Source organism: Melghirimyces profundicolus, from assembly GCF_003054245.1.
GTDB lineage: Bacteria > Bacillota > Bacilli > Thermoactinomycetales > DSM-45169 > Melghirimyces > Melghirimyces profundicolus.
Genome location: NZ_QBKR01000025.1, coordinates 1 through 53,736 on the forward strand (window position 1 = coordinate 1; position 53,736 = coordinate 53,736).

Annotated in this window: 56 protein-coding genes; 46 read left to right on the forward strand and 10 right to left on the reverse strand. The window is 56.4% G+C overall.

Features of this window, described 5'->3' with window-relative positions:
• Positions 1-249 (forward strand): DUF779 domain-containing protein (locus C8P63_RS15165; protein WP_146172187.1); only part of this gene is annotated, 249 nt, incomplete at its 5' end.
• 119 nt (positions 250-368) lie between these two features.
• Here C8P63_RS15165 and C8P63_RS15170 read toward each other — a convergent pair.
• Positions 369-1,667: a D-arabinono-1,4-lactone oxidase gene (locus C8P63_RS15170; RefSeq protein WP_245920954.1), complete on the reverse strand. Its 1,299-nt coding sequence runs from the start codon at positions 1,665-1,667 to the stop codon at positions 369-371.
• On the reverse strand, positions 1,664-2,857 hold the full coding sequence (locus tag C8P63_RS15175; RefSeq protein WP_108025498.1) for an amino acid deaminase/aldolase: 1,194 nt from the start codon (positions 2,855-2,857) through the stop codon (positions 1,664-1,666). The genes C8P63_RS15170 and C8P63_RS15175 overlap by 4 nt, the downstream gene beginning before the upstream one ends.
• 109 nt (positions 2,858-2,966) lie before the next feature.
• Between C8P63_RS15175 and C8P63_RS15180 the strand changes: the two genes are divergently transcribed.
• From C8P63_RS15180 to C8P63_RS15230, 10 genes are all read left to right on the forward strand, one after another.
• Positions 2,967-4,691: a glycoside hydrolase family 3 protein gene (locus tag C8P63_RS15180; RefSeq protein ID WP_211308293.1), complete on the forward strand. Its 1,725-nt coding sequence runs from the start codon at positions 2,967-2,969 to the stop codon at positions 4,689-4,691.
• 6 nt (positions 4,692-4,697) lie between these two features.
• Complete coding sequence (locus C8P63_RS15185) at positions 4,698-5,003, forward strand: hypothetical protein (RefSeq protein ID WP_146172188.1); 306 nt, start codon at positions 4,698-4,700, stop codon at positions 5,001-5,003.
• Between the two features lie 114 nt (positions 5,004-5,117).
• On the forward strand, positions 5,118-6,080 hold the full coding sequence (locus tag C8P63_RS15190) for an NAD-dependent epimerase/dehydratase family protein (protein ID WP_108025500.1): 963 nt from the start codon (positions 5,118-5,120) through the stop codon (positions 6,078-6,080).
• Positions 6,081-6,167: 87 nt separating this feature from the next.
• Positions 6,168-7,001: a lipoate--protein ligase family protein gene (locus C8P63_RS15195; protein WP_108025501.1), complete on the forward strand. Its 834-nt coding sequence runs from the start codon at positions 6,168-6,170 to the stop codon at positions 6,999-7,001.
• A gap of 113 nt (positions 7,002-7,114) precedes the next feature.
• Positions 7,115-7,579 (forward strand): GNAT family N-acetyltransferase, encoded by a 465-nt coding sequence (locus C8P63_RS15200; RefSeq protein WP_108025502.1) that lies wholly within the window; start codon positions 7,115-7,117, stop codon positions 7,577-7,579.
• A gap of 131 nt (positions 7,580-7,710) precedes the next feature.
• Positions 7,711-9,114: a hypothetical protein gene (locus C8P63_RS15205; protein ID WP_108025550.1), complete on the forward strand. Its 1,404-nt coding sequence runs from the start codon at positions 7,711-7,713 to the stop codon at positions 9,112-9,114.
• A gap of 129 nt (positions 9,115-9,243) precedes the next feature.
• On the forward strand, positions 9,244-11,505 hold the full coding sequence (locus C8P63_RS15210; protein ID WP_108025503.1) for a DEAD/DEAH box helicase: 2,262 nt from the start codon (positions 9,244-9,246) through the stop codon (positions 11,503-11,505).
• Positions 11,506-11,525: 20 nt separating this feature from the next.
• Positions 11,526-12,266 (forward strand): SDR family oxidoreductase, encoded by a 741-nt coding sequence (locus C8P63_RS15215; protein WP_108025504.1) that lies wholly within the window; start codon positions 11,526-11,528, stop codon positions 12,264-12,266.
• A gap of 192 nt (positions 12,267-12,458) precedes the next feature.
• On the forward strand, positions 12,459-13,676 hold the full coding sequence (locus tag C8P63_RS15220) for a ribonuclease H-like domain-containing protein (RefSeq protein ID WP_170109700.1): 1,218 nt from the start codon (positions 12,459-12,461) through the stop codon (positions 13,674-13,676).
• A 587-nt stretch (positions 13,677-14,263) separates the two neighbouring features.
• A complete protein-coding gene (locus C8P63_RS15230; protein WP_108025507.1) occupies positions 14,264-16,036 on the forward strand; it encodes a serine/threonine-protein kinase in 1,773 nt (590 codons plus the stop codon).
• A 99-nt stretch (positions 16,037-16,135) separates the two neighbouring features.
• On the opposite strand, the gene dat is transcribed toward C8P63_RS15230, so the two are convergent.
• Positions 16,136-16,975 carry a D-amino-acid transaminase gene (dat, locus tag C8P63_RS15235; RefSeq protein WP_245920957.1) on the reverse strand — a complete coding sequence of 280 codons (840 nt, stop codon included), beginning with the start codon at positions 16,973-16,975 and terminating at the stop codon, positions 16,136-16,138.
• 297 nt (positions 16,976-17,272) lie between these two features.
• Between dat and C8P63_RS15240 the strand changes: the two genes are divergently transcribed.
• The gene (locus C8P63_RS15240) at positions 17,273-20,599 is read left to right on the forward strand and encodes a vitamin B12-dependent ribonucleotide reductase (RefSeq protein ID WP_108025509.1); all 3,327 of its coding nucleotides are present in this window, start codon (positions 17,273-17,275) and stop codon (positions 20,597-20,599) included.
• A gap of 304 nt (positions 20,600-20,903) precedes the next feature.
• Complete coding sequence (locus C8P63_RS15245) at positions 20,904-21,638, forward strand: metallophosphoesterase (protein WP_108025510.1); 735 nt, start codon at positions 20,904-20,906, stop codon at positions 21,636-21,638.
• A gap of 79 nt (positions 21,639-21,717) precedes the next feature.
• On the opposite strand, the gene hutH is transcribed toward C8P63_RS15245, so the two are convergent.
• A complete protein-coding gene (gene hutH, locus C8P63_RS15250) occupies positions 21,718-23,250 on the reverse strand; it encodes a histidine ammonia-lyase (RefSeq protein ID WP_108025511.1) in 1,533 nt (510 codons plus the stop codon).
• A gap of 287 nt (positions 23,251-23,537) precedes the next feature.
• On the opposite strand from hutH, the gene C8P63_RS15260 reads away from it, so the two are divergent.
• The 5 genes from C8P63_RS15260 (at position 23,538) to C8P63_RS15280 (ending at position 26,747) form a co-directional block, all read left to right on the forward strand.
• Positions 23,538-23,996: a hypothetical protein gene (locus C8P63_RS15260; RefSeq protein WP_108025513.1), complete on the forward strand. Its 459-nt coding sequence runs from the start codon at positions 23,538-23,540 to the stop codon at positions 23,994-23,996.
• Positions 23,997-24,171: 175 nt separating this feature from the next.
• Entirely contained in the window at positions 24,172-24,729 is a 558-nt protein-coding gene (locus tag C8P63_RS15265; RefSeq protein WP_108025514.1) for an NADPH-dependent FMN reductase, read from the forward strand.
• A gap of 140 nt (positions 24,730-24,869) precedes the next feature.
• Positions 24,870-25,304: a transcriptional regulator MntR gene (gene mntR, locus C8P63_RS15270; protein ID WP_108025515.1), complete on the forward strand. Its 435-nt coding sequence runs from the start codon at positions 24,870-24,872 to the stop codon at positions 25,302-25,304.
• 94 nt (positions 25,305-25,398) lie between these two features.
• Positions 25,399-26,346 carry a patatin-like phospholipase family protein gene (locus C8P63_RS15275; RefSeq protein WP_108025516.1) on the forward strand — a complete coding sequence of 316 codons (948 nt, stop codon included), beginning with the start codon at positions 25,399-25,401 and terminating at the stop codon, positions 26,344-26,346.
• 14 nt (positions 26,347-26,360) lie between these two features.
• Positions 26,361-26,747, forward strand: coding sequence for a protease complex subunit PrcB family protein (locus tag C8P63_RS15280; RefSeq protein ID WP_170109701.1), 387 nt, complete (start codon positions 26,361-26,363; stop codon positions 26,745-26,747).
• 17 nt (positions 26,748-26,764) lie between these two features.
• Here the strand turns inward: C8P63_RS15280 and C8P63_RS15285 are convergent, their stop codons facing one another.
• Together C8P63_RS15285 and C8P63_RS15290 are read right to left on the reverse strand one after the other, a co-directional pair.
• A complete protein-coding gene (locus tag C8P63_RS15285) occupies positions 26,765-27,085 on the reverse strand; it encodes a hypothetical protein (RefSeq protein ID WP_108025518.1) in 321 nt (106 codons plus the stop codon).
• A 40-nt stretch (positions 27,086-27,125) separates the two neighbouring features.
• The gene (locus tag C8P63_RS15290) at positions 27,126-28,019 is read right to left on the reverse strand and encodes a DUF1385 domain-containing protein (RefSeq protein ID WP_108025551.1); all 894 of its coding nucleotides are present in this window, start codon (positions 28,017-28,019) and stop codon (positions 27,126-27,128) included.
• A 336-nt stretch (positions 28,020-28,355) separates the two neighbouring features.
• Here C8P63_RS15290 and aroQ point away from each other — a divergent pair, with 336 nt between their 5' ends.
• Genes aroQ through efp form a run of 3 tightly spaced genes read left to right on the forward strand, consistent with a single transcriptional unit; the run spans position 28,356 to position 30,477 of the window.
• Positions 28,356-28,799, forward strand: a complete 444-nt coding sequence (gene aroQ / locus C8P63_RS15295) for a type II 3-dehydroquinate dehydratase (RefSeq protein ID WP_108025519.1) — start codon at positions 28,356-28,358, stop codon at positions 28,797-28,799.
• Positions 28,800-28,823: 24 nt separating this feature from the next.
• Positions 28,824-29,897 (forward strand): M24 family metallopeptidase, encoded by a 1,074-nt coding sequence (locus tag C8P63_RS15300; protein ID WP_108025520.1) that lies wholly within the window; start codon positions 28,824-28,826, stop codon positions 29,895-29,897.
• Between the two features lie 22 nt (positions 29,898-29,919).
• The gene (gene efp, locus C8P63_RS15305; RefSeq protein ID WP_108025521.1) at positions 29,920-30,477 is read left to right on the forward strand and encodes an elongation factor P; all 558 of its coding nucleotides are present in this window, start codon (positions 29,920-29,922) and stop codon (positions 30,475-30,477) included.
• Positions 30,478-30,586: 109 nt separating this feature from the next.
• Here efp and C8P63_RS15310 read toward each other — a convergent pair whose 3' ends face one another.
• The 4 genes from C8P63_RS15310 to C8P63_RS15325 form a co-directional block, all read right to left on the reverse strand.
• Entirely contained in the window at positions 30,587-31,051 is a 465-nt protein-coding gene (locus C8P63_RS15310) for a DUF441 domain-containing protein (protein ID WP_108025522.1), read from the reverse strand.
• Between the two features lie 67 nt (positions 31,052-31,118).
• On the reverse strand, positions 31,119-31,823 hold the full coding sequence (locus C8P63_RS15315) for a 2-phosphosulfolactate phosphatase (RefSeq protein ID WP_108025523.1): 705 nt from the start codon (positions 31,821-31,823) through the stop codon (positions 31,119-31,121).
• Complete coding sequence (comA, locus tag C8P63_RS15320; RefSeq protein WP_170109702.1) at positions 31,820-32,641, reverse strand: phosphosulfolactate synthase; 822 nt, start codon at positions 32,639-32,641, stop codon at positions 31,820-31,822. The genes C8P63_RS15315 and comA overlap by 4 nt, the downstream gene beginning before the upstream one ends.
• 80 nt (positions 32,642-32,721) lie before the next feature.
• Positions 32,722-34,005, reverse strand: a complete 1,284-nt coding sequence (locus tag C8P63_RS15325; protein WP_108025525.1) for an MFS transporter — start codon at positions 34,003-34,005, stop codon at positions 32,722-32,724.
• Between the two features lie 125 nt (positions 34,006-34,130).
• Between C8P63_RS15325 and C8P63_RS15330 the strand changes: the two genes are divergently transcribed.
• The 25 genes from C8P63_RS15330 (at position 34,131) to ahrC (ending at position 53,439) form a co-directional block, all read left to right on the forward strand.
• Positions 34,131-34,607 carry a CD1247 N-terminal domain-containing protein gene (locus tag C8P63_RS15330; RefSeq protein WP_108025526.1) on the forward strand — a complete coding sequence of 159 codons (477 nt, stop codon included), beginning with the start codon at positions 34,131-34,133 and terminating at the stop codon, positions 34,605-34,607.
• Between the two features lie 153 nt (positions 34,608-34,760).
• Positions 34,761-35,723: a stage III sporulation protein AA gene (spoIIIAA, locus tag C8P63_RS15335; protein ID WP_425437319.1), complete on the forward strand. Its 963-nt coding sequence runs from the start codon at positions 34,761-34,763 to the stop codon at positions 35,721-35,723.
• Entirely contained in the window at positions 35,720-36,238 is a 519-nt protein-coding gene (gene spoIIIAB / locus C8P63_RS15340; RefSeq protein WP_108025527.1) for a stage III sporulation protein SpoIIIAB, read from the forward strand. Before spoIIIAA ends, spoIIIAB begins: the two co-directional genes overlap by 4 nt.
• A 19-nt stretch (positions 36,239-36,257) precedes the next feature.
• Positions 36,258-36,464: a stage III sporulation protein AC gene (gene spoIIIAC / locus C8P63_RS15345; RefSeq protein WP_108025528.1), complete on the forward strand. Its 207-nt coding sequence runs from the start codon at positions 36,258-36,260 to the stop codon at positions 36,462-36,464.
• 18 nt (positions 36,465-36,482) lie between these two features.
• Positions 36,483-36,872 carry a stage III sporulation protein AD gene (spoIIIAD, locus tag C8P63_RS15350; RefSeq protein ID WP_108025529.1) on the forward strand — a complete coding sequence of 130 codons (390 nt, stop codon included), beginning with the start codon at positions 36,483-36,485 and terminating at the stop codon, positions 36,870-36,872.
• A gap of 12 nt (positions 36,873-36,884) precedes the next feature.
• Positions 36,885-38,066, forward strand: coding sequence for a stage III sporulation protein AE (gene spoIIIAE, locus C8P63_RS15355; RefSeq protein ID WP_108025530.1), 1,182 nt, complete (start codon positions 36,885-36,887; stop codon positions 38,064-38,066).
• A gap of 13 nt (positions 38,067-38,079) precedes the next feature.
• Entirely contained in the window at positions 38,080-38,739 is a 660-nt protein-coding gene (gene spoIIIAF, locus C8P63_RS15360) for a stage III sporulation protein AF (RefSeq protein ID WP_108025531.1), read from the forward strand.
• 6 nt (positions 38,740-38,745) lie between these two features.
• Positions 38,746-39,378, forward strand: coding sequence for a stage III sporulation protein AG (gene spoIIIAG / locus C8P63_RS15365; RefSeq protein WP_108025532.1), 633 nt, complete (start codon positions 38,746-38,748; stop codon positions 39,376-39,378).
• 15 nt (positions 39,379-39,393) lie between these two features.
• A complete protein-coding gene (locus tag C8P63_RS15370; RefSeq protein WP_108025533.1) occupies positions 39,394-39,963 on the forward strand; it encodes a SpoIIIAH-like family protein in 570 nt (189 codons plus the stop codon).
• A gap of 296 nt (positions 39,964-40,259) precedes the next feature.
• Positions 40,260-40,769 (forward strand): acetyl-CoA carboxylase biotin carboxyl carrier protein, encoded by a 510-nt coding sequence (gene accB / locus C8P63_RS15375; RefSeq protein ID WP_108025553.1) that lies wholly within the window; start codon positions 40,260-40,262, stop codon positions 40,767-40,769.
• 21 nt (positions 40,770-40,790) lie between these two features.
• The gene (accC, locus tag C8P63_RS15380) at positions 40,791-42,140 is read left to right on the forward strand and encodes an acetyl-CoA carboxylase biotin carboxylase subunit (protein WP_108025534.1); all 1,350 of its coding nucleotides are present in this window, start codon (positions 40,791-40,793) and stop codon (positions 42,138-42,140) included.
• A 1-nt stretch (position 42,141) separates the two neighbouring features.
• Complete coding sequence (locus tag C8P63_RS15385; RefSeq protein WP_108025535.1) at positions 42,142-42,558, forward strand: Asp23/Gls24 family envelope stress response protein; 417 nt, start codon at positions 42,142-42,144, stop codon at positions 42,556-42,558.
• A gap of 27 nt (positions 42,559-42,585) precedes the next feature.
• The gene (gene amaP, locus C8P63_RS15390; RefSeq protein ID WP_108025536.1) at positions 42,586-43,146 is read left to right on the forward strand and encodes an alkaline shock response membrane anchor protein AmaP; all 561 of its coding nucleotides are present in this window, start codon (positions 42,586-42,588) and stop codon (positions 43,144-43,146) included.
• A gap of 4 nt (positions 43,147-43,150) precedes the next feature.
• The gene (locus C8P63_RS15395) at positions 43,151-43,375 is read left to right on the forward strand and encodes a DUF2273 domain-containing protein (RefSeq protein ID WP_245920956.1); all 225 of its coding nucleotides are present in this window, start codon (positions 43,151-43,153) and stop codon (positions 43,373-43,375) included.
• A gap of 50 nt (positions 43,376-43,425) precedes the next feature.
• On the forward strand, positions 43,426-43,872 hold the full coding sequence (gene nusB, locus C8P63_RS15400; RefSeq protein WP_170109703.1) for a transcription antitermination factor NusB: 447 nt from the start codon (positions 43,426-43,428) through the stop codon (positions 43,870-43,872).
• A gap of 122 nt (positions 43,873-43,994) precedes the next feature.
• A complete protein-coding gene (folD, locus tag C8P63_RS15405; RefSeq protein ID WP_108025539.1) occupies positions 43,995-44,852 on the forward strand; it encodes a bifunctional methylenetetrahydrofolate dehydrogenase/methenyltetrahydrofolate cyclohydrolase FolD in 858 nt (285 codons plus the stop codon).
• An 8-nt stretch (positions 44,853-44,860) separates the two neighbouring features.
• A complete protein-coding gene (xseA, locus tag C8P63_RS15410) occupies positions 44,861-46,237 on the forward strand; it encodes an exodeoxyribonuclease VII large subunit (protein WP_425437320.1) in 1,377 nt (458 codons plus the stop codon).
• The gene (gene xseB / locus C8P63_RS15415; protein WP_108025541.1) at positions 46,224-46,487 is read left to right on the forward strand and encodes an exodeoxyribonuclease VII small subunit; all 264 of its coding nucleotides are present in this window, start codon (positions 46,224-46,226) and stop codon (positions 46,485-46,487) included. The genes xseA and xseB overlap by 14 nt, the downstream gene beginning before the upstream one ends.
• A 1-nt stretch (position 46,488) precedes the next feature.
• Entirely contained in the window at positions 46,489-47,382 is an 894-nt protein-coding gene (locus C8P63_RS15420; protein WP_281258734.1) for a polyprenyl synthetase family protein, read from the forward strand.
• Positions 47,383-48,178: 796 nt separating this feature from the next.
• The gene (locus C8P63_RS15425) at positions 48,179-48,799 is read left to right on the forward strand and encodes a hypothetical protein (RefSeq protein WP_108025543.1); all 621 of its coding nucleotides are present in this window, start codon (positions 48,179-48,181) and stop codon (positions 48,797-48,799) included.
• Positions 48,780-50,672: a 1-deoxy-D-xylulose-5-phosphate synthase gene (gene dxs, locus C8P63_RS15430; protein ID WP_108025544.1), complete on the forward strand. Its 1,893-nt coding sequence runs from the start codon at positions 48,780-48,782 to the stop codon at positions 50,670-50,672. The genes C8P63_RS15425 and dxs overlap by 20 nt, the downstream gene beginning before the upstream one ends.
• Before the next feature lie 14 nt (positions 50,673-50,686).
• The gene (locus tag C8P63_RS15435) at positions 50,687-51,511 is read left to right on the forward strand and encodes a TlyA family RNA methyltransferase (protein ID WP_108025545.1); all 825 of its coding nucleotides are present in this window, start codon (positions 50,687-50,689) and stop codon (positions 51,509-51,511) included.
• A 55-nt stretch (positions 51,512-51,566) separates the two neighbouring features.
• Positions 51,567-52,082, forward strand: coding sequence for a hypothetical protein (locus C8P63_RS15440; RefSeq protein WP_108025546.1), 516 nt, complete (start codon positions 51,567-51,569; stop codon positions 52,080-52,082).
• A gap of 29 nt (positions 52,083-52,111) precedes the next feature.
• The gene (locus C8P63_RS15445) at positions 52,112-52,996 is read left to right on the forward strand and encodes an NAD(+)/NADH kinase (RefSeq protein ID WP_108025547.1); all 885 of its coding nucleotides are present in this window, start codon (positions 52,112-52,114) and stop codon (positions 52,994-52,996) included.
• Positions 52,993-53,439 (forward strand): transcriptional regulator AhrC/ArgR, encoded by a 447-nt coding sequence (gene ahrC, locus C8P63_RS15450; protein ID WP_108025548.1) that lies wholly within the window; start codon positions 52,993-52,995, stop codon positions 53,437-53,439. The genes C8P63_RS15445 and ahrC overlap by 4 nt, the downstream gene beginning before the upstream one ends.
• Positions 53,440-53,736: the final 297 nt, after the last annotated feature.

A 53,736-nucleotide genomic window follows, 5' to 3' on the forward strand; every position in this document is an offset into this window, starting at 1 on the left:
ATGTGTTTTCGGAAAGGGGAATTCCGGACGGGTCTGAGCGATGTCCGCTTGGGTGAAATCCACGGATGTGACTTCTACATGTCCCGTTCCCAGTTCGAATACTGGAAACACACCCAGCTTACCGTGGACATCACTGAGGGAAGGGGGGCCTCCTTTTCCCTGGAGATTCCCTTGGGGATCCGGTTTCTGATCCGCTCCCGTCCCTACACCCGGGAGGAAGCGGAAAACCTGGAGCCGGTGGAAGCGTAAGACGGCACGGCACCTCCCATTCTATCCGATATCTGAATATGGAACGCGGGCCCGCTGATGCCGGCCCGCTTTTTTTCTGCAGAAGGGTTGTCCATTGGGAAGCGGGCACAGTCGATCCGTCACTCCACCCCGAAGATCCGCCGCAGATAAGGGTTGAGAAAGAGTCCTTCCGGGTCGAGCTTCCGCCTGACACGGAGAAAGTCTTCCCATCGGGGGTAGAGGCGGGCCAGGTCTTTCGCTTCCAGACTGTGAATCTTTCCCCAATGGGGGCGCCCCCCGTATCGAAGAAAGATTCGTTCCATCGCGGCGAAATAGTCCCGGTGGGGCATCCCTTTGTACATATGGACGGCAACAAAGGCGGAGTTCTGTTCATATGCGGGACTGAGCCAGATGTCGTCCCCTTTGACAAACCGGATTTCCACAGGGAAATGAACGGGGAACCGGTGATGTTGAATGGAAGCTTTCATCTCTTCCAGGACGGATGGGAGAGCCTCCGCCGGTAGGCCGTACTCCATCTCATTGAAACGGACGAGGCGGGGGGTGACGAAGAGGGACTGACTGTCTCCGATCTCTTCGAACCGGGGGACCCCCCGGGCGGAGATCCGACTGACCGCCGGGCAGAGCCGGGGAACCAGCCGGGCCGCTTCCGAGAGAATCCAGAACGCTCCGTTTTCCAGAGCGAGTTTGTTGAAGGAAGACCACCAACCCTTGCCGGAGGCGGGTGATTCGGTCGGGTTCAGGAACTTGGCCTGGACCGTGTTGGTGTAGGGAAACCAATAGAACTCAAAATGCCGGTTATTTGCTTTGTGTTCCTCCAGTTTTTCCATCACGCTTCCCAGCGGAAGTCGCCGGCTTTCGTAGCGCAGCCGGTACAACGGTTTCACCCGGAGTTGGATCCGGGTCAGGATTCCGAGGCTTCCCAAGGAGACGCGGGCGGCTTGGAAGAGCTCGGCGTTCCGCTCCGCCGAGCAGTGGATGGATATCCCGTCGGCGGGGACCAGCGTGAGGGATTCCACCTGTTCCGACAGGCAGCCCAGTCGGACCCCCGTACCATGGGTGCCTGTACTGACAGCACCGGCGATGGATTGGGCGTTGATGTCCCCCAGATTCTCGAAGGACCAACCTTGATGGAGGAAGGTGTTGCCCAGGGTTTTCAGTGTGGAACCGGCTCGAACGGAAGCGAGTTTCCTGTCGAAATCCACCTCTTCCACCCCTTCCATCCGCTCCAGGGAGACCAGGATGGAGTCGGTTTCCACCAAGGGGGTGAAGGAGTGGGCGGACCCGACCGTCCGGATGGTTTGACCCGAATTCCGGGCGCAGCGGATGAGTGCGGAGACCTCTTCTTCCGTTCCGGGCCGCGCGATTTCACCGGGGGAAAAACGGACGGAGCCGGACCAGTTGGAAATGGGTTGCTTCAAAGGAAGCACCTCCCTTCCCCCCGATAGGTGGGAAATCGGTCCACCACGTTCCTGCCGGAGACGACGATGAGTTCCCGGAAGTGTTCACACAACTCTCCCGCTTTGGCGTGGCGGAAAAAAATCGGGTCACCCAGCTCCAGTTCCGGGGATCCTTCCCACCGGACGGGGGTCTGGACTTCTCCGGCTCCTTCGAGGGGAGTGAGGCGGGCGCCTTCCGGCAGGGCGGGCCGGGGGAGTTTGTCCGGGCCCGCCGCTCCCGAGGCGACGAATCCGCCGCCGGAACAAGTATAAAGGCCGGGTTTGGGTTTGCGTGTGACTGCCAGGGCAAAGCCGGCGGCCGGCCGGTACCGGAAGGAACGGTAGTGGTCGAAGAGCAGGGGGGCGTAAAACCCCGATCCCACCGTCACCTCGGTCACGGTTTCCTCCATCGCGGTCTCACGGAGGCTCCCGGTGCCCCCGCCGTTGATGAAGCGAAGTTGGTGCCCCCGATTTCGAAGGGCCGAAACCCACTCCTTCCGCAACCGGGCTGTCCGGCGGACGGAGTGTCGTTTCAGCAGGCGAACCAGGCCGTTTTTCAAAGGTTGGCCGGGCACCCGATCCCCCACACCGGCCACCTGCGCCTCGTATCCCATCACTCCGTCCAACCTCACATGTTCCGATTGCCGGATGTGATCCGCCACTCTGAGAAAGTCTTCCTGTGAGGAGAGAGGGGAGCGGTGGACACCGAAATGAAGGCCGGGGAAGGAGACGGAGAGATCCATGTCGAGGCAGACGGGGAGCACGGTCCCCTCTTCCCGGGCAACAGCGGCGATTCGGTCCACATGTTCCGGACAGTCCACCATCAGGGTAAGGGAAGCACCTTTTTTCACCACAGCGGCGACGGCCCGGATGGCTCCGGCATCCCAGACGGGATAGGCGACGAGGAGATCGTCCAGTCCCCTCTGTGCCAGGAAAAGGGCTTCCTCTGCCGCATAGCACATCACCCCCCGGAAGGGATCGCCGGAATCCAGGATATACCGGATCACCGGCACGCTGCGAAGGGATTTGCTGGCCAGGCGAATTCGTTTTCCGCCTCCGGCTTCCCGGATCTTCCTCATGTTTTCTTCCAGGAGGTCGAGGTCCAGATAAGCGAAGGGTTTGGAAAGGCGGGACGACCAACGTTTGTAATCCGTGTAGCTTGGCTGAGACACCCTGCCACCCCCTTAAATACGAAAAATTAAACCCTTTCAAACTTTTGGGAACAAATTTAGAATAATAGATACAGGCCGTACCTATCAATACCGAAGGGAGAGGGAGAGGTTGAGATATCGGAAGGCAGTGGTGTTGTTCCTGGTCTTGGCGCTCGCGGTGACATGGTTCGCCACACCGGCGGGGGCGGTCAAAGAGGAGAAGGCAAAAAAAATCAACGTGAACAAAATCCTGAAGGACATGACCCTGGAGGAGAAGGTCGGTCAAATGATGATGGTGGGCTTCTACGGATCGGAGCCGACGGAGGAGATCCGGCGGTTGCTGACGGACGCCCATGCGGGAAACGTGATCCTTTTTTCCTACTCCGATAACGTTCAGACACCGCAGCAGACCGCGCGCCTCACCAACGGGCTTCAGGAGATCGCCATGGACACCCGACTGAAGCTGCCCTTGTTGATTTCCACCGATCAGGAGGGAGGCGTGGTGGCCCGTATGACCATGGGTGCCACGGAACTGCCGGGGAACATGGCTCTGGGAGCGGGACGGGATCCGGCGGGGTCTCGTGAAGCCGCAAAGCTGACGGCGGAAGAACTGCGGGCGGTGGGCATCAACATGAACCTGGCCCCGGTGCTCGATGTCAACGTCAACCCGGACAATCCGGTGATCGGGGTTCGTTCCTACGGGGAGGATCCGGGCCTGGTGGCGGATCTGGGAGCCGAAGCGATCCGTGGGTACCAAAATAACGGGGTGATTGCCACCGCCAAACACTTCCCGGGTCACGGGGATACGGACGTGGATTCCCACCTGGGGCTTCCGGTGATCGACAAGAGCAGGGGCGAGCTGGAAAAGGTGGAGCTGGTGCCCTTTCAGCGGGCCGTTGACGAAGGAATCGACGCGATCATGACGGCTCATATCCACGTTCCCGCCCTGGATGACACGCCGGATCTGCCGGCGACCCTGTCCAAGCCGATACTGACCGGACTCCTGCGGAAAGAGATGGGATATGAAGGGTTGATCATCACCGATGCCATGACCATGGCCGGAGTGGCCGATTATTTCGGCGGTGTTCCCCAGGCGGCGTTGAAAGCGGTGGACGCAGGTGCGGATCTCATCCTGCTGACCCCCGCCATGACGGCGGACGAGCAGATCGAAGTGGCGGATACGATCACGGAGGCTGTCCGTTCCGGTGAAATCTCCGAGCAACGAATCAACCAATCGGTCCGCCGAATCCTGAGGGTAAAAGCAAAATACGGTTTGTTCCGTGAGCGGCAGGTGGATGTGGACCGGGTGCCGGAACGGGTGGGGACACCGGAACACTTGGAAAAAGCCCGGGAATTGGCCAACCGGTCCATCACCCTGGTGAAAAACGATCACCACCTTCTCCCCCTGAAGATGGACGAGGAGAAAAAGCTGGGAATTATCAGCCAGTTTTCCCTCCGGGACCGGGTGGAGAAATATCACGCCAATACGGAGGAAATGCACGTCCGGCCGGTCAATCCGTCGGACGCGGTGATTGAAGAAGCGGTGGAGATGGCAAAAGGGCAGGATATCCTCCTGGTGGGGACTTATTCCGCCAGCCTGTATCCGCAACAGTCGAAGCTGGTCCGGGCCTTGGAGGAACTGGACAAACCCATGGTGGTGGTCGCTTTCCGAAACCCCTATGACATCAAGGACTTCCCGGGTGCAGAGGCCTATGTGACCGCCTACGGCTTCCGTTCCGTCTCCCTTGAGGCCGCGGTGGACACCCTGTTTGGGACCCACCCACCCGCGGGCAAACTGCCGGTCACCATTCCGGGCCTGTATGACTACGGCCATGGCCTCACCTACGGGGAGTGAAGGACCGTGAAAAAGAACCCTGGGAAGCCAGGGTTCTTTTTTGAACGTGGGAGAAGCACGCTGCAGGAAGGGGGAAGCATGCGGAACAGGGAGACATTGCCCTATCACCTTGCTGATTTCTCCTTCTTCATTTCGGATAAAGGACTTTTCACGGCAGTTTTTCCGGTGCTTGTCCGCAATTTCGTGACCGTGGGCTTTTCCCCTGGGGTGTCGCCGGAGAGCCTCTTCGGTCTCCCGTCGGCTGAGAATTTCGTCCATGTTACGCCTCCTCTTTGGCCGCAGCGGCTGAATCCCATTCAAGAAAAAGTATAACCGGAACGTGCGGTACTGGCATCGGAGGCGGACAAAATGAAGATCGACAAGGCCGAAACCGATGGGTTACGCTGTGATAGAAAGATTCTAACCGGAGGGAAAGGGGCGTAGGCGATGCGCGTATTGGTCACCGGCGGGACAGGGTTTTTGGGGCGGCACCTGGTTCGCTGTCTGCTGGAACAGGGACATGAGGTGTCCGTCCTGTACCGGCGGGAGTCGAAAAAAGACCGGTTGCCGGAAGCGGTGCGAAAAGAGGTCAGGTTTATCAAGGGGAACGTGCTGGAGCCGGAAAGCCTCCGGAATTGCGCCCGCGGGATGGAGTGGGTGTTTCACACGGCGGGGGATGTGGCATGGGGGAGAGCGCTCCGGCAGCGGATGACCGACAGCCATGTGAAGGGAACCGGACACATGGTGCGGGAGGCGGTCCGTTCCGGGGTGGACCGGTTCGTCCATACCAGCTCTGCCGCCGCGGTGGGCTTCTCCCTGAGCGCCCAGCCGGCGGTGGAAAGCTTTCCGTTCAACGGGGACCGGATGAATAACGGATATGCCATGGCCAAACGGGAGGCGGAGAGAATTGTGTTGAGGGAGACCGATGCCGGCAGCCTTCCGGGAGTGGTGGTCAATCCTACCGTCATCCTGGGGGAGTCCCATCCCGGATTTGTCCGGGAAGTGGCACGGGATCGTTTGAAGATGGCTCCGGACAGCGGGGTGAATCTCTGTGATGTGAGGGATGTGGCGGAAGGGCACCTTCTCGCCGCGAAAAAAGGACGAACAGGGGAGCGCTATATCCTCGGGGGAAGCAACCTCTCCCTGCGGGAGGCGTTCCAGATGATCGCCGACACCGCGGGAACGGGAAGGACCATCCGAACCCTCCCCCGGTTGGCCGCCCTGGGAGTGGCAGTGGGGGGAGAAGCCGTGGGCTTTTTGAAGGGAAGGGAAGCTCCGCTGGCCTGGGATTTGGCCCGTTTGTGCGGGCGGGATGTCTACTACGACTCCGCCAAGGCGGAACGGGAGTTGGGGTATAAGCGGAGGCCCCTGGAGGAGACCATCCGGGACTCCGTCGAATGGATGGGTTAAAACGGCCGTCTGTCATGAATGGTTTGTCGCCGGTCCCATGAACAGGTAAAATGATTCTGGATTCGAAACAAGAGGGGCTGGTGTGAAATGGAGAAAACCTGGCGACTTTTAAATACAGGATGGAAAAACAGCGCTGAAAACATGGCCATCGATGAGGCGATCCTGATCTCCCAAAGCGAGGGGAAGACCCCTCCCACCATCCGTTTCTACGGTTGGGATCCTGCCACGCTGTCCATCGGATACTTTCAGAAAGTGAACAAAGAAATCGATTTGGAACAGGTGAGGAAAAAGGGGCTGGGGTTTGTCCGGCGCCCCACCGGAGGCCGGGCGGTCCTCCACGACAAGGAAGTGACCTACAGTGTCATCGTGGGGGAAGATTACCCCGGCATGCCCACCTCCGTCACCCAGTCTTACCGTGTGATCAGTACCGGTCTTTTGGAAGGGTTCCGTAAACTGGGACTTAAGGCGGAAATGATCCCCCTGGAAACGGAGGAAGAGAAAGAAAAGTACGCCTCCCTGGGTTCGGCGGCCTGTTTTGACTCCCCCTCCAACTACGAACTGGTGGTGGAAGGGCGCAAAGTGGCCGGAAGTGCCCAGACGCGGCAGAAGGGTGTCATTTTGCAGCACGGTTCCATCCTGCTCGATCTGGACGTGGATCTGTTGTTCGACGTGCTCCGTTTTTCCTCGGAGCGGGTGAAAGATCGGCTGAAAGACGGATTTGTGAAAAAAGCGGTGGCGATCAATGAATTAAGGGAGGAGCCGGTGACCGTGGAAGAGGCGGTCGAGGCCTTCACCCGCGGTTTTGAGAAGGGGATGGACATTCGCCTCGAACCGGGAGAGTTAACCCCTTACGAAGAAGATCTCGTCCGCCGTTTGGTGGCGTCGCGGTACGGCCGGGACGACTGGAATATGAAAAAATAGTGTCATACATGGTTTAACGGTTTTCCCGAAGGTTGCACGGGTATATAATTCCCCCCTGGAAAGGCCTCCCCTGTGGGCCTTCAACCAATACCGGGAGGGATGGAAAGATACCCATGTGGACGATTCGCCAAGCCGAACTCAAAGATGCTCAAGCGATCCGGGAACAGCTTCACCGGGCGTATCGCCCCATCAGGGAGCAGGGTTTCAACATGGAAGCGACGGATGTTTCGCTCTCCAGAGTGGAACACAGTCTGAAGCGCGATGAGATATATATTCTGGTGGACGAGGAAGATCAGGTAAAAGGGACTGTTCGTCTGCAGGAAAACGATGAGAAAAAAGACACCTTGGGATGGTTCAGCATTTCGCCCGACCTGAGGGGACAGGGCTTGGGGAAGATGTTGATGGATTACGCGGAAGAACGCGCCCGGAAACGAGGTCGCCGGAAAATTTACCTGGATACGGCCAAAGAACATCCCTGGTTGCCCAAACTCTACTCCAAAATGGGTTACAAAAAGATCGGAGTCACCCGCTGGCCGGGCCAGAACTTCGACGCCGTCCAGTTTGAAAAGGAATTGTAGGTGAAAACCCCCGTTGAAGGACGGGGGTTTTCCGGTGTTCACAGGGGGATTGCCAGGGAACAGATCGATCACCGCCTACATACGGTGAAATGAAAAACGACGTCAAACATCGGGAAAGGCGGTGCCCGGGCATGGAGTTGTCAGTGGCACACGGAACCTATGCGGCGGTGACCCTGGGGGTGATTCTGACCATGCTCCTGAAGAGGAGCGTGGTATTGCCCACCCTGATCGGAACGTTGTTGGTTGTCTGGGTTCATCTGGACAGTTTGGTTTCCGGCCTTCAGGCCGTTTTTAACGCCAACCTGGTGGCTGCCAGGGAATTGTTCGGCATTTTCCTGATCATCACCTTCATGGCGGCGTTGCTCCGTTCGTTAAAGGATCTTGGGGCGGATCGGATCATGATGGTTCCGTTCCGGAAAATGATGGTGAACGGCCATGTCTCCTATTTTCTCCTGGCGGCGGTCACCTATGTCCTTTCCCTGTTCTTCTGGCCCACCCCGGCGGTTCCGCTGATCGGAGCTCTTTTGATTCCACCGGCGATCCGGGCGGGACTTCCGGCGATGGGGGGAGCGGTGACGATCGCCATCGCCGGTCAGGGAATGGCTCTCTCTTCCGATTACGTGATGCAGGTGGCCCCGGTCTTGAGTGCCAAAGCCGGGGGGATCGACCCCTCGGCTGTGGCGGACAAAGCGATGGTTCTCTCTCTGATCACCGGCTCGGTCGCCCTCGTTTGGGCTTATGGGAGTATGAGGAAAACGATCGGCCGGGAAAGTGCGGAGCCCCTGGTTTTCTCCGGCGGGGGAGAGAGGGGGCTTCCACCCCGTCCGGGGCGGTTTTCATCCGCGAAAGGGATGGCGGTGCTGGTGCCCTTCTCCCTTTTGTCCGCGATGGGCTACATGGTGTACACCAAAGTGGCAAAGGGCGAAGGGGGGGTGGAGGGGGCGGAAGGCGCCGCGTTCATCGGGGGTGTGGCCGCCGTGCTGCTTATTCTCTCCACCTTTGCACATGCCCGGGGGAACGCCCCGGACCAGATCAGCGAGTACTTGGTGGAGGGGTTCCTCTTCGCTTTTCGGGTGATGGGTCCCGTTGTTCCCATCGCCGGGTTCTTTTTCCTGGGGAGCGGGGATTTTTCCGGGGAGATCCTTGGCGTGGGTCAAAACGCCCCGTCCTTCCTGTTCGATCTGGTCCAGGCGGGCCAGGCGATGATTCCGGACAGCGGGGGGGTCATCGCTTTCGGTATCCTGGTGATCGGGATGCTCACGGGGCTGGACGGTTCGGGTTTTTCCGGGTTGCCTTTGACCGGCGGACTTTCCGCGGCCCTCGCCGAAACCTCGGGGCTGGATCCGGCGACACTCGCCGCCATCGGCCAGATGGGGAGTATCTGGACGGGGGGAGGGACCTTGGTCGCCTGGTCTTCCCTGGTGGCGGTGGCCGGATTCGCAGGAGTGTCCGTGATGGAACTGGTCCATAAAAATTTCGTCCCGGTGGTGGCGGGCCTCATCGTCTCCACCCTCGTCGCTCTGATCCTCTGGTGATGGCGGCGGACTTCCAAGCACCCATCTCCTTGGGATGGGGCTTTTTAGTGTCAGGATCCTTGGAAGAGAGAAGAAGTCCTTGATTCCCGAACGTGCTTTCGGTATTCTCCGGATAGGGAGGAGAAACCGATGAACGCCAAGATGTTGATCGATCATATGAAAAGCCGGGTCGATATCCGGAAACACGTGACCCGTTGGGAAACCGTTCCCGCAAAACCGGCCCGATTTGCCGGTTTCCCCCGCCGGCTCCACCCGGATCTGGTGGAAGTTCTCCGGTCCAGGGGCATCCGGGAACTGTACACCCACCAGGCGACGGCCGTGGAGAAGGTCTTGGAAGGGAATAACATCGTGACGGTCACTCCCACCGCTTCGGGTAAAACCCTCTGTTACAACCTGCCCGTCCTTCAGCGGATCCTGGAGGAGCCCGAAGCCAGGGCGCTCTACATCTTTCCCACCAAGGCACTGGCCCATGACCAGATGGCGGAATTAAACCGCTTGATCGAGGCTATGGGAAGGGACATCAAAGGGTATACATATGACGGGGATACTCCGGCCGCGGCGAGGCAGGCGATCCGGAGAGCCGGCCACATCGTGGTGACCAATCCCGACATGCTCCACCAGGCGGTCCTTCCCCATCACACCAAATGGGTAAAGCTGTTTGAAAACCTTCGGTACATTGTCATCGATGAGCTCCATGCTTACCGCGGAGTGTTCGGCAGCCATTTTGCCAACGTTCTGCGCCGTCTGAAGCGGATTTGCCGTCACTACGGTTCCGATCCGCAGTTTATCCTGTCTTCCGCCACCATCGCCAATCCGCAGGCCTTCGCGGAAAAACTGACAGGTTCTTCCGTCACCCTCGTGGATAACAACGGCGCTCCCACGGATGAAAAACATTTCGTCTTCTTCAACCCGCCGGTGGTCAACCCGGCCCTCGGCATCCGGCGGAGCAGCGTGCTGGAGGCGAGGCGCCTGGCGGAGGAACTGATCCGAAACGATGTGCAGACCATCGTGTTCGCCCGCTCCCGGGTGCGGGTGGAGGTCCTCCTCACTTATCTCCAGGAAGTGCTTCCCGGCAAGGTCCGCGGGTACCGGGGAGGATATCTTCCCACTCAGCGGCGGGCCATCGAACAGGGCCTCCGCACGGGGGATGTGCGGGGGGTGGTTTCCACCAACGCTCTGGAGCTGGGGATCGATATCGGAGAACTGGAAGCCTGCGTGATCTGCGGGTATCCGGGGACCATCGCCAGCACCTGGCAGCAGGCGGGCCGGGCGGGGCGGCGGCAGGGGGCTTCGGTCACGTTTCTCGTGGCTTCCAGCAACCCCCTGGATCAGTACGTGATCGAACACCCGGAATACTTCCTGAAGCAGACCCCGGAACACGCCCTTGTCCAGCCGGACAACCTGGTGATCCTGGTGAATCACATCAAGTGCGCGGCTTATGAACTCCCTTTTGAAGAAGGGGAAGAATTCGGAGTGGCCACGACGAAAGAGGTCCTCGATTTTTTGGTTGAGGAGCGTGTGCTGCACCGTACGGGCGGCCGTTGGTATTGGATGGACCAGTCTTTTCCCGCGAAGGATATCAGCCTCCGGTCCGCAGCCCAGGAAAATTTCATCGTCATCGACATCAGCGAGACCGGCAACCACCGCGTGCTGGGTGAAGTGGACCGGTTCAGCGCCCCGACGCTGATCCATGAAGAGGCAATCTACCTTCATGAGGGCGTCCAATACCAGGTGGAGAAGCTGGATTATGAGGAGAAGAAAGCCTACGTCCGGCAGGTGGATGTGGATTATTACACCGACGCCAACCTGGCCGTCCAGCTCAAGGTGCTGGAGGTGGAGCGGGAGGAGCGGGACGGACCGAACCGGAGCAAAAACATGGGGGAAGTGACCGTCAATGCTCTGGCCACCCTCTTCAAAAAGATCAAGTTCAACACTCACGAAAACATCGGATCCGGACCGATTCACCTCCCGGAAGAGGAAATGCACACCACCGCCTACTGGCTGACCGTGGAAGAGGCGGTCGCCGACAGATTCAACCGGGAAGATCTTCAGTCGGGTCTGGTGGGCTTGGCCAACGTGTTGGCGCATCTGGCCCCTCTCTACCTGATGTGCGATCCGCGGGACCTCGGTGTGGCGGCACAGGTGAAGGCGGTCCACAACGGAAAGCCGACTTTGTTTCTTTACGACAAATATCCCGGGGGAGTGGGTTTGAGTGAAAAACTGTTTGACCTCCACAAGGAGTTGCTGAAAACGGCCCGGGACCACATTCGTCGTTGTCCCTGTGAAGAAGGGTGTCCTTCCTGTACGGGACCGGCGGTGGAAACGGGAAGCAGGGGGAAAGGATTGACCCTGTCCCTCATCGAAGAATTACTGGACGAACACGCGATATGACTGGAAAAGGAGTGGATCTCATGCAACTGAAAGGAAAAACGGCAGTGATTACCGGAGCCAGCAGCGGGATCGGGGAGGCAACGGCGCTCCATCTGGCAAGAGAAGGGGCGGCCGTGGTACTGGCTGCCCGCAGGGAAGATCGTCTGGCGGCGCTTGCGGAGAAAGTCCGGGCCGAAACGGATGTCCGGGTGATGGCGGTCCCGACAGATGTCACGAACAGGGAAGAAGTGGAATCCATGATCCGTCGGGCGGAAGAGGAGCTGGGCTCCGTCGACATTCTGGTGAACAATGCGGGCGTCATGTTGCTTTCCTTCCTGGACAAGGGGAAGGTGGAGGAATGGGAACGGATGGTGGACGTCAATATCAAAGGGGTGCTGTTCGGCGTCCATTCGGTGTTACCGGGAATGTTGAAACGGGGCGGCGGACACATTGTCAATGTTTCATCGGTGGCCGGTCATGAGGTTTTTCCTTCCTCCTCGGTGTACAGCGCCACCAAGTACGCTGTCCGGGCCTTTTCCATGGGTCTTGAGAAGGAACTTTCCCGTTCCGGAATTCGGGTGACCAACATCTCTCCGGGAGCCGTGGCCACGGAATTGACGCAACACATCACGGATCCCGACGTGACCGATATGTTTGCCAAACAGAAACTCACCCCGCTGGAGTCGGAGGACATCGCGCGTTCCATCACGTATGCGGTCACCCAACCGGAAAATGTCAACGTCAACGAAGTCATCGTCCGTCCGACCAACCGGAAAAAATAAAGAAAAAGCCAAAATCCGTCAGGCACCGGCCGGGCTTGACGGATTTTGTATGGGAGGGGCGGATGAGGCGTGACCCTTTATTAAATGGGGAGCCTCAGGTAGTTTCACACCCCGGATGAAGGCGGTCTCCTTTTTGCGTCTCCATTTGATACAATAGACAGACAGGTTGATGGCCCGGACGGAGTGATGCGAATGTCTTCCTTGCGCGACCGGTTGCGCTTGCATTTCAAAAACACGGAAAGGCCGGATTCACCGGCTTCGGTAAAGGCGGAAATGCCGGATGCGGCCCTCGGTTTTTCCGTGCGGGAAAACGGTTCCGGAACCTATTTCCACCGCCGCAAGGAGATCCCTTTGGAGACACAGATCGGTCGATGGTCCCTCGGGGAGCTGAGGGAGGCCGGTGCAGGGTCGGACCTCCTTCTGCCGGAAGAGGCGGGTCCGGAGGATCTGCTCTTTTTTGACACGGAGACGACCGGATTGGGGACAGGTGCGGGCAATCTGATTTTTCTGTACGGAATCGGTTACTTCCGGGAAGACGTCTTTGTGGTGGAACACTATTTTCTCCCCCGGGTCGGAGATGAGGCGGCTCTCCTGAAAGACTTCTTGGAACGGGTGGCGCCATTTTCAGTGGTGGTTACCTATAACGGCAAGGCCTTCGACTGGAACCAGCTTCGAACCCGAGCCACCCTTCACCGGTTTCCGTGGGAAGGGACAAAGGAACACTGTGATCTCCTCTATCCCAGCCGCCGGCTTTGGCGAGATTTTCTCCCCTCCTGCCGGTTGCAGGTCGTGGAATCGGCCTGTCTCGGGTTGGAGCGGAAAGACGATGTTCCCGGTCACCTCGCTCCCGCGCTTTATTTCGACTTCCTCAAAAAAGGGCACCTGACCGGATTGGACGGTGTTTTCCGACACAATGAACAGGACGTGCTGTCCCTGGTCGCCCTGTTCATCCATCTCCATCACCTGCTGGAAGGCCGTCATCCTCCGGGATACCCGGAAGAAGGATTGGCCCTGGGGAGATGGTGGCAAAGCCGGGGAAAGGACGAACCCGCCCTCCGTGTGTTCGGGGAGCTCCTGTCCGGGTCGTCCGTGCCCCTTCGCATCCGGAGGGAGGCGTTCCGGGAATCCGCCCGGATCCTGAAGCGGCAGGGGAACTGGAGCGATGCCCATCGCCTCTGGACGGAATGGATGGAAGAAGACGCCTGGAATCCGGAGCCCTGCGTGGAACTGGCCAAGTATTTCGAGCACCGGACCCGGGAGATGGAACCGGCGTACCGAACGGCCCGTGAAGCATTGCGTCGCCTGTCGAAAAGGCGGCGGACGGGCCTCCGAGTGTCGGACAAAGAAAGAGAGGCGTTGAAACACCGCATCCGAAGACTGGAGGAAAAACGGGAAGGGAGCCTGTTTTAGCCATTGCGAGCGGAAATGCCCCGGTCAATGGGGAGAAAAGCGCGGAGAAACAGGGATCGACAAGGACGAAAAAGCGGCAAAGCCTTCTGTCATATCTGCAAAGCGGGCTTTACGATCCTGTTCTCTCTTTTTTTTATCGAAGCATTGTCGAATTTTTATATTGTATGTCATAATGAACCGTAGGATAAAGATGCCAAACCCACTGTGGATGTTTTTCAGAGGCGAAAAGTCATCCATCCATTTCTCATGGGTGGTAAGTGACGTTCCCTCTCCCGGACAAGAAAGAATCGATCGCGCGAGAGGATCAAAAAGGTGCGGAACCATGGGAACGGACCGGATCCGAACCGGGGAGAGGATGGATCTTGCCTGCCATCCGGGAGAAAACAGGGCCCGGTGCATCCTGCAGAAAGGGGTGAGGCATTTGCCGTGGGGCACAAGGTTGAAACTTGGGGACTGTCCGGCGCGGCTCGGCAGAATGAACCAGGATTCCCCGCCTTCAGGCATGTGAATATCAAAATTCGCTTTAATACTCTCTATCCTATGATAGACAAAGGATTTTCCGCACTATTGCATAGGAGGAAAGCACTATGAGGTCCACGGGTAAAATGAGGGGCCGGTTTTATGAGCACTATCAGGTGGAAGATGTTCTCACCTTTTTTTCCGGCCAGCTGATATCGGCAAAATCGCCGGATGGGATGCAGGTGCTCCTGCAGGAAATCGCCCTCAAAGACTCGTTGCCCCCCGGTTCGAAAGAAATGCTGACCAATCTGGAGAACGAACACTTGGCTCCGGTACTGGATGTCATCGAAGAACAGGACCGGATTGTTTTGGTTCATCCTCCTTTGACCGGCGAACCTCTCTCCCTGATGATCCGTCCCCGCCAGGGGATGGAACCCGCTCAGGCCCTGTCGGTCTTCCGGCGTCTTTTGAGAACGGCGGTCCGGCTGTCCAAATTGCCGATCCCGCTCTTCACCACGCTGGATCCCAGAAATATCATCATGGAAGGAACCCGTCCCTTTGTTTTGTTCGTCAGTTTTGAAAAATTCTCCAAAAGACAGGCGGATGAGAAGTGGCGTTTTCTCCTTCATTTTCTGCTGACCGGTTTCCAACTGGACCGGCGGCCGGAGAATCCCGAATCCGATCGGAGCATCCGGGAGTTGCCCAAGTCCATGAAGGAACTGGTTCTTCTCTCGATGTCCCCGGAGCAGTCCATGGAAAACGTCCTGGAGGCCGCCGAAAAAACGGTGCCCCCCAAATCGAAAAAGCGACCCGTCAAAAAGAAAAGATCCGCAGCCGGTCGGTTGGTCTACCCTGCCGCGGTGGTCGCCGTTCTCCTTCTCGGTGCGGTGGCGGCAAAGGAGCTGTTCCTCGACAACCGGGACGCCGCCGCGGAAATGGAGCTGGAGGCGGAAAACCGGTTGCAGCGGGAGGGGAAAGATACATACTCGGACATCTTATTCCAGCGGGAGAAGCCGATTACACAGTCCCTTCCTCCCTCGCTGAACGGATCCTTCCGGGTTTTCGGTGAGCTGACACAGAAAAACGGCAAACCCTTTACCCTTTCTTTGGTTTCCGAGAACGTTGAGTCCGATTTCGGAGTCCGGGTGGACAAGGACGGCAAAATTCATCTGTTTCAGTACATCAACGGGGAAACTTACGATCTGATGAAGACAGGGAACGATTTCAAGGTGAAACCCCACCGCCATTATCGGATGGAAATATACTATTTTCCCGGACAGCCCTTCCGTGTCTCTGTGACGGAGAAAGAATCCTCCAAAAAATGGGTGGCAGTCGGACAGGTTCCCATGGATTCCGACTTTAAAGTGGAACTGAAGGGGGAGGAAGGGACCCGCTTCGGAAGTCCCGGTGTGGCCAAGATCGAACGGAACGGCGATTCCCTTAACAAATGGATGGATTGGCAGCCTTGGGAACTGGTGAGTGGAAACGGGGTGCTTTACCGGAACACCTTCACTGTCGGCCCTGATGCCCGGGTCACGGTAAACAGCAAAAAACCTTCCTTTGTGTTCAAGCGGAAGGAGGATTTCAAGGAAGATCCCCTCCGCATGGAGATGGAGAGCGTCAACGGGGAACGCTACCTCTTCGACTGGCTGAGAAACGGCACCATGGAGTTGAGCCGCGTGGGGTACGAATCGGAAAAACTGGGAACCCGTTTCCTCGGTGAGAAATATCATCCGGCCACGGAGTCCCGGGTGAGCATCAACAGCAATTCACAGGGGTTTTTCGTCAACGTGAAACATGATCAAGCCGTGCAGGAGATCCGGACCACCTCAACCACTCCCATTACGATCCGCACTTTCACCATTATCACCAAGTCCGAAATCATCCTGATGAACAAGTGATGACAACCGCTCTCATCCATCGGTGGTAAGTATCCATTGAATGAAACGCCCTGACGTATACGTCAGGGCGTTTCCTGTGTTATGATGGATCAGCTGTGTTTATTTCTTTCCGATTTGTTTTTCAAAGGCGTTTTGAAGTCTTCGTGTTACCGGTCCGGGAGAGCCTTCCCCGACGGTCCGGCCGTCGATGGAAATGACGGGAGCGACTTCCATGGTGGTGGAAGTGATGAACACTTCGTCGGCCCGGAACAGGGCCTCCACCGAGGGAGCTTCTTCCCGGACGGGGATTCCCTCCTCCCGTGCCAGTTCCAGAACAACTTCCCGCGTGATTCCGTGGAGGATCAGGTTGTCGGCGGGATGGGTGATGAGGGTGCCTTCCCGAACCATGAAGACATTGGTGGAGCTGCCCTCCGTCACCCGTCCGTCCCGGTGGAGGATCGCTTCCTGGCAACCGCGGTCCACGGCGTTCTGTTTCGCCAGCACCGCTCCCAGCAGGTTGAGGGATTTGATGTCGCAGCGGAGCCAGCGGATATCCCGGTCCGTGATGGCGCGGATTCCCTCCTTCAATGTTTGCAGCGGGCGGGAAGCTTCCATTGTGTAAGCCACTACCTGCGACCGGCAATGTTCCGGGAAAGGATGGTTTCTCGGAGCGGTTCCTCTGCTGGCCTGAAGGTAGACATTCCCCTCTGTGAGACCGTTGGTGCGGACCAGTTCCTCCAGCAGGATCTGCAACCGTTCCGGGGAGTGGGGAAGTTCCATCCGGATCTCGGACGCACTCTTCGCAAAGCGGCGGAGGTGAGCTTCCAAGCAGAACATCTTTCCTCCGTATACCCGGATGACTTCGTAGATCCCGTCTCCGAATTGGTAGCCCCGGTCTTCGATGTCCACCCGGGCTTGGTTTCTTGGAATGAATTTGTCGTCAAAAAGGATTTGCATGATGCCAGCCTCCTCGGGAAGGATTAGCCTAAGTGTGCCTGAAATCCGACCGTTTTGGCAACCGTTTTTATCAAACCGGGAAAAAGCAACCGTTGAATAAGGCGGTGAGAATCAGTGAGATCGCCCGGAAACCGCTTTGCCCCACCGGACGACTTCTATCGGTTAAATTCAGATTTTGCTCTATATATAGTAGTGGTATAATAGTTGAGAACCTACATATTGCGATTTTCTCATCAATCGATAAAAAACACATCCAGGATTGAATCGCAATGAAAGCCATGAAAGAGGGGGAAACGGGTTTTGAAAATCGAGCGCTATTTTACCCGAAAAGGTCAAGATCCCTATCAGACCGTCGAATATGACAAACGGGACTGCCGCATCACCAATCCGGATGGATCCGTCGTGTTCGAGATGAAAGGGGCGGAGATCCCCAAGCAATGGTCCCAAGTGGCCGCCGATATCATGATCTCCAAGTACTTTCGGAAAGCCGGTGTTCCACAGTACGACGACGCGGGGAATCCGATCCTGGATGAAGAAGGAAATCCTGTCACCGGTCCCGAGCGGAGCGCCAAGCAGGTGATCCACCGGCTGGCGGGATGCTGGCGTGAATGGGGCGAGAAATACGGCTATTTCGATACGGAGGAAGATGCTCAGGCCTTTTACGATGAACTCGTTTACATGATGCTTCACCAGATGGCCGCTCCCAACTCGCCTCAATGGTTCAACACCGGGCTGGCCTATGCCTACGGCATTAAAGGCAAGCCCCAGGGGCACTACTATGTCGATCCGGAAACGGAAGAACTGAGGAAAGGGGAAGACGCTTATACCCGGCCCCAGCCCCACGCCTGCTTCATCCAGTCGGTGGAAGACGACTTGGTGAACGAAGGGGGCATCATGGACCTTTGGGTCCGGGAAGCCCGTCTTTTCAAGTACGGAAGCGGAACCGGCTCCAACTTTTCCAACATTCGCGGGAAAGGGGAGCCGCTCTCCGGTGGGGGCACTTCTTCCGGTTTGCTGTCCTTCCTGAAAATCGGGGACCGGGCCGCAGGAGCCATCAAGTCCGGCGGAACGACGCGTCGTGCCGCCAAGATGGTGACCCTGGATCTGGACCACCCCGATGTGGAAGAGTTCATCAATTGGAAGTCCAACGAGGAGAAAAAAGTGCGTGCCTTGATCGAAGCCGGATACGACCCGTCTTTCAACGGGGAGGCCTATGAAACGATTTCGGGGCAGAACTCCAACAACTCCGTGCGCGCTCCCCACAAGTTCTTCCAGGCTCTGGAGGAAGAGGGAGGTTGGAACCTGATCCGCCGGACCGACGGCAAAGTGAGCAAAACGGTTCCGGCCAAAGAGCTCTGGCGTCAGATCGCGGAGGCGGCCTGGGAGTGTGCCGATCCCGGCCTTCAATACGATGGAACCATCAACGAATGGCACACTTGTCCCGCCGGAACCGACGGGCAGTTGGGAGCCCGTCACAACCGGATTAACGCTTCCAACCCTTGTTCCGAGTACATGTTTCTGGACAACACGGCTTGCAACCTGGCGTCCTTGAATCTGCTGCGGTTTTTCGATGTGGAGAACACCCGGTTCGATATTCCGGCACTGAAGCACGCCTCCCGCCTCTGGACCATCGTGCTGGAGATTTCCGTTCTGATGGCACAATATCCGTCACGCGAGATCGCCAAACTCTCCTACGAATATCGGACGCTGGGGCTGGGCTACGCCAACATCGGTACCGTTCTGATGGTGTCGGGCATCCCGTACGATTCGGACGAAGCGCTGGCCATCACCGGGGCTGTCACCGCCATCATGACCGGGACCGCTTACGCCGCATCGGCAGAGATGGCGAAGGAACTGGGACCCTTCAAGGCGTTCCCGGTCAACCGGGAGCATATGCTCCGGGTGATCCGAAATCATCGCCGGGCTGCTTACAACGTCCCGGATGAGGAATACGAGGATCTCACCATCAAACCGATGGGAATCCATCCGACCCACTGCCCGCCGGATCTGTTGGAGGCGGCGCGCCAAAGTTGGGATGAAGCCCTGGAACTGGGTGAGAAGCACGGTTACCGCAACGCCCAGGCTACGCTGCTGGCGCCCACGGGAACGATCGGTCTGCTGATGGATTGCGACACCACCGGGGTGGAGCCCGATTTCGCCTTGGTGAAGTTCAAGAAACTGGCCGGCGGGGGTTATTTCAAAATCGCCAACCAATCGATCCGCCCGGCTTTGAAAAACCTGGGTTACCGGGAAGAGGAGATCCGGGACATCTTGAATTACGTCACCGGTACCCTCAGCCTCGACGGAGCGCCGCACATCAATCGGGAAACCCTGAAGGAGAAAGGATTGACCGACGAAGAACTGGACCGGGTGGAAGAAAGCCTGCCGACCGTTTTTGAACTCCCCTTCGCCTTCAACAGCTGGGTTCTGGGAGAAGATTGCATGAAGCGTCTCGGGTTCGGGCCGGAGACCTACCAATCGCCGGATTTCAACTTCCTGCGGGCTCTCGGATTCACCCGGGCCCAGATCGAAGAAGCCAATGACGTCATCTGCGGGCGGATGACCACCGAAGGGGCACCGCATCTGAAAGAGGAACATTACCCGGTGTTTGACACCGCCAACCCCTGCGGAAAGCACGGGAAACGGTTCATCCACTACATGGGACATCTTCGGATGATGGCCGCGGCCCAGCCCTTCCTCTCCGGAGCGATCTCCAAGACGATCAATATGCCGGAAGAATCATCTGTGGAAGATATCCAGCACGCTTACCATGAAGGGTGGACCCTGGGTTTGAAAGCCGTGGCACTGTACCGGGATGGTTCCAAGAGTTCTCAACCCCTCAACTCCCGTGGAGACGACAAGGGAGAAGACGAGGAGGAACAGGCGGAGTCCCTCCCGGAAGCTCCGCTCGAAACCGCGGAGGCCCTGACCGCCGGCACTTCCCAGATTAAAGAAGTCTACGCAAAAGGGCATGTTCCCAGCGTGCGCCGCCGCCTTCCCCGGAAGCGGGACGGGATTACCCAGGAAGCACGGGTGGCCGGCCACAAGATTTTTGTCCGGACCGGGGAGTACGAAGATGGTTCCCTCGGGGAGATCTTTATCGACATGCACAAGGCCGGAAGCACCATGCGCGGGATGTTGGACGCCTTCGCCGTGGCCGTTTCCCTCGGGTTGCAACACGGTGTTCCGCTGGAGAAGTACATCAATTCGATGACATTCACCCGTTTTGAACCGGCCGGGACCGTCAACCATCCGAACATCAAGATGGCCACTTCGGTGATTGACTATGTCTTCCGACTTCTCGGGATGGAGTACTTGGGCCGTACCGACTTTGTGCAGGTACCCCCGAAGAAGGAGGAACTCCGAATCTATGCAAACCGCTGGAAACGGGGTCATGTCGAAGCGGAGGAACGGAAAGAGAGAACAGGGACTCCCGCCCGCGCCAGCTCGGAGTTGAAACAAGCATACCAGGAAGTTACCGGCAGCCGTGAAACGCCACAGGACAACCTGGAAGCCATCCGCGCTTCCAGCGGAGCCCCGCTCTGCATCGAATGCGGCGGGATGACCAAACGGAACGGTTCCTGCTACGTTTGTCTGGACTGCGGTGCCACCACGGGTTGCTCCTGATCATGAGAATGTTTCCCGCATCAACGGATGATGCGGGAATTTTTTTGTCAACGAACCCCCGTTTATCCGGGGCGGAATATCCCTGAGTAATCGAATCTCCCAACGCGGTGTATAAAAAAACGGAAGAGGGTTTCATCGGCTGACTCCCATGTTTGTCATCCGTTTTGCCAATCTATTCAACCGGAATGGAAAGCGGAAGGGCATCTCCCTTTTGGGGCCAGAGGTTTTGTCATGGTATAATGTTTTCGTTTCATGGATCCGAACCCATTGCCGCATGAAGCCAACTAAAGGAAGTGGACTTAATTTGAGTATTTACGCGATCGGCGACTTGCATTTGTCCTTCAATAAGCCGGTGGGGTTGTACGACGTCGATTTTGAGACGGATGTCGACAAGCCCATGGATATTTTCGGGTGGGAACGGCACTATGAAAAGATCCGGGATCGTTGGGTGGAGACCGTCGGTCCCGAAGACACCGTGTTGATCCCCGGAGACATCAGCTGGGCGCTCCGGTTGGAGCAGGCCCGGTACGATTTGGAATGGATTCACGCTTTGCCGGGGAAAAAAGTGCTCTCTCCGGGCAACCATTGTTATTACGCCCAGAGCAAGAAAAAAGTGAGGGAAGCCCTTCCGGAAGGAATGGAATGGGTGGATGCCGACTACACCCTGGTGGAGGGAAAAGTGGTGGCGGGGACCCGGGGGTGGAATCTTCCGGGAGACAGTATGTGGGAGGAAGAGACGGACCGGAAAATATACGAAAGACAAGTGGGACGGCTGAAAATGGCGCTGGAATCCGCTGCAAAAGACCATCCCGACAAAGAACGGATCGTCATGCTCCATTTCCCTCCGGTGACGCGCCGGGTTGTTTCATCGGGCTACATGGACCTTTTAAAAGAGTATGACGTGAAAGTGTGCGTCTACGGGCATCTGCACGGGCGCTCCCACCGGGATGCCGTGGAAGGGCAGGTCGAGGGGGTCCGGCTTCAATTGGTTTCCTGTGATTATATCGGTTTTGCACCGGTGCCCGTCCAACTGGGTTGAGAACTTCCGTTCGGGTCCCGGCTTCCTTTGTCCATAACTGGAACCCCCGTTCCGGATATTCGGAACGGGGGTTCTTCGTTCAATCGATTTCCCCATCCAGGCTTTTGCGAACCTCGAAAGTCAGTCGACCGCTCAGAATCAGCCGGGCCGCCGTCTCCACGTCGGAGCGGCTTTCCCGGTCCCCGGTCAGAGGAGGTACGGATTGCCGCAACAGCCGGTGGGCCGTTTCGGTGCCCGCTCCCATTTTCCCCTCGGAGAACTCCAGTGCTTGGGCGGCACAGAGATATTCCACCGCCAGTGTGCGGGCTGTGTTGGTGATCACGGTGCGAAGCTTCCGGGCGGCAATGGAACCCATGCTGACATGGTCTTCCTGGTTGGCCGATGAAGGAATGGAATCGACAGAGGCTGGATGGCAAAGGGTCTTGTTTTCCGAAACCAGGGAAGCGGCCACATATTGCAGGATCATGTAACCGGAATGAAGCCCTCCGTTTTGTGTCAGGAAAGGCGGAAGCCCGCTCAGTTGCGGATTGACCAGGCGCTCGGTCCGGCGCTCGGAGATACTGCCCAATTCCGCCACCGCAATCGTCAGAAAGTCGGCGGCCAAGGCAAGGGGTTGGCCATGGAAATTTCCCCCGGAGATCACTTTCTCTTCTTTGGCGAACAGAAGGGGGTTGTCGGTGGCGGCGTTCAATTCCCGCTCCACCACTCCGCGCACAAATTCGTAGGCGTCAAGGGAAGCCCCGTGGACCTGAGGGATGCAGCGAAGGCTGTAAGCGTCCTGGACTCTCCTTTCTCCGGGCCGGGTCACCCGTCCGCTTCCGGAGAGCAGCTTCCTGATGCGGGACGCCGCTGCAATCTGTCCGGTTTGGCCTCTTGCTTCGTGAAGAAGGGGGTCAAAGGCGTTTGGAATTCCTCCGAGGGATTCCAAGGTCATCCCCGCCACCGTATCCGCGGCCCACAACAGATGTTCCGCCTCCAGCAGGGAGAGGGCTGTGAGGCTGGCCATCATCTGGGTGCCGTTGATCAAAGCGAGACCTTCCTTGGCTTCCAGGCTCAGCCGGGGAATTTCCGCCTGACGGAGGGCATCGGAAGCGGCCATACGGACTCCTTTCCATGTGACCTCTCCTTCACCGAGAAGGGGGAGGATCATGTGGGCCAAGGGCGCCAGATCTCCGCTGGCCCCAAGCGACCCCTGGGCGGGGATGACGGGGTGAATCCCGCGGTTTAAAAGATGAAGAAGGGTTTCCACCGTGGATGTCCGCACCCCCGAATATCCTTTGGCCAACGCGTTGGCCCGGAGGAGCATCATTCCTCTCACCGTCTCTTCATCGAGGAACTCACCGACGCCGCAGGCGTGACTGCGGATCAGGTTTTTTTGCAGCTCTGCCGACTGGGAGCGATCGATTACGGTGTCGCTGAATTTGCCGAAACCGGTAGTCACACCGTAGACAGTCCGTCCTTCCCGGACCAATTGGTCCACCAGTTCGCGGGAGTGATCCATCTTTTCCAATGCCTCCGAAGCCAGGCGGACTTTGACCTCCCCCCGGATGACTCTTTCAAAATCGTGAAGAGTCAGTTTTTCACCGTCGATCAACAGTACAGAATGCGTCATGAATCCTTTCCTCCTTTAGTTGAAAAAAGACAAAAAGAAAAGGGGACCGGTCAGATGGATCCGGTCCCCTTTTCGCATAGGCGGATGCATGGTTGAAACAGCGGCGTTTTCAATTGTAAGCGGTCCGGTCCGGACCGGAGTTTCCCGGGTTGATCCATCCACTTCATTGTATTCCCCCCCGGTTGTCCCGGTTTCGAAAAAACAAAAAGGGCTCCCGTCCGGTGGCATCTGTCCCGTTTCTTGAATAGTGTGCAGTAGTCAGTAGTCTATAGGAAAGAGGAGATTACATGAGTTGTCCAAGACGGAACATTCTCCCGAACGGGGGCTTTCAAAAAGGGTTATCGCCGTGGAAAGGCAGAGGGGTTCGGTTGGTTGCCAACCCGGTTCGCAAAGGGGATACCTCGCTGGCCATGAAAGCCGGCAGCTTGGCCTACCAAAATATTTCCGGCCCCTTTCGAAGCAATTGTGCCTATTATCTTTATTTCCGGGTCTTCAACAACCGTCGGACACCGAGGCCTCCGCAGTTGTTCGCCACGGTGGCTTACCTGGACAAAAACAAGCGCCTGTTGAGGTCCACACCGGTTTTGGTGGAAGTTCCCTCCCCGCGTGACCCCCAGTTCGCTTCTTATTTTACCATTGTTCCTCCTCCGCCCGCTGCAACAAAATATCTTTCGGTGATTTTTTCGGTTCGAAGGGGTTGGATCCTGGTCGATTATGTTTCGGTCACCGCCCACAACGTAGGATGATTCTTTCTCCGAGGCCGTGCAGACGGCCTTGTCCCATTTGATTGGAAAGTGTAAAAGGCTTCCCGTATAATGGGGGAGGGGCAAACGATCACTTGAAATCTTCCTTCCGAAATTGAAGTGTTTCGGTGGGGAGGTCCATTTTCCACCACCCCCCATCATCAAGGAGGAACCGTCGTTGAAATTGGTTGCTGTGTCCGGAAGTATGAACCCGCATTCCACTACCCGAAAGGCTGTCAGTATCGTTGCCGGGGCGGCCCGGAAAGAAGGGGCGGAAGTGGAAATCATCGATCTCGGGGAATGGAATTTGCCGATGTTCGATTGCCGTCCGGATGATTCCACCTATCCCGATCGCGTCCAACGCTTCAAGGAACGTATGCTGGAAGCGGACGGGGTGATCCTGGGTTCTCCCCAGTATCACGGGACGTTGTCCGGTTGCCTGAAGAATGCCCTCGACTTTATTGGGGCCCGGGAGCTGGAAGGGAAGTTCGTCGCCCTCCTGGGAACCGCCGGAGGGGCGCTGGGGGCGACCGACACCTTGAACACCCTGAACATTATCTGCCGGACCCTTCATGCCTGGCCCCTTCCGTCCATGCCTTCCGTTCCACGGTCCTTCGAAGCGTTTCTCCCCGACGGCAGGCTGAAGGATGAAAAGCTGCAAGCGCGTCTGGAGAAGCTGGGGAGGGACTTGGTCCGTATCATCCAGCGGAACCGGGTGGGCACCCTCACCCATTAAGGGAGAGGAATTTGGATCCGGACATCGAAAGGGTTTATCAATCTCTTCTTTGATATGATATACTTTCACATGCACAAAGAGCGCCCCACGTCGGAGATTTTGGTGCCGGACCGGGGTGAAAATGGATAGGGGGAAGGTTCATGCCGACGCCAAGCATGGAAGATTACCTGGAAAACATCTATAAACTGATCGAACAAAAAGGTTATGCCAGAGTCTCGGATATCGCGGAAGCGTTGGAAGTACACCCCTCCTCCGTCACCAAAATGGTGCAGAAGCTGGATCAGAGCAAATACTTGGTTTACGAGAAGTACCGGGGGCTGGTCTTGACTCCCAAGGGTAAGAAAATCGGGAAACGGTTGTTGGACCGTCATACACTCTTGGAGGAGTTCCTTCGGATCATTGGTGTGGATGAAGACCGAATTTATAATGATGTGGAAGGGATCGAACATCATCTCAGCTGGGATTCCATCACCAGCATCGAGTATCTGGTCGAGTATTTTCAGAAGAACCCTGACCGACTGGAAGAGTTGCGTGCGTTGAAGGAAGCCGATGAAATGGAAGATGTAAATCCTTAACCCCAGGTTTTCCATGGGGTTTTTTCGTTTGGTCCGGCATAGGAATGGTAAAGGGGCGGTCCGGCACCATGCCCCCGACTCAGGGGGGATCGGGATGATTGCGGATGCGGTGTTGGAAGGAGGAGGAATCAAGGCCTTCGGATTAGTGGGGGCTTTAAGTGTGGCGGAAGAAAAGGGATATGAGTGGAAACGTCTGGCGGGAACCTCCGCCGGATCCCTGGTGGCAGCGCTGTTGGCCGCCGGATACCGGAGCGAGGAATTGTACCGTCTGCTTGAAGATGACGATTTTACCCGGTTTATGCCGACGATGTGGTACCATCGGATCTCCTATGTCGGTCCTCTTATCCGTCTGTGGGTGAAAAAGGGATTTTATTCCGGCAAGCCCCTGGAACGCTGGGTGGGAGAACTGCTGGCCAAAAAAGGGGTTTACACTTTCGGCGACCTGAAAGACCGCGAGCTTTCGATCATCGCCTCGGATATCAGCCGGGGGACCCTGCTCGTTCTTCCCCGGGACCTGGCGGAATACGGGATTCCGCCTGATGGGCTGAGCGTGGCCCGGGCGGTTCACATGAGCTGTTCCATCCCCTATGTATTCGATCCGGTGCGGATGTTCCACACACCCACCCGAAGGTACAGTTATGTGGTGGATGGCGGGGTGCTCAGCAACTTTCCCGTCTGGATTTTCGATCAAAAGATTCCCCGCTGGCCCACTTTCGGTTTCCGCTTTTATTCCGACGAAACGCAACCCAACCCAATTGGAGGACCCGTTTCCCTCTTTCGGGCGATGTTTCTCACTATGATGGATGCCCACGACAACCGGCACATCAAAGAACAGGACCGTGTCCGAACCATCCAGGTACCCACGCTCGGAGTCGGAATGACGGATTTTGACCTGAGCAAGGAGAGGCGGCGGGAGCTTTTTGAGGCAGGGGCGGACGCGGCAAGAGAATTCTTTAAAAACTGGACATTCAAACATTACCTCGCCCTTCGGGGGTGTGATGGGAGCGTGTCGTGGAATCTGCGGACGTCGCAATCCGGATGAGGAGGGAGGTACCCATGGAAGGGGATCATAAAGGAGAGAGGTTTTTATACCGGGTTCTGTCGGTCAAGGAGCAAAAAAAGCTTCCAAAGTCCTTGAAAACGTGGCTGGAAAGCATCAGGGCGGAGCGGGGGGTTCATCAGTATCGTCATCGCGGAGTGCTGTATCTCGTGATTGCAGCCGGCATGAAGCCGAACCCGGGACACAGCCTGGAACTGACCAGGGTGAAAAAAGAGGGTGGAACCGTGGAGCTATCCATTCGGGAAAAAGTGCCGGGGGCCGGACGCATGCATCCCCAGGTCATTTCCTACCCTTGCTTGGTCATTCGGGTGAAAGGCGCCGTTCCCCGTGTGGTTCATGCAGGCACCGGGAAAGCGTTCGCCAAAGGAGGCGGATCCGCATAAAAAGACCCAGCCTGGAGTTACTGGGTCTTTCTGTCTTTGTACGGCCGCTTCCGGTTTCCTTCAATCACGCGGAAGCGTCTTTTTTTATGGGCCCGCTCTTTTTTGCGCCGGCTTCCCGCAGCGGAAAAGTGGCGGGGTTTCATCGCGGCGGGCGGGTTGCGCGGATCACTCATCCGGATCAACCATTGGGGCGGTCGGCGGTACAGGTAATAGATCAAGCCGATCACGGCAATCATCCCCAGTACCACAGCTGTCCGGGTAAGAAGAAAGTGGAAGAACCCGACGGCGACAAGGGTCAGTATCACGGTTCGCCAAATCCTGTGGCTGTGGCTCCGCATGGCGATATCTCCCTCGTTTCGTAAGCGTTCCACACATTCGTCAACCGGAGTGGACAAAGGTGGACCCGTTGACCGGTTCGGCAGCCAGTGCATCCAGTTCATACATTCGGTTGAAAGCGGCGATGGCGACTTCCACCTGCTCGTCATCCGGTTGGCGGGTTGTCAGCTTTTGCAACCACAGGCCGGGATACCCCAGGTAAGTGAGAACCGGTACATCCCGGAGTGCGTTGGTGATTCGGAGCAGTTCGTAAGAAAGGCCGACCACCACCGGAATCAGGAGCAGACGGGTGAAGATCCGGTCCCACACGTTTTCGTAGCTGAAAAAAGAGTAGAGGACCACACCGACAATCACAGTCAGGATGATAAAACTGCTGCCGCACCGGTAATGGAGCGTTGACTGCTTTTGCACATTCTCTATGGTTAATTCTACCCCGGATTCGTACGCGTTAATCACCTTGTGTTCCGCCCCGTGGTATTGAAAGACCCGTTTGATCACGGAAGTCTGAGAGATGGCAAGCAGATAGCCCAGAAGCAGCGCGGTTTTGATCGCTCCTTCAATCAGATTTTGAAGTATCAGGTTGGTGACCAGTCCGTCAAATAAGACACTGGCAAGGAAAGCGGGAAGGGCGGTGAAGACGGCTTTCCCGATCAGGAGAGACAGGACGCCGACCACGGCCACGCCCAGGATCATCTGAAGTCGGGAAGTGGTTCCCTCCGGCTCTTCCCCCGGTTCCAGTTCGTAGCGTTCCGTTGCGAACTGGAGGTGCCTGGACCCGGATGCACTGGCTTCCACCAAAGCGACCATCCCGCGGATGAGGGGGATTTTTTTCAAAAAAACGAGTAAAGGGGAGACTTGCCGGGTGGATTCGAAAGTTTCAATGTTCCCGTCACTGCGGCGGATGGCCGTCACCTGGGCATGACGCCCCCCGAACATCACCCCTTCCACCACCGCTTGCCCTCCGTAATCCAACTTCTTTTCTTCCACGAATGGATCCACCACCTGATCGATGGGATTCAAGACAAATGGATTGTTGAGATGTGGTTATCATATTGTAACATAAACCGAATGATGCAGGAGAAGCGATTTGTCGAGACATGGCAGAGCCGGAGGGGACGGAAAAAGACAGCGCCGGGGGGACCTTTCTTTCGCGCAGAGTTCACAGTATACTGAACAGAGGGTTGGAAGATTCCTTGGCCGCCCCCGGGCCGGCCTGACCCGCAGGGTCCGTGAGTGGAAAAAATATGGGGAAGAACGACGGAGGGGTGGCGGATGCCGAAGGTGTTGATTCTTCACGGTCCCAACCTGAACCGGCTGGGAAAACGGGAGCCTGAAATTTACGGCACGGAGACTCTGGAACGCTTGGATGCCCGGCTTCGCACCAAGGGGGAGGAGCTGGGGCTGAAAGTGGAAACCTTCCAGTCCAATCACGAGGGGGACCTGATCGACCGGATTCACGGGGCGGAAGGCGAATATGACGTTCTCATTCTCAATGCCGGCGCATTCACCCATTACAGCTACGCCCTGCGAGACGCAATCGCCTCGGTGGAGGTACCGGTTATTGAAGTACATATGTCCAACGTTCACAACCGGGAACCCTTTCGCGGGGTTTCGGTGATTGCCCCCGTGACCCGGGGCCAGATTTCGGGTTTCGGGGTGGTGAGTTACGAATTGGCTCTCACTGCGGCTGCTTCCCTGGGGCAGCAGGTGCAGTGAGCCAAATGGTGGAAAGGGGAGAAAATGTTGAAAAACCGGCTTACCCGATTGCGTCGGTTGCTGGAAGACCGGCAGGTGGAAGCCCTGTTGGTCTCCCATCCCGTCAACCGAAGATATCTGACCGGTTTTACCGGTTCCTCCGGCTGGGCGGTGGTTACCCCGGAGGAACAGTTTCTGATTTCCGATTTTCGGTACACCGAACAGGCGAAGGAACAGGCACCCGATTTTCAATTTGTGGAGCATCAGGGGAATCCGTTCAAAGACATTCAAGAGATCCTGAAAAAATCCGGAATGGGATCCATCGCCTTTGAAGAGGATCACCTGACCTATGCCCAACATCGGAAACTGGCAGAAACCCTGGGGGAAATCAGGACCCAACCGGTGTCCAATATGGTGGAAAAACTCCGGGAAAGAAAAGAGGAATCGGAACTGAACGTGATCCGGGACGCGGTTGCCATCGCCGACCGGGCATTTGGAGCGATTCTGGAGGAAATCCGTCCCGGGAGGTCGGAACGGGAGATCGCTCTCCGCCTGGAGTTTCTCATGAGGGAACAGGGCGCCGATTCCTCTTCTTTTGACATCATCGTCGCTTCCGGTCCCCGTTCCGCACTCCCTCACGGGGTGGCCAGTGATCGGTTGTTGGAAAAAGGAGATCTCGTCACGTTGGATTTCGGCGCGCTTTATCAAGGCTACTGTTCCGACATTACCCGGACCGTCATGTTGGGCCCTCCCTCCGAAGAACAACGCAAGATCTACGACATCGTGCTGGAAGCCCAGCAGCGGGCGCTTTTGGCCATTCGGGGCGGGATCACCGGAAAGGAAGCCGATCAAGTGGCCAGGGACTATATCACCGATCACGGTTACGGGGAGGCTTTCGGACACAGTACCGGGCACGGACTGGGGATGGAAGTCCACGAACGTCCGAGTCTTTCGGTCCGGGGGGATTCCCCGCTGGAGCCGGGGATGGTGGTCACGGTCGAACCGGGAATTTACCTCCCCGGTGTGGGCGGAGTAAGGATTGAGGACGATGTGGCGGTGACGGAACAGGGGCGTGAGGTGCTGTCCAAAAGCCCCAAAGATATGATCATTCTCGATTGATGATGAACAAGGAGGTACCCTCATGATTTCAACCAACGATTTTCGTACCGGGCTCACCATCGAGTTGGACGGCGATGTTTGGCAAGTGATCGACTTTCAACATGTGAAACCCGGAAAGGGTTCGGCGTTTGTCCGTTCCAAACTGCGCAATCTTCGAAACGGGAACATCCAGGAACGGACCTTCCGCGCGGGAGAAAAAGTCCCTCGCGCCCATGTGGAGACCCGCCAGATGCAATACCTGTATGACAGTGGCGACGAATACACCTTCATGGACAATGAGACTTACGAGCAGATATCGATTCCCGCGTCTCAATTGGAAAGGGAAATCAAGTTTCTCAAGGAGAACATGAATGTCAATTTGATCATCTACAACGGGGAGACCCTGGGTGTGGATCTGCCGAATACGGTGGAGTTGGAAGTGGTGGAAACGGATCCCGGCATCCGGGGAGACACAGCCACCGGGGGCACCAAACCGGCCAAGTTGGAAACCGGTCTGGTGGTGCAGGTTCCTCTGTTTATCAATGAAGGGGACAAATTGGTTATCGATACCCGGAAAGGGGAATACGTCTCCCGTGCCTGAAGGGGAAAAGGAAAAGCTGTCGGCCAACAAAGGCCGACAGCTTTTTTGCGCTTGTTCATCGGAATGGCGAGGATTCCGGACGGAACTCATTTCGGTGCCGGACCGGCCGTCAGGAGGACCAGGGCCAAAGCCAATCCACAATCTTGAGAAGCATGGCCGTGATTCCAGCCGCCATGAGGGGACCCACGGGAATCCCCCTGAGGAAAATGATGCCGAAAATAGACCCGATCACCAGCCCGATGATCATCTGAGGATCCACTTTTAACAGATCCAACCCTTTGCCGTTCATATAGGTGGCCACGGCTCCCCCGGCGATGGCGAGAAGCCCTGGCAAGGAAGTGAAAGCCGCCCATACTTCTTTCAGAGAGATGCGGCCGGACGCGAAGGGAACCAATACCGCAATGGTTAAAAAAAGAAGTCCCACTTCCAAACCTCTCCGTTCCACGGCGGGAAAGAACCGTTCCAGATGAGTCAGTTTCAGAATGAGAAGGAGGCTGGCGGCGGTGGCGATGATGGGGGATCGACCGACCAGTCCGATCACAATCAGGAGCACCAGTAAGAGGTCCGGATTCATACGCATCCCCTGTCCAGCATGTTTAGTACAAGTTATGTGGGGACAGGGGAGGTTATGAGGCGGAAATCTACAAACAGACCCGTCCTCTCCTCCAACGGGGGACGATGGAAGAACGATCCACCCTGAGACAATCCTCGATATCCTTCCGATGGCCTCGGGCCATCAACCGCTTGCCGGACTGGCTGGAGCTTAGGACTTCAAACAGGTGCTCCCGGCAAGCTCGGTAGCTCAGCACCAGCATTTGGGCGAGATCGGTGCACTCGACGGAAGAATCCAGCTCAAGGAGCGCATCGAGAATGCAACCTGCCGCCACTCCGTCCTCGAGGGAGTAGTTCCCCCGGGTCCCCGCACAGAGAAAAACCACATCCCGGTGGAGATCCCGAACCGTTTTGGCACAGGCGGTGGCGTTTAGAAAACAACCCACCAGGATGTCCGGGGCCTTTTCCGCTTTCAGGAGGGCCCGGGTACCATTGGTGGTGGTCATGATGAGTTTCCGGTCTTTGACGTTTTCCCGACGGTAATCACGGGGAGAGTTGCCCAGATCGAAACCATCCGGCTTTTTTCCGAAGCGTTCCCCGCCGAGGAGGAATTCTTTACCTGCCAGCTCTCGTGCCAGGGGGACGGTTTCCGCCGGAAGGATGAACCGCGCTCCGTTGGTCACCGCGGTCACGATGCATGTCGAGGACCGAAACGCATCGATGACCACCGTGGTTCGGTTGGTGAGATGGCCGCTGTGAAGATCATCCACATGGGCGAACGCCGAGGCGATCATAAGGCGGATTCCTCTCGGGCACGGTTTCCGAATATGAAAAAGGTGTCGGATCGAAGACCGCGACGGAGAGATTCCACCGACAGAATTTCCTGAGCGGGAATGTTTCCCAGGTTGGCGTCGGCTCCCAACAGTTTCAACATGGTAATTTGCTGGGGACTGCGCGGGCATTCCCACCAAATCCGCCGAGGGTCGATCTGCCGGTGTACCTCTTGGGCATATTCCGTATCCACGTCGCCCTCCGCGTTGAACACTCCGATGTTCCTGCCGGATTCACGGCCTTCCACGATAATGTAATCGGCACCGTTCTCCCGATCCCTGTGAAAGGTTTCCACCAGTTCGGATACGGGGGTGACGGAGCCTTTCTTTTTCTTTCCGATTTCCGTGATCACCCGAAAGGAATGAGAGCGGGCTTCATTGATCGCGGCGGCGCGTTCCGCCGAATTCAACAGGATGGTTCCGTCGGAAATCTCCACCCAATCAAACCCGATCTGGGCCAGGGTTTCAAAGTAATGTTCCATCCTTCCTTGGACATGGGCCGCTTCGAAAAAAGTCCCGCCCGGGTATAAGTGGACCCGGTGTTCCCTCGCGAGGTTCAGCTTTTCTCTCAATACGGGAACCGGGGTCAAGATCGCCGTTCCAAATCCCAGTTTGATAAAGTCGATGTAATCCGAGGCCAGCTCCAGGATGTCTCTGAAGGCGGATACTCCCATGCCTTTGTCGATCATCATGGTCAATCCGTTGGTACGGGGTTTCCCCTCCCGTTCCAAAGAAGGATCCAACAAACCCCTTTCCCAGTTGGCTTCCGTTATCGGCTCCATACCGGTCCTCCTTGCTTCCTGGTGGTTCATCTGTTCCCTATGCTATGCATAAGGGAAGGTACAGGTGCCCGGTTTTTGATTTACGTGGTTCGGAGCCGTTTTTTACCCATGATCAACCGGGTTCTTCCATGGGGATTGCGAATGCGTTCCGGTTTTTTGATGGTCCATAAGGCCAACAGTCCGGTGATGGTTGCCAGGGAGGCGTTTCCGAGGTAGAGAAGGTATTTGGCATCGGCCAGAGCTTCGAAAACCGGGGGTCCCAAAGCCACTCCGAGAAACCGGACACTATTGTACAGGGAAGTGACGATGCCCCGTTCTTCGGAACCCACCGCCGAGGTGATCAAGGTGTTCAGACAGGGCAGGATTAAGCCGCTGCCGATGCCGATGGCGACCAGGTCCGCCATCAGAATGTAGGTGTTGGTGACAAAGGGGACGATCGCCATTCCCGCAGCCAGCATGAACAACCCGATCACGATAAAACGCTTCATGATCCTGGTTTTTTGTTTCACATGGTGGCCCGCCCAAAAGGAAGTGGAGCTCATGGCGAGAAGAGGGATCGCCAGGATCAGTCCCTTGAGGATTCCGTCGATTCCGTAGCGTTTTTCCAGGAAGTCCGACAGGAAAAATAATACACCGAAAAGGATGAAGAGGGTTAATGCTCCGGCAAGAAAAGCGACAAGTAACCATTTTCCTTGACGCTTCCACGTTTTAACCAGGTTTTCTTTATAGCGGGACAGGGGTGGGGGATCTTTCCGTTTGGCCGGCTCCGAGACGAAAAACCAGAGGGCCAGGGCCACAGGAACGGTTAAGACAGGAAAGGTAAAAAAGAGAGCGTACCAAGAGATCAAGGCGATCAGCGATCCCAGGATGGGACTGACCACCTTCCCGAGACCGTTCGCTGCCTCAATGATGCCCAAAGCATTGCTCCGTTCCCCTTTTTTGTAGAGATCACTCACCAACGCCATCGCGATGGGGGCGGTCCCTGCGGCCCCAACGCCCTGAATGATGCGGCCGGTCAGCATGAGCCAGTAAGCCCCCCCGCCCCAGATGGCGGCGAAACCGGTTATCAGTCCCCCCGCGCCGTAAAGAAGCAGGGCAGGCGCGATGACGGGCTTTCGCCCGAAGCGGTCGGAAAGAATTCCGGCGAGGGGAATGATGATTCCCGCGGGAACAGAGAAAAGGGTGATCAAGAGGCTTACCTGAAGGGAACTGATCTTCAATTCTGATTCAATGGTCGGCAAAACCGGGATCAACATGGAGTTTCCCAGAACCATGATCAGGGGGACTGCACTCAAAATGCTCAGGACCCAAACCGAATTTTGGTTTCCGCCGGAAGCTCTGGCCACGTCGAACACCTCTCGCATCGATTTGTCACACTCCTTTATTCATTCCCAAAAACGGGGGATCTATTTAACCGTCCAAATGTATTTACCGGCAAATCGTGGTGACAATAAACCCGTAAACCAACCCGAAGGGATGAAAAAATGCCGTGGAATATCAATCCCATGTCACTTCGGACCGCATCAGAAGGGAATTGGCTTTTGTCAGAGGCCTGATGGAAGGACAGGAACAGAAAAACGAATCGCCCGAGGGAAAAGTTCTCGGCCGCCTGATACAATTGTTGGATGAAATGGCGGAGGAGCATGAGCGCTTACAAGTGCGGCTGAACGAGCTGGAAGAGTACATGGAAGCCGTGGACGAAGATCTCAACGAGATGGAGTTGTTGATTTACGACAGGGATGAAGATGTGGAAGAGGAAGACATCGGTTTTTGGAAAGTGGAGTGTCCCGAATGCGGGGACGCCATTCTGGTGGATGAAGATTACTTCTCTGATGGCAGCACGGCGGATGTCGCCTGTCCCCATTGTGAGACCATCATCACGGTGACCGACGAAGGCGATGTCAAGAAGGCCTCGGAAGCCCGGCAAGCTTTTCAACAGGAGAATCAGGCCCCCGTCCAACAATAACCCGACGACCCCGGCAATGGGGTCGTTTTTCTGTTTTCATAGTGGTTTTGGTAGAGTGCCGGTCGGCCGCCGCTATTTTTGAGACAGGGGAATAAAGTATGTCCCGTCGCATATGGATTAGGTAAATCCAGTGTGGACAGGAGGTCGCCTGCGATGTTGTCTCCCATATTGGACGTTCTCCCTCTGTCCATTCGCGGGGTGGTAGAATTCCTTCCGAAACGAGAGAAAAAGCAGCTGGAGGAGATTCGGATCCGACAGGGGCGGCCGCTGGAAGTGGTCCTCCCTTTCCGGTCCGGGTTTGTCACCCCGGAGGGTCGCTTGGCCGTCCGTGAAGAAGAAGCCTATCATCCTGACAGTGAAGATTGTGAAAAAATGCTGAACCTGATCAGCAACCATTCGCTGTACGCGCTGGAGGAAGAGTTGAGAAGGGGGTATGTCACCATCGAAGGCGGACACCGGATCGGATTGACCGGTCGGGTGGTGGTGGAAAGCGGAAAGGTGAAACACATCCGGGAGGTGACAGGTTTCAATGTGAGGATCGCCAGGCAGGTGAAAGGGGCAGCCCGGCATCTTCTGCCCCGGATTTTCCAACGGGGAACGCTTTTTAACCTCCTGATCGTCTCGCCTCCTCAATGTGGGAAAACCACTCTTTTAAGGGACCTGGCCCGGATCGTCAGTTCGGGGGAAGGAATGCCCGCGCGCAAAGTGGGGGTGGTGGATGAGCGGTCGGAGATCGCGGGTTGTGTCGACGGGGTACCCCAGCACGAGATGGGACCCCGGACCGATGTGTTGGATGGATGTCCCAAGGCGGAAGGGATGATGATGATGATCCGCTCCATGTCACCTGATCTCCTGGTGGTGGATGAAATCGGCCGAAAAGAAGACAGCGAAGCGGTTTTCGAAGCGGTTCACGCGGGAGTTCACCTCTTTACCACCGCCCACGGTCATTCCATGGAGGAAATTTGCAGAAGGCCGGGGTTCTCCGGACTGATCCGGGAAGGCGTCTTCTCCCGTTACGTTTTGCTTAGCCGACGTAAAGGGCCGGGGACCATCGAGGCGGTTTATGATCGACACCTTCATCCGCTGCCGACCCCCGGGGCGGTGGGGACGGGATGATCAAACTGCTGGGTGCCTGCTTCATCCTCCTGTCCACCAGTGCGATCGGGTTTCGGATCGCCCGCGCCTACGCGGATCGCCCCCGACAAATCCGCCGGATGCGGGGGGCTTTGTCCCTCTTGCAGACGGAAATCACATACGGATCCAGACGTTTGGACCGGATTTGCGAACAAATCGCGAAGAGAGAGAAAGATCCGGTCCGTTCCCTGTATACCCGTACCGCACATTACCTGAAGACGTTGGACGGCGTTTCCACCTTCGAATGCTGGAAACGGGCGGTGGAAGAAACCTGGCCCTCGACCGCGCTGAAAAATCCGGAAAAAGAAGTGTTGATCGATTTCGGCAAGACCCTCGGAATATCCGACCGGGAGGATCAGTTGTCCCATCTGGTCCGGGCCCGGACCAATCTGGAGGTGGAGGAAAGTCAGGCGCGTGAGGAACAAATGCGGTACGAAAAGATGTGTAAAAGCTTGGGGGTCCTTGCGGGAGCGTTGATCGTCATTCTGATTTACTGACTGGTGGGGGGAGAGACCGATGCCTTATAACGTCGATGCGATCTTTCAGATTGCGGGGATCGGCATCATCGTGGCCATGATTCACACCGTCCTCAAACAGATGGGAAAAGAAGAGTACGCCCACTGGGTGACGCTGATCGGGTTCATTGTGGTGCTCTTTATGGTGGTGGTACTGGTGGAAGACCTGTTCCAGACGATCAAAAACGTATTCTTATTTCATTCGTAACGGCAGGGGGCGGTCCACTTGGAAATCATCCAGGTGGTGGGTCTGGGTCTGGTTGCCACCTTTCTCATCCTGGTCATTAAGGAACAAAAGCCTGTCTTTGCTTTCCTTCTGGCCACGTTTACGGGTGTTGTGATTTTTCTCAGCCTGGTGGGGAAGATTGCGGATGTGATCGGCATCCTTACCAAGCTGGCGGAGAAAGCTCGCGTGAATTCCATATTCCTGGAGACGGTATTGAAGATTATCGGGATTGCGTACATCGCGGAATTCGGTGCCCAGGTGACGCGGGATGCGGGCCAGGGTTCCATCGCATCCAAGATTGAGCTGGCGGGTAAAATTCTCATCATGGTGATGGCCATCCCGATTATCACGATGATGATCGAGACCGTGGTCCAAATACTACCGACGTGAGGATGGTCTCCAATGGGTGTAGGGATCCGGATATTCGGATTGGCGCTTTTCATCCTGTTGACCCTTCCACTTCCCGGGACCGCCGCGGAAGGCGCCCATCTGGATGACAAAGTGGTCCGGAGCCAGTTGGACCACCTTGAGACCGAAAAGGTGGAAACATTCTGGCAGGAGCTGAAACGCGAATACGGCCGGTTCTTTCCAAAAGATCAACCGAGCGATCTCTTCGACCTGGTCCTGTCCGGAGGAGAGGAAGTCAGTTGGAAACATTTTCTCTCCGCTTTGGGAAAATACCTTTTCCATGAAGTTCTCTACAACGGGAAGCTCCTGGGAACCATCATCGTTCTGACCGTTTTCAGCATGATTCTTCGAACGCTGCAGACGGCTTTTGAACGGAATCAGGTCAGCAAGATCGCCTATGCCATCGCCTTCATGGTGATCATCATCCTGGCAGTGGACAGTTTCACCATAGCGGTGGATTCCGCCAAAGAAGCGATATCCCGCATGATCCATTTCATGTTGGCGCTGGTTCCTCTGGTCCTCACCCTGCTGGCGTCCATGGGCAACTTCGGATCCGTCGGCATGTTCCATCCGATGATCGTATTAATGATTCATGTCATCGGCACTCTGATCCATAAAGTCGTTTTCCCCGTCCTTTTCTTTTCCGCCATCCTCGGGATCATCAGCTGCCTGTCGGAAAAATACAAGGTGAATCAACTGGCGAATCTCCTTCGGAAGGTGGCTGTCGGGATTCTGGGGACACTGTTGACCGTTTTCCTCGGGATCATTTCCGTACAGGGAGCGACGGCGGCGGTGACGGACGGGGTGACGATCCGGACGGCCAAATACGTGACCGGAAATTTTGTGCCGGTGGTCGGGCGAATGTTTTCCGACGCGGCGGATACCGTGGTGGGGGCTTCCCTTCTGGTCAAAAACGCAGTGGGTTTGGCGGGGGTGATCATTCTTCTCTTGATCATCGCTTTTCCGGCCCTTAAGATTCTCTCCCTGGCTCTGGTTTACAGTTTTGCAGCTGCCGTGATGCAACCCCTCGGGGACAGCCCCATCATCGAATGTCTCAGCATTATATCCAAAACCCTCATCTACATTTTCGCCTCCCTGGCTACCGTGGGAATGATGTTTTTTCTGGCAATTACCATCATCGTGGCTTCCGGGAACATTTCGGTGATGATCCGGTAGGTGATACTCCTTGATGGAACTGTTGAGTGGTTGGTTGAAGCAGATCGTCATTCTGGTATTGGTGGCCACCTTTATCGACCTCCTGCTGCCGAACAACTCGATGGAACGCTACGTCAAGCTGGTGATGGGTCTTTTGATCATCATGGCCATCCTCTCTCCCCTCTTCCAGCTGGTCCGGCAGGATTTGAACCTTACCAACCTGGCATTCGAGCAAGCGGGGAACGAAGAAAGTCGCCTGGCGTCCCTGTCCGCCATCCGGCAGAACAGTGAAAAGCTGAAAAACCAGAGAGAGAGGATGGTGCGGGAGGAAGCGGAAAAACGGATGGCCCGAATGATCGGCAGCAAACTGGAGGCAGCGTTCGACTTGGAGGTGGTCCAAGCCCGCGTCAAGATCCAAAAGGGTCAAACCAAAGGTTCTCCGGAGATTGACGAGGTGTTTCTCACCGTCATACCGGAAGGAGAGAAGAAGGACACCCCGGCGATTCAACCGGTGGATGAAGTCGATCCCGTGACGATCGGCGGTTCCCGGAAGCAAAATGGGCAACCACGGGATAAGCCTTCCGCGGAAGAGAAAGCATGGCGGAAGAAAATCACGCGGTTTTTGCGAAACGCCCTCCAGCTCAAGGACGAGCAGATCAAAGTGGAGATCCTGGAAGGGGACCGGGGGAGGTGATCACCGTTGTTGAAACGGTTTCTTGACCGGCTGGAGAGGGCTCTCGAAGGCGGGGAGGGAGGAGGCAAAAAGGGTAACACCTTCCGTTGGCTGATCGTGATCGGTTGTTTGGGAGTGGCTCTCATGATCCTGTCCTCCTTTTTCTCCGTCCACCAGGAAGTGGTACCGCCCGAGGCGGAAAGTTCGAGGGATCAAGAAGAGAGCGCTTCGACCTGGAAAAGCGGCAACGAAAAAATCACGATGAAAGAATACGAAGAGATGTATGAATCCCAATTGTCGGAGGTATTGAACAACATCGTCGGGGTGGATGATGTCTCCGTGATGGTAAACCTGGATTCATCGGAGGAAAAGGTGCTGGAAAAAGACGTCCGGCAATCCGAACAGTTTACCGACGAAAAGGACAAAAGCGGAGGGACCCGCAAGATCCGACAAGATAATACCGATGAAAAGGTGGTGTTGCAGCAGAACGGTGACGGACAACAGCCCATCGTAGTCAAAAAGTTGAAGCCCAAGGTGAGAGGCGTGCTGGTGGTGGCCAAGGGCGCGGAGAACCTGAAGGTGAAAGCGGCTATGATTGAAGCGATCCAACGGTTGATGGATGTACCGATACACCGGATTTCCGTCATGCCGAAAGGTTAAGGAGGGGGAAACGAAATGAATATGAACAAACAGACCGTATGGCTGGTGACGATGTTAACCCTGATGGTGGTTCTTTCCGCTTACTACATCGTGACCGGCCCCGTCGAACCGGCTGATCAGGTCACCATGGAGGACCAGCAATCGGAACCGGACGGAATTAAAGTGGACACGGACGAAAAGAAAGATGGGGAGAAGAAACAGGAGAAAGACAAGAAAGCATCCGCCGAATCCGACAGTGACTATTTTGTCGGTTATCAGCTTGAACGAAGCTCCCTTCGCTCCAAGATGACCGAAGAATATATGAAGGTACTGACGGATCCCGATGCATCTAAAAAAGAGTTGAAGGAAGCCCAAGCCAAAATCGATGAACTGATGAAAGTGGACAAAACCGAATCCGTCATGGAAGACCTGATCCGGGAAGAAGGCTTCCGGGATGCGGTGGTGATCACCGGTGAGGATCATTTCGTGGACGTCATTGTGCAGAGTAAAAAGCTGAACAACAAACAGGTCGTAAAATTGATCAGTATAGTGAAAAAGCAGATGGATGTGCCCAGCCACAAAATTTCCATCGCTTACCGAAGCTGAATCACGGATTGAATCCCTCCTTCGGAGGGCTTTTTTGTGTTTAAGAATCCTTCGGGGAAAAACGTCAGATTGATTCCGGCGTCTGTACAACGTACAATGGACATAGATTGCGAACGGTTGAACAGAATTCTTGTCAGGCCCCCATGCCTGCGGTTGAGTTGTCCCGTTCTTTTGTTTACAATCAAACGGTGCACCGATGTGCAGGAGCCCGGGATCCTTGAAACTGATTATTACCAAACACCTGCTATGAAACAGCCATCTGATGGAGGTCCAGGGAGGAGTGGATGAAATTGCCGATGAAAATGCACGAAATCAGGGAATTGATTCGGCTCGTGGATGAATCCGAGATTGAGGAGTTTGAGTTGGAAAACGACGGAACCAAGGTGTTGATTAAAAAAGCACTTTCCAAAACCGGAGTGGATGCTGCCGTGGCCCCTGCCCCCCAGGCGCAGCCGGCCGAGCCCCAGGCGGAGCAGCCAACCGAGGTGACCCCCGCACCTTCGGCGCCGGTCGAGGAAGCCCCGCGTCCGGCCCCTCAGAGAGACACAGAGGCAGCGGATACCGATCTCCACAAAATTGTTTCCCCCATGGTCGGGACCTTTTATCGTGCCCCTTCCCCCGAGGCTGACCCGTACGTCAAAGAGGGGGACAAGGTGGATGAAAAAACCGTGGTCTGCATTGTGGAAGCGATGAAGTTGATGAACGAGATCGAGGCGGAAGTGCGGGGCGAAATTGTCCAGGTGCTCGTGGAAAACGGGCAGTTGGTTGAATACGGTCAGCCGCTGTTTCTGGTTAAAACCGACTAAACAGCGGGAGGAGAGAGAAAGATGTTTAACAAAGTACTCGTTGCCAACCGAGGCGAAATCGCCGTCCGGGTCATCCGGGCCTGTCGGGAGCTGGGCATTGATTCTGTGGCGGTTTATTCCGAGGCGGATCGGGAAGCCCTGCACGTCAAACTTGCCGATGAAGCCTACTGCATCGGTCCGGCTCCGTCCAAAGAGAGCTATCTCAACATGACCAATCTCATGAGCGTGGCCACCCTCGTGGAAGCCGACGCCATTCACCCCGGATACGGCTTTCTGGCAGAGAACCCGGATTTTGCCGAACTTTGTTCCGCCTGCAACATCACCTTTATCGGGCCGGCTCCCCAAGCCATCGTTAAGATGGGGGACAAAACCACGGCACGGGATACGATGAAGAAGGCTGGTGTTCCCGTCGTTCCGGGGACCGAAGGGGTCATCGAAGATGAGGATGCCGCGGCGGAGAGGGCCCGGGAAATCGGTTATCCCGTCATCGTCAAAGCGACGGCGGGCGGCGGTGGAAAAGGAATGCGCGTGGTACATACGGAAGAAGAGCTGAAGCGGGCGATCCGGATGGCGCGGCAGGAGGCGGAAACCAATTTTGGCAACCCGGGGGTTTATCTCGAAAAGTTTTTAATCGAACCCCGTCATATTGAAATCCAGGTGTTGGCTGACGCTCATGGGAACACGATCCATCTGGGGGAACGGGACTGTTCCATTCAAAGGAGATATCAGAAACTGATTGAAGAAGCTCCGTCCCCCGCCCTCGATCCCGAGTTGCGTGAAAAAATGGGAATGGCCGCAGTGGCGGCCGCCAAAGCGGTGAATTATACCGGAGCGGGTACAGTGGAGTTCCTGTTGGACAAGGAAGGAAACTTTTACTTCATGGAAATGAACACGCGGATCCAAGTGGAACATCCGGTGACCGAATTGGTAACCGGAGTGGACTTGGTGAAAGAGCAGATCCGTGTGGCGGCGGGAAAACCCCTTTCGATCACCCAGGAAGATGTGAAGATCAACGGCTGGTCCATCGAATGCCGGATCAATGCCGAAGACCCGGACAAAAAGTTTATGCCCACCCCCGGGACCATCGAGTTTTACCTGCCTCCGGGAGGGACAGGCGTTCGTGTCGACAGCGGGGCTTATCCAGGGTACCGCATTCCGCCCTATTATGATTCCATGATCGCCAAGCTCATCGTATGGGGACAGGACCGGGACGAGGCGCTCCACCGCATGATGCGGGCCCTTGCGGAATTTGCGGTGGACGGCGTCAGCACGACCATTCCTTTCCATATGAAGCTGTTGAACCACCGCAAATTCGTGGAAGGGGATTTCCACATTCAATTTCTGGAATCGACGGATTTGGAGGAGAGTTAAAATGGAAATGGATCAGGTATACAGTGAAGCCGGGAGCAGTCGTCTGGGGAAAGTGGAGATCGCTCCTGAGGTGATTCAGATCATCGCCGGACTCGCCGCCATCCAGGTGGAAGGAGTTGCCGGGACGAGCGGGGGAGTTGTTTCGGACATCACCCAATTCTTGGGGCGAAAAAAACCGAAGCAAGGAATTAAAGTGGAGTTGGAGGAAGAAGTCAAGATCTTTGTTTCGCTGATTCTCCATTATGGTTACCCCATTCCCGACGTGGGGCGGGAAGTGCAGGAACAGGTGAAGACGGCCGTCGAAACCATGACCGGTCTTTCCGTGTCCGCTGTGACGGTGCGCGTGGTGGAAGTGAGGCTGAAGGGTGAAGAGCGGGCCGCCGGTGAACAGGAAGCGGCATCACAGCGGTTGAAATAACAGAATATCCTGGAGGAGGTACAGGGATTGGGTGTACTGAATCGGCTCCTCTTATTGGGTTATGGTTTACTGTTCCTGATGGTGGCAACCTTGGGGCTGAGTTTCGCTTTCAAATTCGGGTTGGACAGGGAAGGCTTGGAAGGATGGGTGAACAAGCTCTACCGGAATCCGGGCGCCCGTTGGACTGTTGCTGCCGTGAGCGCGATGATCCTTGCTTTCAGCCTTCGTCTCCTGTGGGTCACCGTACACAAAGATAAGGAAGACCCCGGAGTCGACCGCCTCACCGAAATCGGTCACATCCGGATTTCGTGCAAGACGCTGGAAAGCCTGGCGATCAAAGCCGCCCACAGGGTGAAGGGAATCCGTGACTTATCTGCCCGGGTCCGCCAGGATGCCGCCCGGTCTTCCGTCGGCATCGGTTTAAAATTAACCGTCGAGGGAGACACTCCTATTCAGGTCCTTTCGGAGCAATTGCAGCAGTCGGTCAAAACCCACGTGGAAGAGATCGCAGGTGTGGACGTCAGCCAAATCTCCGTTTACATCGTGGATACGGTTCAGCCGGACCGGTCCCGGATCCGCGTAGAGTAGGGTGGTGGAGCAGTTGGAACGTTTGTGGGAAACACACCGTGGAAGGATTGTGGGAATCGGCGCCGGATTGCTGTTCGGTATTATCTATCTCATTGTCGGACTGTGGAAAACGTTTATTTTTACCCTCTTCGTTCTGGCCGGGTTCATGGCCGGACACCGGGCCGACAGCCGGGACGATTTGAGGCACGTTTTGGAGAGTATCATCCCGGACAAATGGTTCAGAAAATAATCATGGGTCCCGGCCGTCGGCTGGGTGTTTTTTTTGAAAGGAGAGATTGGATGTCCAGACGTCTGGTGAGAGAAAAAGCTTTGCAAACCCTGTACCAAAACGAATTGAATCCCGCCGGCGGAGATCGGTCCGTTGAGGCCGCCGCCCGTTCCCTGCAGAAAGAAACCGGTGAAGAAGAGGTTTCATTTTTTCTCCGCCTGACCCGCGGGGTGCTGAAGGAAATGCCGGTACTGGATCCGGTTATTCAGCGGTTTTTGAAGAAAGAATGGCCCTTGTCGAGACTTTCCTATATCGACCGCTCGATTTTGAGGTTGGCCGTCTATGAGCTTCTGTTCGAGGACGGGATCCCGGAAGGGGCAACCCTGAACGAGGCGGTGGAGTTGGCAAAAACGTTCAGCTCCGAAGATTCCGCCCGCTTCATCAACGGGGTCCTGGGAAGCATGGTGAAGAATATGGAAGAAGTCCGCAAACTGGCCCGGACGGATTTCTCCGGATAAGAGATAAAAACGAACGATAAAATAAAAAATCGTTTTAAAGTTCGTGTTTCCTTTACACAGGGGGCGACGGCGGGGTAAACTGGGGAAGAATTCTTACTGTGAAACCAGAGAGGAGTATAATCGTGGAGCAGGGCCAACTCATTGACGGAAAAGCAATCGCCGAACAGGTCAAGCGGGAACTGAAAGAAGAGGTGGAGGAATGGACCGGGAAGTCGGGAAAACGCCCCGGCCTGGCCGTGATTCTGGTGGGGAATGATCCGGCTTCGGAGTCGTATGTGCGGGGGAAAGTGCGGGATTGTGAACAGGTGGGGATCCACTCCGAATTGATCCGGAAACCGGAAACCATCGGAGAAGAGGAACTGCTCTCCGAAATCCGCAGGTTGAACGAGGATGAAGGAACACAGGGGATTCTGGTTCAGCTGCCGCTTCCGGATCACCTGAACCCCGAGCGGGTCATTTCGGAAATCCGGCCGGAGAAGGATGTGGACGGGTTTCATCCCCTCAATGCGGGCCGACTGGTAACCGGATTGGATTCCCTTCTTCCCTGCACTCCCCACGGCATTCTCGAAATGTTGAAACGCTCGCGGATCTCCGTCTCCGGTAAACATGCCGTCGTCGTAGGCCGGAGCAATATCGTGGGGAAACCGGTATCGCTTTTGCTTCAGCGGGAAAACGCCACCGTGACGATGTGTCATTCCCGGACCGCGGATCTGGCCTTCCACACCCGACAGGCCGATATTTTGGTGGCGGCGGTCGGCCGGTTGCACACCATCACCCGGGACCATGTCAAACCCGGCGTCGTGGTCATTGATGTGGGGATGAACCGGACACCGGAAGGCAAATTGGCCGGGGATGTCGATTTTGAGTCGGTCCGTCCGGTGGCTTCCCACATTACCCCTGTCCCGGGCGGGGTCGGCCCGATGACGCGGGCCATGTTGTTGTACAATACCATTCAGGCGGCAAAAAATCGCAGCTCCTGAGAGAGGGGGTGCTTCGCTTGGAACACAGAGATCAGGATGTGCTCACGATCACGGCCCTTGTTCGGCGCCTGACCGGCGTGATCGAGAACGCGCCGGATTTGTCGCGGGTTTGGGTTCAGGGGGAAATCTCCAATTTCAAGCGCCATATGCGGGGTCATATGTACTTCACCTTGAAGGACGACCGGACCAAGGTCCGGGCCGTGATGTTCGCCAGTCACAACCGTCGGCTCCGGTTTCTCCCCAAGGACGGGGACGATGTGCTCGTCCGGGGCCGGATGGCCGTCTATGAGCGGGACGGACAAGTTCAACTTTACGTCACCCACATGCAACCCAACGGGATCGGGGAACGGTATGTTGCATTTCAGCAGTTGAAGGAAAAGTTGGAGGCGGAAGGACTGTTCTCCCCGGACCGGAAAAAACCCCTTCCGTTTCTTCCGCGCCGTGTGGGGGTGATCACATCCCCCGTCGGCGCCGCGGTTCGGGACATCATCACCACCATCCAACGCCGCTCCCCGGTGGTGGATATCCTGGTCCATCCCGTGGCGGTGCAGGGAAGCGAGGCCCCAGGGGAACTGGTTGAAGCACTGGACCGGATGAACCGGGAAGGCGAGGTGGATGTGATCATCATCGGACGGGGCGGCGGTTCCCTGGAGGAGTTATGGGCTTTCAACGAAGAGACAGTGGCCCGCGCCATCCATCGTTCCCGGATTCCGGTCGTGTCGGCCGTCGGTCATGAGACCGATACGACCATTTCCGATTTTGTCGCCGATGTGCGGGCACCCACTCCCACCGCGGCGGCCGAGCTGGTCGCTCCCGGCCTGCAGGAGTTGATCTCCCGTTTGAAAGGGGTGAGAGAGCGCCTCTTCCAAGCGGTCCGTTTAAAACTTCGCTCGGAAAGGGACAGATGGGAACGGGCCAATGGCCGGCCGGTACTCAAAAAACCCGGGGCCCGGGTGGAAGTCGAGGCGCAGAAACTGGATCTGCTGACCCAGGATCTGATCGGGGCCGGCCGGGAACGGTTCACCCCCTGCCGTTCCCGTTTGGAAAGCCGCATTTACCGGTTACAAGGACACCGTCCCTCCGCCCGGATCCGGCGACTCCGGGAACGGCTGGCTGAGCTCACCCGGCAGGCCGGATCCGGAATGGAACGGCGGTTCCGGGACGAACGGACGCTGTTACTGAAACGTCTGGAACACCTGGATGCCCTCAGTCCTTTGAAAGTGATGCAGAGGGGATATTCCCTTGTGTACCGTTTTGACGGAGAAAAACTGGTGAAATCCGCAAACGACGTGCAGCCGGGGGATCTGATCCGGATCCGGTTGTCCGACGGAAGATTGAAATGTCAAGTGTGGGGAACGGAGGGAGACTCCCATGTCAGGGAATAACGAAGAACGGCGGTCATTGGAAGAGCTTTCCTTCGAAGAGGCGATCGAACGCCTGGAAGAAGTGGTGGATCAATTGGAAAACGGGAATGTGACGCTGGAAGAATCCATCCGGCTCTTCGAGGAAGGGATGAAGCTTTCCCGCTACTGCGGGTCCAAGCTGGATAAACTGGAGCAACAGGTGGAGATGCTGGTTCAGGAAAACGGGGATTGGATGAAAAAACCGTTCCAACCCGGAGAGGATGGGAAATAAGGTGCGGGAGATCGAACAATATCTGAAAGAAAAAGCGGTGATCGTCGAGGAAAGACTGAGGTCCTATGTGAACAACCCGGAAATTCCGGACCGGTTAAGGGAATCCATGGCCTATTCCCTTTTGGCAGGAGGAAAACGTCTCCGTCCCATTCTGGTTCTGGCGGTCGCCGAAGCCTTGGGAGGGTCGGAAGAGAAGGCCCTCCCCTTTGCATGTGCCGTTGAAATGATACATACATATTCTTTAATCCACGATGACCTGCCATCCATGGACAACGATGATTTTCGCCGGGGGATTCCCACCAATCACAAAGTTTACGGGGAAGCGATGGCGATCCTGGCAGGGGATGCTCTCCTGACCAAAGCCTTCGGGGTACTGGCCGAGGGGGCGCTGAACGCAGATCTTTCCCGTGAAACCGCCCTCGGGTTGATCCGGGAGTGTGCCGTCCGAGCCGGCGCCGAGGGAATGGTCGGGGGCCAGGTGAAAGACCTGCAAGGGGAAGGACGGTCCGTGACCCTGGAAGAATTGCAGGAGATCCACCGGTCCAAAACGGGGGATCTGATCACGCTGTCGGTCCGGCTCGGATCCTTGGTCTCCGGTGCATCAGAAGACAAGCTCCAGGCGCTGACCGGATATGCCGAACGATTGGGTCTCGCTTTTCAGATTCAGGACGATGTCCTTGATGTAGTGGGCGACCGGGAAAAGCTGGGGAAGCCCATCGGCAGCGACGAACAAAAAGAAAAATCCACTTATCCCGCTCTGATGGGCCTGGAAGATTCCAAAAAATGGGTACGGAAACTGGTGGACGAGGCCAAAAGTCTGGTGTTGTCCCTTGAAGGGGTCCGTCCCAATCGTTTGTTGGCGATTGCCGATTATTTGACGTACCGGGAGTCTTGAATGTTCCCCTCGATTGTCGGTTTTTACGGGATTGTGATATAATACTTTCAATGTGGAGTGGTGCAGTATTCTAGTCAGTCCACCCTCTCTGAAGGCGGGGCTAAAAATCCGCTAAAGGGCACATCGATGAAGTTCTTGGTGTCGGCTTCCGACGCCCAGTCGGGGGTTGATGCTGAGAGTTAAGGAGGACGGGCGATCCACAAAGGCATGTGGGCGATGACCCGACCTCCGCGGAGGCCCAAGTGCGTGGCCCGGCGTCATCGAGCGCAGGCGACGGCTTGGGGTATGAACCTGCATATAGGCTAGGGGGACCTGATGCAGCGTAGCCTGCCTTGAGTGGTGTTGCGGGGATGTGGGACTCCGTTTTTCGGACGTTCCGCTGAAAGCAACACTGCAAAAGAGGCTAGGAGAGGCGCCAGGACTGTTGAGGAAATCTCCTAGACTGTTTGCCGTCAGGGCAAGGCGGGCCGGGGATTGCAGTGCGGACTGAGTGGTAATCCAGTCCGGCGGACGGCGACGCCGCCGAAAAAGGTTATAAAGGGAAACCGCCGCATTGGCGACGATGCGGATACCTTTTTGGGAAAACCTACTGGACCTAAGCCGCAATATTTACCCGGTTCGTTATCACTCCAAGGTCTTTTTCATTTCAAAATAAACGATCTGATCTTGAATCGATCAGTTCGGCCGTTGGCAGACCGGCGGTGAAGGACCGCCTGTCAAGCCGGAACGGGATGCCGGCCCGCCGCAAGCGGCCGGCATTCCGTTCTTTATGGCCAATGGAGGAGCAGCGTACAGGATGCGTGAAATCGTTCGACAATCTCTTCGCTGGGCTGCCTTGATCAGTGTGGTTACGGCCATGTTGTCCGTGTTCTTCAGTATGGTCTCCGCTGCTTTTTTACGGGGGTTGCCGTGGCAGGGCGGAATGCTGGTGGTGTTGTTGATCGTGTTGGTCGGCGTCTTTTTCGACATGTTGGGGATCGCTGCCACCGCCGCGCGGGAGCCGCCCTTCCACGCCATGGCCGCTCATAAAGTTCCCGGCGCCAGGCATGCCATCGGCATCATCCGGAGAGCAGACCAGTTTGCCAACTTCTGCAATGATGTGATCGGGGACATCAGCGGGATTGTCAGCGGAGCGGCGGGTTTTGCAGTCGTGGCAGCCCTGGTGTTCACGATGGACATCCCCGAAAGCCGTTGGTTTTTGGAACCTCTGATGGTGGGGATCATCTCTGCCCTCACTGTGGGCGGAAAAGCCCTGGGTAAAACACTTTCCATTCGATATTCAAATGAAATCGTCTTTAGACTGGGCAAAGTCTTTTATATACTGGAGAAGAGGTTTTATATTCGGTTGTTTGAAGTGAAAACTAGGAAAAAACGAAAGCGAAAGCGAGGCGTTCTTCGTGCACCTCGAACAGATTAAGTCGCCGGAACAATTGAAAAAGATTCCCGTACAAGAACTTCCCCGACTGGCGGAAGAGATCCGGCAATTCCTGATTGAAAGCCTGTCCGTGACAGGGGGGCATTTGGGCTCCAACCTGGGTGTCGTGGAATTAACCCTTGCTTTGCATTACCTCTTTGATAGCCCCCGTGACCGGTTCATCTGGGATGTGGGTCATCAAGCCTATGTCCATAAGATTCTGACGGGCCGGAGAGGTCAGTTTGAAACACTCCGGCAGTATAAAGGACTGTGCGGGTTCCCGAAAATGAGGGAGAGCGAACACGATGTATGGGAGACGGGGCACAGCAGCACCTCCCTGTCGGCAGCCATGGGAATGGCGGCTGCCCGGGACCTGAAAGGGGAAAACCATCGGGTGATTCCCATCATCGGAGACGGGGCGCTGACCGGGGGCATGGCCTTGGAAGCCCTCAATCACATCGGGAACGAGCAAAAGAAGATCATGGTGATTCTCAACGACAACGAAATGTCCATTTCCCCCAACGTGGGTGCCATTCACAACTATTTGGGCAAACTCCGTACCCATCGCCATTATCATAAGATTAAGGACGAAGTGGAGTTTTTCCTGAAGAAGATCCCCACGGTGGGAGGCGCTTTCGCTTCCGCGGCGGAACGGATCAAGGACAGCCTCAAATACCTGGTTGTTTCCGGCGTGCTGTTCGAAAAGCTGGGGTTCACCTACCTCGGTCCGGTCAACGGGCACAACCTGGTAGAATTGATGGAATGCCTGCGCCAGGCGGACAAGGCCGAAGGACCGGTCCTCGTTCACGTGATCACCCAAAAAGGAAAAGGCTACCTGCCGGCCGAGGAACACGCCGAAAACCTGCACGGTGTGACAAAGGGGTACAAGCTCGAATCCAGCAAAGGGGTGAAAAAGCCGAATACCCCCGTGAAGTATCCCAAAGTGTTCGGTGACACCCTGATTCAGCTGGCGGAAGAGGACCCGCGTGTGGTGGGAATCACGCCGGCGATGCTCAGCGGTTCGGGAATGAACGAGTTTGCCGCCCGCTTCCCTGACCGTTGTTTCGACGTGGGGATCGCCGAACAACATGCGGCCACTTTCTCGGCGGGACTGGCGACCCAAGGAATGAAACCGGTTTTGGCGATTTATTCCACGTTTTTGCAACGGGGTTACGACCAATTGATTCACGACATCGCCCGTCAAAACCTGAACGTTCTGTTGGCAGTGGACCGTGCGGGCTTTGTGGGAGCGGACGGGGAAACCCACCAGGGTGTTTACGATATCGCCTATATGCGATGCGTTCCCAATATGGTGATTATGATGCCCAAGGACGAAAACGAGTTCCGGCATATGCTCTACACGGGCTACCGCTACGACAAAGGACCGATCGCCGTCCGCTTCCCCCGGGGAACCGGCCTCGGGGTGGAAATGGATGAGGAGTTGAAAGAACTGCCGATCGGGAAATCTGAGGTGTTGCGGGAAGGGCGGGACGTGGCCCTCCTGGCGTTCGGAACCATGGTTCCCCTTGCTCTTCAAGCGGCTGATCAGCTGGCGCGGGAAGGCGTGAAGGCCAAAGTGGTGAACGCCCGGTTCGCCAAACCCCTCGATTCCGAACTGCTGGACCGTTTGTGTGAAGAGGAGACCCCGATTCTCACCATCGAAGAAGGTTCGGCCATCGGCGGGTTCGGAAGCGCCGTCCTGGAATATTATGCCGAACAAGAGGTGTACGGCATGCAGGTGAAGACCCTGGGGGTCCCGGATTACTTTGTGGAGCACGGGAGTGTCAACGATCAGCGGCAGGAAGTCGGATTGACGGTGGACAACATCACCGGGATCGCGCGTAAAATGGCCCCCCGTCAACGACGGCGGGCCTGAGGGATGGGTGTGAATTGGCCAAGGAACGATTGGATGTTCTGTTGACGCAAAGAGGTCATTTCACCAGCCGCCAGCAGGCTCAACGTGCGATCATGGCGGGGTTGGTGAAAATCAACGGCGAGCGTGCGGACAAGCCGGGAACCCGGGTGCCGGCCGATGCCGACGTGGAAGTCACCGGGCGGGAACACCCTTACGTGAGTCGGGGCGGCCTGAAGCTGGAAAGAGCCCTCGAAGTGTTTGATCTGCATCTGGAAAACCGCGTGGTTCTGGATATCGGAGCGTCGACGGGCGGGTTTACCGATTGTGCCCTTCAAAACGGTGCCGCAAAAGTATACGCCGTCGACGTGGGTTATGGCCAGCTTGATTGGAAACTCCGGCAAGACGAACGGGTGGTGGTGATGGAACGGACCAATTTCCGGTACATGCAACCCGGGGACCTTCCCGGCGAGAGACCCGACTTCGCAACGGTGGATGTCTCCTTCATTTCGCTCTCGCTGATCCTTCCCCCCTTAAAGCAGTTGTTGAAGGAACCTGCGGAGGTGGTCGCCCTGGTCAAACCCCAGTTTGAAGCGGGCAGGAAACAGGTCGGCCGCAAGGGAGTGGTTCGGGACCCCCGCATTCACCGGGAAGTCCTGACCCGTTTTTGCAGGACCGCGGAAGAAGAAGGCTTTACCATCGAAGGGCTGGCCCCGTCGCCGATCACCGGAAGCGAAGGAAACATTGAGTTCCTGAGCTGGCTGGGCTGGAATCCATCCCACCCTTCCGGAACAAAGGAAGCTTCAGCCGAGCTGATTTCGGAAACGGTGGAGTGGGCCCAGAGGGAACGGACCGATCCCTGACAGGATTTCCGGGGGCGGGATACGAATTACAGTAGAAAAGGGGGGAGGGATCCCGTTGTTGCGTGAAGGGGATGCGGTCGTCCTTTTTCTGCTGTTGATCCTGGTCCTGTTTTTCCTGATTCGCAGGTGGAAAAAAACGGATATCCATCCGGTGGTGCTCGAATCCAACCGACCGGTCCAGGGTGAGATTCCCGAAATGCTGAAGGCGGAAGGGTATGAAGTGGTAGCTGCAAAACAACGGCTTCCCCTCTGGATCCGGGTGGGGGAAAAGCAGTATGAAAGCCGGTTGTACGCCGATTTCATCGTCAGAAAAGGTGGAAAGACGTATGTGGTGATTCTGGCGAAGGCGAAGAAAGCGTTACGGCTTTCCGGCGCAGCGGTCCGGGACCGATTTTTGGCACACGTTCTCGCTTTTCAGGCTGCCGGTGTCTTATATGTCGACCCCCTTCAGGGAACCTTGAAAACAATCACTTTTGATGTAACGGGAGTGCGGATTCGGAGACGCGGAGGTTTGACCACACATCTCATCATGCTGACCGTGGGAGCACTGATCGCGATCCTGGCACGTTAACCCTGCAGGCGGATGGGGGTGGAATCGATTTGAAAAGGTTCGGGATACTGGTTAACAAAGGAAAGCCCAAAGCGAGGGTCGTGCTGAAGGAGTTGGTCCACCTTCTTGAGGAGCGGCGGGCGAAAGTTTTCCTTGAACCGGACATCGCGGAAGGAATGGTCCGCAAAGATTTGGCGCTGCCGGTGGATCAATTTCCCGGCACGGTGGATATCGTGTTCGTCCTGGGTGGAGATGGGACGCTTCTGGGTGTGGCCCGCCGGTTTGCCGCTTACGGGATTCCCATACTGGGGTTCAATCTGGGGCATCTCGGTTTCCTGTCCGAGGCGGAACCGGACAATCTGGCCACGGCAGTCGACCGGATTCTGACCGGGGATTATTACATAGAGAAACGGATGATGTTGGACGCGGAAGTGGTCCGGGAGGGGGAGGTGCTTGAAAAAAATGTGGCTCTCAACGATGTGGGGATCGCCAAAGGTTCCTTCAGTCGAATGATTACGGGAACCGTTTATATGGACGGCATTTACCTGGGGACTTATTCCGGTGACGGATTGATCGTCTCCACCCCCACCGGATCCACGGCTTATTCGTTGTCCTGCGGCGGTCCGATCGTGTGGCCCGGGGTTCAAAGCATCCTGCTTACGCCGATCTGCCCCCACACCCTCACCGCACGTCCCATGGTGTTGCCCTCGGATGGCATCTTGGAAATCCGGGTCAGCGCCACCCACCGGGACATCGGACTCACCATCGACGGGCAGTTGGGGTATCGGTTGAAGGTGGATGATATCATCCGGGTGGCCGCATCGAAAAACATCACCTCACTGATTAAATGGAAAGAACGGGATTTCTTTGAAGTGGTTCGTAAGAAGCTTCAGGGGGAACAGGATGAAGGAAGCGGGCTGGAGGGCAGAAAATGAAAGCGCAACGACATATCAAGATACGTGAAATTATTACGAACCGCGACATTGAGACCCAGGAGGACCTGGTCGACGAACTGAAAAACGCGGGTTATAACGTGACCCAGGCCACCGTCTCCCGGGATATCAAGGAACTTCATCTGGTCAAGGTTCCGACCAACAACGGCCGCTACAAATATTCTCTGCCGGCGGACAACCGGTTCAACCCCCATCAGAAACTGAAGCGGATATTGACGGAAGCATTTGTTGGAATTGAACAGAGCGAAAACCTGATCGTCATGAAGACGATGCCGGGCAATGCCCATGCCATCGCCGTTCTGATCGACAACATGGACTGGCCGGACGTGATCGGCACCATTGCGGGGGACGACACCATTCTTCTGATCTGCCGGGACCGGGAACGGGCCCCTCAGGTTAAAAACCGTTTTATCGAAATGCTCTAGAAGCCGTTGTGATGGATTGTCAGGCTCAGAAGAAGATAAGTGTTTGCACGAAACAGCGACTTTGCTGTCCTGCCCGGCGGAGAATCAGCCTGCAAGGGCGTTCAGGGGCAAAAGCTTCTCTGTGTGCACCCGCAGGGGGTTGCTCCTGCCCGCAGCAGGATGATTGGGAGCGGATCGGGCATCTCTCCCTGCAGGACAGCACAGCGAGACCGGGGAGTGAAGCGACCCCCGGCGAGACTTGTGCTCTGTGAGTGCATAGCGAGACCGGGGAGTGAAGCGACCCCCGGCGAGACTTGT

What these genes read in the sequence shown, in the direction of transcription:
- C8P63_RS15190 (WP_108025500.1), top strand. Translation starts at nt 5,118, where the DNA reads ATGCGCGTATTGGTCACCGGCGGGACAGGGTTTTTGGGGCGGCACCTG.
- C8P63_RS15195 (WP_108025501.1), top strand. Translation starts at nt 6,168, where the DNA reads ATGGAGAAAACCTGGCGACTTTTAAATACAGGATGGAAAAACAGCGCT.
- C8P63_RS15200 (WP_108025502.1), top strand. Translation starts at nt 7,115, where the DNA reads ATGTGGACGATTCGCCAAGCCGAACTCAAAGATGCTCAAGCGATCCGG.
- C8P63_RS15205 (WP_108025550.1), top strand. Translation starts at nt 7,711, where the DNA reads ATGGAGTTGTCAGTGGCACACGGAACCTATGCGGCGGTGACCCTGGGG.
- C8P63_RS15210 (WP_108025503.1), top strand. Translation starts at nt 9,244, where the DNA reads ATGAACGCCAAGATGTTGATCGATCATATGAAAAGCCGGGTCGATATC.
- C8P63_RS15215 (WP_108025504.1), top strand. Translation starts at nt 11,526, where the DNA reads ATGCAACTGAAAGGAAAAACGGCAGTGATTACCGGAGCCAGCAGCGGG.
- C8P63_RS15220 (WP_170109700.1), top strand. Translation starts at nt 12,459, where the DNA reads ATGTCTTCCTTGCGCGACCGGTTGCGCTTGCATTTCAAAAACACGGAA.
- C8P63_RS15230 (WP_108025507.1), top strand. Translation starts at nt 14,264, where the DNA reads ATGAGGTCCACGGGTAAAATGAGGGGCCGGTTTTATGAGCACTATCAG.
- hutH (WP_108025511.1), bottom strand. Translation starts at nt 23,250, where the DNA reads ATGACGCATTCTGTACTGTTGATCGACGGTGAAAAACTGACTCTTCAC.
- C8P63_RS15260 (WP_108025513.1), top strand. Translation starts at nt 23,538, where the DNA reads ATGAGTTGTCCAAGACGGAACATTCTCCCGAACGGGGGCTTTCAAAAA.
- mntR (WP_108025515.1), top strand. Translation starts at nt 24,870, where the DNA reads ATGCCGACGCCAAGCATGGAAGATTACCTGGAAAACATCTATAAACTG.
- C8P63_RS15275 (WP_108025516.1), top strand. Translation starts at nt 25,399, where the DNA reads ATGATTGCGGATGCGGTGTTGGAAGGAGGAGGAATCAAGGCCTTCGGA.
- C8P63_RS15280 (WP_170109701.1), top strand. Translation starts at nt 26,361, where the DNA reads ATGGAAGGGGATCATAAAGGAGAGAGGTTTTTATACCGGGTTCTGTCG.
- C8P63_RS15285 (WP_108025518.1), bottom strand. Translation starts at nt 27,085, where the DNA reads ATGCGGAGCCACAGCCACAGGATTTGGCGAACCGTGATACTGACCCTT.
- C8P63_RS15290 (WP_108025551.1), bottom strand. Translation starts at nt 28,019, where the DNA reads ATGTTCGGGGGGCGTCATGCCCAGGTGACGGCCATCCGCCGCAGTGAC.
- aroQ (WP_108025519.1), top strand. Translation starts at nt 28,356, where the DNA reads ATGCCGAAGGTGTTGATTCTTCACGGTCCCAACCTGAACCGGCTGGGA.
- C8P63_RS15300 (WP_108025520.1), top strand. Translation starts at nt 28,824, where the DNA reads ATGTTGAAAAACCGGCTTACCCGATTGCGTCGGTTGCTGGAAGACCGG.
- efp (WP_108025521.1), top strand. Translation starts at nt 29,920, where the DNA reads ATGATTTCAACCAACGATTTTCGTACCGGGCTCACCATCGAGTTGGAC.
- C8P63_RS15310 (WP_108025522.1), bottom strand. Translation starts at nt 31,051, where the DNA reads ATGAATCCGGACCTCTTACTGGTGCTCCTGATTGTGATCGGACTGGTC.
- C8P63_RS15315 (WP_108025523.1), bottom strand. Translation starts at nt 31,823, where the DNA reads ATGATCGCCTCGGCGTTCGCCCATGTGGATGATCTTCACAGCGGCCAT.
- comA (WP_170109702.1), bottom strand. Translation starts at nt 32,641, where the DNA reads ATGGAGCCGATAACGGAAGCCAACTGGGAAAGGGGTTTGTTGGATCCT.
- C8P63_RS15325 (WP_108025525.1), bottom strand. Translation starts at nt 34,005, where the DNA reads ATGCGAGAGGTGTTCGACGTGGCCAGAGCTTCCGGCGGAAACCAAAAT.
- spoIIIAA (WP_425437319.1), top strand. Translation starts at nt 34,761, where the DNA reads ATGTTGTCTCCCATATTGGACGTTCTCCCTCTGTCCATTCGCGGGGTG.
- spoIIIAB (WP_108025527.1), top strand. Translation starts at nt 35,720, where the DNA reads ATGATCAAACTGCTGGGTGCCTGCTTCATCCTCCTGTCCACCAGTGCG.
- spoIIIAC (WP_108025528.1), top strand. Translation starts at nt 36,258, where the DNA reads ATGCCTTATAACGTCGATGCGATCTTTCAGATTGCGGGGATCGGCATC.
- spoIIIAE (WP_108025530.1), top strand. Translation starts at nt 36,885, where the DNA reads ATGGGTGTAGGGATCCGGATATTCGGATTGGCGCTTTTCATCCTGTTG.
- spoIIIAF (WP_108025531.1), top strand. Translation starts at nt 38,080, where the DNA reads ATGGAACTGTTGAGTGGTTGGTTGAAGCAGATCGTCATTCTGGTATTG.
- C8P63_RS15370 (WP_108025533.1), top strand. Translation starts at nt 39,394, where the DNA reads ATGAATATGAACAAACAGACCGTATGGCTGGTGACGATGTTAACCCTG.
- accB (WP_108025553.1), top strand. Translation starts at nt 40,260, where the DNA reads ATGAAAATGCACGAAATCAGGGAATTGATTCGGCTCGTGGATGAATCC.
- accC (WP_108025534.1), top strand. Translation starts at nt 40,791, where the DNA reads ATGTTTAACAAAGTACTCGTTGCCAACCGAGGCGAAATCGCCGTCCGG.
- C8P63_RS15385 (WP_108025535.1), top strand. Translation starts at nt 42,142, where the DNA reads ATGGAAATGGATCAGGTATACAGTGAAGCCGGGAGCAGTCGTCTGGGG.
- nusB (WP_170109703.1), top strand. Translation starts at nt 43,426, where the DNA reads ATGTCCAGACGTCTGGTGAGAGAAAAAGCTTTGCAAACCCTGTACCAA.
- xseB (WP_108025541.1), top strand. Translation starts at nt 46,224, where the DNA reads ATGTCAGGGAATAACGAAGAACGGCGGTCATTGGAAGAGCTTTCCTTC.
- C8P63_RS15425 (WP_108025543.1), top strand. Translation starts at nt 48,179, where the DNA reads ATGCGTGAAATCGTTCGACAATCTCTTCGCTGGGCTGCCTTGATCAGT.
- ahrC (WP_108025548.1), top strand. Translation starts at nt 52,993, where the DNA reads ATGAAAGCGCAACGACATATCAAGATACGTGAAATTATTACGAACCGC.